Origin of the sequence: Bacillus cereus group sp. MYBKT14-1 (assembly GCF_051915185.1) — a bacterium.
Taxonomy (GTDB): Bacteria; Bacillota; Bacilli; order Bacillales; family Bacillaceae_G; genus Bacillus_A; species Bacillus_A cereus.
Genome location: NZ_JBQAEF010000024.1, coordinates 1 through 54,508, shown reverse-complemented (window position 1 = coordinate 54,508; position 54,508 = coordinate 1). Strand labels below are relative to the sequence as shown.

Sequence of the window (54,508 nt, the reverse complement as noted above, 5' to 3'; positions counted from 1 at the left end):
TTTTCACTTGTGGAAAGTCTCTTTTAATAAGTCGAGAACTTGCACTTTTATAAGCATTGATGAATTTTGTCATTTCTGTATTAGGGTGTGCCTTGAACAAAATATGAACATAGTCTACATCATGATTCCATTCAACTAATGTGATGTTATAGTTTTCGGATAGTCGAACAAACATATCTTTTGCATAGTCTGACATATCATCATCAAACACATTTCTTCTGTATTTCACGACCAACACAAGGTGATAATACAACAAGAATACTGAATGATTATTACTATCTAATTTCATTTATATACCAGCCTTTATAATTGATAATACTGATTATATCAGAGGCAAAATAAAACGGAAAACCTTTTGGCTACCAAACCGAAATTCATCTCCCACCTACCGTTGGGCTACGCCCTTCACACGCTTGAGGAAGGCGAATTCTTTCGGGAAATTCGTTAAAAAGATCCCTTAAACGATATTTAAGGTTTGTTATGGAACTTTGTTTTTGATAATGAGTTTTGGAACTGGTTTTTGACTGCATTTCTTTCAGTTTTATTAGAACTAAATAGAGTCCCCTAAACGGTCAATTATGGAACTTTGATTTATAGAAGTTGACTGAAATATGAAACCTCATTTTGGCTCTTTTTAATCACTACAATAACCCTAAAATAATTTCTTTATTGATTCGTTCAAATATGTGTGTTGCTTTTTCATATTCTTTTTCTTCAAGATACATAACAAAATTTTTCATTAAACTAAGCATTTCCTCTTCGTATGGCTTACGTTTCATATATTTAAGTTCTACAGAACCTAAAAGTTTCTTTTCTTGTATATCTTGTATCACTTGCATAATTGTTTTGTTTTCAGCTGGAGATAATAATAATTCATGTACTTTCCATAAAACATTATGAAATTCTTTTACATTGCCGCTCTCTAAAGCCGTTGGTAGATTTATCAGACATTGTTTTAAATTAGCTATGTCAAAGCTTGTATCATTTTTAATTACTTTTTCAATTGATAGTTTAAAAAACAATAAACGAATTTCCAAAAACTCAATAATGTTCTCGAATGAAGATTTTGTTTTTGCTACAGTTATTCCACAATGACTTTGATGATTTAAAAAACCTTCTGATGTTAAACGAGAAAGGGCATTGCGAATTGGCGTCCTACTCATACATAACTCTTTTTCTAATCTAGATTCTGTTAAGCGCATCCCTTCTTCATATGTGCCATCTATAATTTTACTTTTAATTTTCATATACGCTATTTGTTCTCGTGTTTTTTTCATATGTCTTTCCTTTCTTTTACTGACAATCTATCTTGTTGCACAAAAAAATACATAATGTATACAATAATTTAGTTTATCATATAATATATCTATTTATAAACAGATTAACTATAAAGCGGGTATAATTTATTTTGCTAGTTTTTAAACCATAATATTTTTTTATATACTGGCACAAATATGATAAAATTCTAGTGCAAATTGTATACAATTTTAATATAATATTTTGTATCAAAAGGTTTTACCTATCATTTTAGTCTATATATTTTGAAGAAGGATATAGACTGTAAGTAACGCGGGTACTGTAAAAACAAATACCCTTTTGTATACAACTGCAAATATACATCAGGAGGTGAAAATACATCTGATTTTAAAATAGTAATCCTCATTTTACTTTTTTCGTGACTATCATACTAAAAAGGATGGAAATCATATAATGATGAAAATAAAACAACCAAAGCCTAAAGGAGTATGGAAAAAAAGAATGTTTATATCTCTACTTATTGTTTTCGGATTAATTGTTGCAGGAGTTAGTTATTGGAACCTTTCTCCTACCCCAAAAGCATTTCTTATAAAAAAAGCGTTTGAAGGTGGAATGTTTGTTGAATCTGATAATTATAAAAATTCCTTCAAAGAAACAAATATATTTAAAGATATCAATTATAAATCTAAATTTCCCGATGGTACATTAGACATTGTTTATCCGAAAAATCATACTGAAGATTCACCTGTTATTTTTTGGGTACATGGAGGTGGATTTGTAGGTGGAGATAAATCTGACATCACTGGTTATGCAGTAGAATTAGCCGCTCGTGGTTACACAGTAATAAATATAAATTATGCTCTTGCACCTAAAAGGCAATACCCTACACCAGTCATCCAACTTGGTGAAGCCTACGAATATATAAAGGAAAACGCAAAGAAGTATAAATTAAAATTAGATCATGTTTATTTTGCAGGAGATTCGGCCGGAGCACAAATATCCGGACAATTTGTTAATATCCAAACATCTCCCGATTATTCAAAATTAAGTAGAATTTCCTCTCTGGTTGATCCTTCAACAATTAAAGGAGTGTTGTTATTTTGCGGTCCATATAATATGCCAGCATTAGCTAAAATGGAAACAACTAAAGAAATTCAAGATTTTATGCGTACTACTGGTTGGGCTTACTTTGGGGAGAAGGATTTTGAAACGTTACCTGAAATAGAAATTGCTTCTATCTTGAAACACGTTACAAAAGATTATCCGCCAACATTTATTACAGATGGAAATACTGCATCATTCGAAGACCAAGGCAAAGCATTAGCAGGTGCGTTAGAAAGCAAAGGAGTATATGTAAATAAACTCTTTTTTGATAAAAATATTTCTGGTGAGTTAGCGCATGAGTTTCAATTCAAAATGAACACCCCAGCAGGCCAAGAAGTTTTCAACAAAGCACTTGAGTTTTTAAATACAACCAAATAATATGTCTTACACTGGTTTTACTGTCATTTGGTTACCGATTATTAAAGTGAATATGTTCATATTTAATGTTGATATGTAATTATCCGTTGAATGTTTTTTACACTATTAAACAAAGGCCGATTCCCTTAGCTTACAGGAAATCGGCCTTTTCTATGTGAAAAATTACTTAGTGTACGAAATTCGCGTTTTGTTGGTTCTATCCCATCTCTGTCAAGCTAAGATTTTGAAGTACCCCCAAAATGAAAATTTTCTTTCTCTACAGTTAGCCACTTTGAGAAGTCAGCTCTTCTTTCTTTTGGGGGTAATTACTTTTCTTAATTTGATGGCCATGAAAGATCACAAAATAACAGTGTTTTGAATGTATACTTTTTTCGATGTTTATTCGAAATACGAAGAAATGTTATAAACACAGTGATTGACATAAATCCAAAGTAGACTTTTGGGTAAAAGTTTACTTTGGGATTTCGAATCATTTATAGCTAATTTTGTAATAAATTTATCAATATAGATATACACTTCATTTAAAAAACTTTGCAACAGAACTGGATAGACAATTAGTCATTAAAAACACAAAAATCTATTATTAGGAAATGTTGCTGCGGGCCAGAATAGCCCCCCATCACTAGGCCAATATAAAAAAACCGAAGCCATGGCTCAGACTTCGGTTTTTCAGCTATACTTAACAAACCTTTTTATCTCTTAACAAAACTTTGCAACAGAACACTATATTTCCTATTAATATAGTCAACCCAATCGAGCAAGCCTAAATAATTTTTTGAAGTATGCATACTTAGTTTCTAATTAGATTAATATAAAGGGAATAGAAACGTTATAATATTTTTCAGTTTGGAAGAGCGTAGAATTTCACTTTAAATGTACCGTTAGAAGTATATCCGCTAGGAGGACCAGAGATATACAAATTTTTTCTATCATCTCCTGAAAGGATCGTTAGAACAGAACCATCTCTAACATTTGACCAAATTCTAGAGTCTGCACCTGATTTATCTCTTGAAATGTTAAATGACAAAGAGGTAGCACCTGTTCCTTCTAAAACAACTCGTACTTTGGTACCTGCCGCGAGATGTTCAAGTGAAAAATTATTACTTGATCTACTGGTTTGACCAGGCTGTGCCTTATAGAGTGACTCCACTTCTCTTGTTAAAGTCCCTGTTACATTAGACAATTGGAATGTTTGATTATTACCACCATGGAAATTATATACTGTAACATTTGTTCCATTTGCAGTACCATAACCACTTACATCTAACACTTTGTTTTGATCCTTCTTATTCCTTACATAATAATATCCATTTCCTGCTTCTGTTGGTATCCAATATTGCTCTTCCTTATTTTGATTAGATGTAGCAACTACATTATTAGAACCATTAAGATCATTCCAAGCTAATACTAAATTTTGATTTGCTATATTTTTAAGTTGGTATGCTGATTTACTTGAATCATATACTAGCTTCCATTTTTGATTATTAGCGTTGCCATTTTGCCACAACAGAACATTTCCATCTGCTTGATTTAAGTCAACGACACTACTATTATTTAAAGTAGAAACTATTTGATACGTACCACCATCTTCCAGTTCCGGTGCATAAGGGTCAAAGTTAATGGGGGGCTTTGCGTTAGCAAGGGCTTTTTCAAATCTTCCATCTTTGATCTCAAGTGTTGCATCTCCAAAGTTCGTAGTCATTAGTTTTTCACGAATATTTGGGCTTGGATAGCCATTCCAACCAACCATTGGTAGTTGGAGCCACTGGTGATAATAGTTTTCTGGCGGCTCGTCATTGCTATTAGCCAGGCGAAAAGCATGTGTCAAGCCGCCGTCCTTATGGTATACAATTTTCGGGTGGTTTCCATCGAATCTAACGTTTGAGCGAGGATTAGTGTACCAATTACCATGTGCTGAATAAGTTACATATTGAACCTGACTATCTTTAACCCAAACTATTGTGTGTTCCCAGTCATGTCGATGTCCAAGCGCAACAGGGCCCGAAGTTTGTTGATCTTTCTCAAAGTAACTCGCATACATAATGGCAGTCCAACCATTATTTGATTTGGCCCGAGAATAAGTGTTTGAATTTTCCAGTCGGTTAACATCTCTACAGACACTTTCCGGGGAACCGCCCAAACTTAGACCAGGGTTAGTCGTACCATCTGGAGAAATTGCTGCAGTCGCATAACACCCATCTGTGTCGTAGTCATACACAGGAGCATAATCTAACTCTATCTTTGAAGCATTTTGTGGAAGTGCCTTGATTACATCCGCATATGCTTTTGAGGCAGAAAGAAAACTTTTATCAAATTGTCCACCTAAGTTGAATGTAAATGTACTCAATACTATTAACGCGGTCATTACTATTTTTGATATTAATTTCATGTTCCCCCTCCTAGTTATATAAATAAAATCATTACTAAAAACAATTTTTAAGAGTAGCGTAGATTATAATTTCCAGCTTTGATACTCCTTTCAATACATAAATATAGTATTTTGGAGAATATAGCCCTTAACATACATCGTAAAGGTCAACCTGTGTCTAAACGTAAAAATCCTACAAATGAAAAAACGAGCTGAATTCCCATAAATATTTCAAAGTATCTAGTCGATATGGATATGGCGGTTCATTTCTAAAATTATTTTCATATGTCAATAATAGAAATATACTTTTTTATTATGGTTACTTTTCAACTAGTACAATATCATCAAGATTGACATCAAAGCTGAACGCAGCAAGATGATAAATGTAGAATTCACTTGAATTAATAGAATTTGGAGTAGTAAATTCGACCGATTTTTGCTCATACTGTGAGGAGTTGAATCCCAAACTAGCTGTGCCTCTTCCATTAACATCTACTGATACCCATACTTCTGAACTAGGAGTATTTACTTTTCCAGATGCGGACAATATGTAGGTAGTATTAGGTTTCAAAGTTATGGATCCAAACAATGCTGAACCGGATGATGCGTTTACATGAAGCCCTTTAGAATTATTTACTCCTGCATTCTCTTCAATATTGTATTTTATATTACCAAATGGTTTAAGAGGTTCTAAACTTGAATTGTGATCAAAGTCCATATTTAAAACATAAGATTTCTCATTTGCCTTTAACTGTACATTATCAAACTTAGCCCTTCCATTTGCTGTGGAAGCAAGTTTAACAGCAAAGTTTGACACATCCTCACCTGTTTTAAACTTCATCTCATAATGTTCCGGCTTAAATCCTGTATACTGCTTCTTTGTTAATGGAACTATTTCTTGAGTGGCATTCAGATTACCGACTGTTACTTCTGCTGGAGAACCTATACTTCACGCTATATCAAATGATAATGTATATTCTGTATTCGGTTTTACAGTAACAAGCTGATAGGCTGTGTCTGTATGCATTAATTTCAGATAATGATTGCCTGGTTCAGAATTTCCAATATTCTCGGTAGAAGAATTAGGATTAGATAAAATCCAGTTATTTAGCCCATCCTCAAAACCTCCATTCCTAATTTGTTCATTTGCAGATGGACTATCTGCTGATACAATACCTGAAAAACCTATACTGGTACTTAATACAATTGCTGTAGAAAATACTCCTATACCGATTTTTTTAAACAATTTCTTCATCTCCTTTGGTCAGGTTAAATTCTATTTTTTCATACTTTCTATATATATTTGGATAAACCTGCCAAAGAACAACTTTATTAATAAATGGTTTATAGGTTATTTTCAATTGAAAGTTCTTCAATATATACAAGGACACCTTGCTCAAATTGAACGGGTAAAGAAAGCATATCAAGAGGGTATAGTGAACTATTAACTAACTGAAGCGTCAGTTCCACATGCTCGTTTATTAAGGTTATTCGTATCAATTTGACTAAACATTATTTCAAAGCTACATGAATAAAACACACGGCAAGCTTATGGATTAATAATTAACTCACGGCCAATTTATGCTTCCAATTCCGTTAAATAATTAGATAAACACCTACAAAAATAAGTATTTTCTGGCCAACTTATGCTTCCAATTGTGGAAAGTTTATGGGTAAAGTGACATAATTGTACCCAGACATGAAAATGGATAATTCACGAATACCTTTATTACTAAAATAAATATAAATTTGAATTGAATTTTAACTTCGTATTCAATTAGGTTTGCTGAAATGCAAAAAAGAGAGCGAAGCTCTCTTTTTTTTATTGTACTAGCAGAATCATTAGTTTCACACGCTGTCATCCCCATTATTAAAGTGCTACATGTTAAAGTTGCTAATAATTTCTTGTTCAAAATTCATTTCTTCCAAATATACAAATGTAATATTGATTATAACAAATTAAGTTCCCTGTTTTGCTATTTTAAAAAGGTTCCCACTTTGGTGTCTTAGTTTAAAGAAATACCCATTTTCTTGTCTTGATATGTAGACAAGAAAATGGGTACTAAATGAACTGTATCCGTTAATAGTTAAGCATTTTACACTATAAAATAAGTTCCTACATTCATGTCTTTTTACATTGTACAAGAACATGAACCTCCTAAACTTTTATTTTTGAAATTTGATGGAAACAAAAATCCAAACTAAAATTCTATAGATGTATAAAACTAAATACATCTAACCTTGTGTGAACGTATATATTTATATAATACGATATTGTTATTTATAAAGAAAAAACATCCTAAGATGCTGTTCTACTCTGTAACAATTTTAAATACATAGTACATAAAAAATAGAAAAGATAGAGATACTAGTCTGCCAGCAATCGATTCTCTTATAAATCTCATAAGTATGACTTTGGCAAGTAATGCTAAGAATAACGGTATAAATAGCATCATAGCAAGTTTGGTTGCTATGTCATTAATTGTTGGTTTAGAAAGATCAAGCATCCTATATTAACTAAAAACCTATTTTTAGTGTAGCTACTACAGTTCTTATAGTATTGCAGCTAATGTAGCATCTGCAATGTGATAATAGAAACGCTCTAATAATTAAAGAAATCAAGTATACGGTTGTTTATATATTGGGGGTTCTCCATAGACATCAAATGGCCTACACCCCTCACCAATTCTACAGTTAGATTGGGAGATGAATTTTCAGCATATTTGAAAGCTTCTAGTGGGTTATACATTACTTCATCCTCTCCTAACATTAATAGCATAGGCGTTTTAATTTCGGATAACTCTTGATTTGCAAAAATATATGGGAATCCCTGTTCTATTGGAGCTTCATTTTCCACTGAATTATTCCACTTCATTCCTGCTATTAATTGTTCTTGAATAAAAGGATGAATAGTGTATCGATTATCAAAAATCCAATCTAAAAATTCTACTACACCTTCCCTACTATTCACCATTCCTGAAGCATAGGAAAAAACAATGGATGAAAAGGAATATAAGTTGCTGCAGGACTCATTATTACAGCTTTATTTACCTTCTCTGGAAAAAATGTCAAGAAGTTAACAGTATGCAAAGCACCATATGACAACCCTACAATGTTTGTGTTATTAATTTCTAATGTATGTAGTACTTCTTTTAACCATAGTGCGTAACTTAAGCGATCTGTAAAGCCTTTTTGGGGAACACTTTTATTTTTATCGCCTAAAATGTCAATACATATTATTCTATAATGGTTACTCCAGTGTAAAATATTTGGATACCACATTGTCGAACTCATTTTCGCTCCATGGAGTAATACGAGAGGTTGTGCTAATTTATTACCACTTTCAATAATATGAGTTTTTCCATGAGATGTTTCTACAAAATAAGACGAAAAACTAGTTGGCCATAATTTTAGACTTTTCTCATAAGAATGTAGATAATTAGTTTTTTGATATTTTAGTTCTAAAATCTTCATTTTTGTTTCCTCCACATAGCTCAATCTCATAGTTCATTTTTAAAATCAAAGTAGTTTTACTTTAATTAATACCCATTTTAAATTTAAAGGTTTCAATTTCATCGACCGCCTTATTATATCCTCCAGCATTTTTTAAAGATTTTCCGATTCTTTGACTGTTTTTTCTATAAATATTATTTGATAGCATATTCATTACTGTATTCCGTAATATTTCTGGAGTAAGCAAATTAAGATTCAACTGAACTCCGGCTCCTAATTCTTCTATTCTTTGAGCAACTATAGGCTGATCTCCCATAACTGGAATAACTAGCATAGGAACACCAAAATATAAGCTTTCACTGGAACTATTCATTCCTCCATGCGTAATAAATAAATCAGTATGTTGTAGAATATCTAATTGAGGAACGTAATTATATAGCTTAAAATTAGAAGGAATATTATCTAATTGACTAATATCATTTTGTTCCCCTACAGCTAATATGACAGTAACCTGGCTATCCCGAAATGCTTCAAAACATGTGTGATAAAAGTCTGGTTGCTGGTTAAATACTGTTCCCATAGAAATAAAAATTAACTTTTTTCCCTTTTCCTGTTCTAAGGAAACAGAATTTACATCCTTACGTTGTTCAATAGAAGTCCCGATAAATATATAAGAATTATTAAATTCCTCTACATTTGGTTGATACAATTTTGATGTATATACAATAGTAATATCTCCTGGGCATGTCATCACATTTTGTTTTTCATTAAGCTTAATGCCATAAATATCTTCCCATTTTTTAAAAATACCCATGACTTCCTGATATAAAGGAGATTTTTTATTTTCTTCTCCATGATTTTTCATAAGAGTAGAAGCTATCTTTTTAGTAATGACAAATGTTGTACATGAAGAAATTTTAGGTAATTGTAATATGTCTGCTATGATCCAGCCAACAGCAAAATTATTATCATATATAACATAATCGTATTCTTCTTCTTTTACTTCTTCTAAAATTACCTCTATTATTTTATCCATGGATTTTACCATGTGTAATAATAGTTCTTGAGAATCCATTTGCCTACTCATTCTTTTTACCATGTCTATTTGTAATATGAAATTTTCATATGGTCGAAATAATGCTCCTGTATTCTCTATTTTACTTCTATACTTTTCTACGCAATAGTAAATAACTTCCTCGCCTCTTTTTATTAGTTCTTCGACAAGTGCAATTGTCGGATTAATATGTCCTTCTCCTGGAAAATTAAACATTAGAACTTTTGCCATATTATTGTTCCTCCCCCAAGGTTTAAATAACTATTCTATTATTACTAATATCAATCACGTACTGATATTTGAAGTAAAGGTAAAGATTTTCTCCTTTCATTTTAATGAAATCACTTGTGCTATTAAATGGAAAAAACAATTAAGAAACAAAGTAGATATAAAAAATCACATAATTCCCTCTCTCTATTTCTCTCATGTATAATAAAAAATAACTAAGAGTAGAAAGGGCTGAATTATGCGCAGATATCAATATTTTTAATCTACCCATCACCAATATAATGGAGGTAAAAGTATTGATTACAGAATTATACACACAAAGATTACATTTAAGAAAAACAGAAGAATCCGATTCATTAAGCTTATTTAAAATATGGTCTGATCCAGATGTTACGAAATTCATGAATATTATTAATTTCACTACTGAGGATCAAGCAAAAGACATGATTAAATTTCTAAACGATCTGGCTCAAAGTAATAAGGCACTCCGATTTACTATTATCGAAGCAAAATCTAATCAAATCATTGGTTCATGTGGTTATAATTTCTTAGATTTCGAAAACTCTAAAACTGAGATTGGTTATGATATTTCAAAAGCATTTTGGGGCAAAGGATATGCACCTGAAGCAATCTCCGCTTTATTAGACAATGCATTTACTAATTTAAAGCTAAACCGTATTGAAGCAAAAGTTGAACCTGAAAATCTAAATTCCATAAGTGTTTTAAAAAAATTAAAATTTACATTAGAAGGAACGCTAAGAAAAAGTGAAAAATCAAATGGAAAATTCATCGATTTAAGTATCTATTCGAAATTAATAACTGATTAATTTCTGTCTCTCCCCTATACTTCAGTGAAGTATAGACTCTTTTTATTCCTTAAGAAAATTCAAATTGTAAGTCAATAGAAAATTGATTTCGTTTCTAGTTACTAACCTACAACTCAAAACCGTCTATAAAGGTACACCTTTATAGACACACAAAATACTTCCCACGTCTTCGAACACATAATAATAAAAACCCATTACTCTCATGTACACATACTGAGATTAATGGGTTTTATCAGTTTAACATTTGTATGTTTTGTAAAACTCATTTCCACTTTAATTTTTAAACATGCTCGGAAATTTGCACCTTCTGGGATAATTAAAAAATTATTAACTGTATCTTCATATATATTAGTAGAGATTTTGAATTAAAGGTTACATATGGTAAAATAATAATCAAATTACATATAAAGGGAGATTGATATTATTGCCGATTTCAGAAAAAATAGTCATTTCCAAAACCGCGAGGGACTTATTTGTAAACCGAAATAATAGGGCATTATTAATTTACAGTCAGCACCCAAAAGAAAAATTCCCAATCTTATATAAATTGGCAAAAATCCATTTAAATAGTAATGCTAGAGAAATTGATAAGGTATTTGAAACCCTTCAGCGGAAAGAAATATTATTATTAAATGAAATGCTAGGTAATGTTATTAACATATGTAGGAACGAGTGGATTGGCGACGTTGATCCATATGCAATTATTGAAAATGAAAAAGAAAGAAAAACTTGCTCACTATGTAAACAAAAAAATAATAAATTAGTTTTTCATATAAAAAATAAATTTAATGGAAGAAGAATAAATGTTGGTAGTTCATGTATTAATGACTTTTCTTCTTTAGAATATCCTTCGGGGGTATCTAAGAAAGAAGTAATGAGAAGTGCAAATCAAAAATATAAATTGCAGAATTTAATTTTCATGTTCCCTGGTATTGAAGGCATTGTTAACAATTGGGAAAAAGAATTAGAAATGTATGAGATACTCATCCCTCACAAAATAGAACAGGAATACTTGGAAACAGGAAAAAAATTAAAGAATTCATATGATAATTATATTAACGGGAAAGTTAATATAATAGATGCTGGAACAATAAAAAAATATTTAAATGACAGAAAAGAATTTTTGGCTAAAATGAGTAAATACGAAGAACTCAATAAAAATCAGGATTTTATTGTAACAAGGAAAATGGCAAATTGGTTACAGCGCAGGCATGATTTTAAAACAATTGAGATATTAAAAATTAAAGGATATATAACAAAAGAAAGTGCATATAAGGTTTTGGAACCCAATTTTATAGAGTCGTTAATACCAAAATTTAATCGACATTTTCAAAAAAATAATATACAAATCGTAAGTTATAATAAAGAGTATTCTTATTTTAAAATAAAACCTTTTTATAACCTTAATTTTCATTTAAAAATAAGCTGTTATAAATTAATAAGGACTTTTAGTTCATTAATATTCGATAATAAACCAAACATAGCTCCTAGTTTAAAAAATATCTTTCAAACTGCAGAATTATTTTCTGAGGTAGAACAAGAAATTGTGATTAATGAGCTGAATAGAATTAAATCCAATATAACTATGAAGTTACTTCATTTTGGGTATGATTACGACCATTTTGAGTATAATGAATTAGACTTATTCGATAAGAGAATTAATAAATTTATTGTAGTAAAAATGAATAAGTTCCTTGAAGAATTTAAGGGTGTCGCTTTTGGTCTGATGAACCCTGAGGAAATTGAAAAATATGTAGATTACGAGTTATGTGCTAATTCAAAAGCATATACTCATGAAGAATTGTGGGCAATTCGTGATAGAAGAGATGATACAACCGAAGAAAACTAGAGAAAAGCAAGATATGTAGAATTCCCATATAAAAAATAACCATTTTTTACCTTTACCCTTAATTAAGGTACAGAAACGAATTTAAAAATAAGAAATCCATATGGGAAAGTATTCAATCGAAAGTCGTAAGAACTATTTTCTACGACTTTTTATGCAATATTGCATAAAAAGATACCTGTTACTTTTGCTATAATTTCAAGAGTAAACTGTTGCATCCAACATTTTATAATCTTCTATATTCATTAATATAGAAACCCTAATCACAGGAAAAAGGGAAGGATATTGGTGGTTCTTCTCTTTTTCTTTATTTTTTAACTGTTGAATCATATATTCTATATTTTAATTAGCAAACGAGAAATAAACATTCCATTATTATTTCTGCTATATTTAAAGGGCTCTTTTCTAATACAATAAGAAAAGCAAAAAGAACTTGTAGAAATCACTACAAGTTCTTTTTGCTTTAAAGCGAATACACGGGACACATAAATTATCTCATTATTCATAACGGGGAAACCATATTGATTACGGCTTGATTCCATTATATAACAAATATTAACATCCAGAGTTTTAATGTTTGAAAATTATGTGAATTAATATATAAAGGTCCACCCTTCCTCTAAAAATCCCATTTGTTGATTTTATATAAACCGTTTTAAATCAACATTGATATCATAATAAATTAGTAAAGATGTATACATAGGTAAATAGAGAAGAATTGTGCATTCTTACAGAATAACATGTAATCAAATTTAAGATTAATTAGCTATAAGAAAATGAATTTCATATTATAACTAACTATAATTCTTGAATATATGTAAATGAGGTTTTCTTATCTTTTTTATTTATGTGATGAAGAAATTAGGGATAGAAAAATTAAACAAACATTTGTTAAAATATTTTAGCTATGAAACAATGTTTGAGATATGGATGAGTTATAGGGTTAATGGTCCGCTTTGTTAAATTATGATTTTACTATATAAATTTTATATAACAAATACGATAAAGTACCTACTTACATAGGTACTTTATCGTATTTGTTTAATAGATGCTTTGGGTGAATTTGTTTACTTAAGTTTATAGGCATGTATGGTTACCCATGTTAAGAAACTTTGCAACAGAACCGATAAATGTCAATTCACAATTTCAAAGTGTACATTCCCAAAATTCCCACCTGGTAATGAATATTTAAAATGACCATCAGATGGAACAGCCATCAACCAATATTTTTCTGCACTGTTACGGCTAACATAAGACGTACGGTACCATGAATTGGAGGATGTCCACAAAACAATTTGTGCTTGTGTTGCACCAACTGATGCTAGGTTTGGAGTAATCTTAATCCGTTTACCCGTAGCATTTTTTAAAAATACATCATAGACAATTCCATAGTTTCCTAATAACTTTGAGTTTCCAATTACATTTGTACCTGTTTCGAATTCACCTGGATTGGCTGTGTATGCTGAAAGGTGAAAATTTGATACTGTCTTAGCATCTACAGTCAGCGTACGAGTATCAGAATTAAAGAACCCAGATGTCATGTCATTTTTTGTAGATGTTGCTTTTGGTAGTTTAAATAGCTCGTTTAAATTATATTTATTATCGGATACAAAGAAATTCCTTGCACTTAGCCCTCCTGATTGAGGGATAAATTTTACTTTTCCATTTACTATATATTGTGTTGGTGTAGCGATTGAAAGGATTACAACGGTTCCATTGGCAGGAATAGAAATTGTTTGATCATTGCTACTGTTCCCAAAATCGCGAAGTAAAGAAGATGCTGTATCTACTGTATATTTACCTGCTAAGATTGCTTTGTTTTGGACTCTCACATTTGCTGTGTAATTATTATTATTTTTAATCGCTATCCCAACTCGTAAAGAAGCTCCAGTATAGTTGTGATGATAGAATTCAGAAACATAAGATGTGTTGTTTTGTAATGGTTGGTCTACTGTATATTTACCATACGGAGCTGTACTTACCATGTTCCCTTCAATGGATTCTGGATTATTTGAATAAATATATTTGCTTCCGCCTGATGTCATATTCACTAAATATGAAGCGTCAGCTGGTGTTGTAAAACCAATGAAACATATAACACTGAGTAAACCGACAAGCATTTGTTTTAATCTCATATTCTTTCATCCTCTCAATATTTCTTACCCTCTTTGAAAGCGCTATCGAATTAATGATATAAAAAAATTACAAAATTTTCTATATTAGTAGTGTTTTTTCAATACGAATCAGAAAATTCAATTTTATAAATTTGAATTCTAAATATAAATATCAGTACTTTCGCTTTGATACAAAGGTTGGTTGGAATGAAGCACTTTAACGTACAATTTTCTTTTTGTGATATGGTAACCCCATTGTTATTAAGCTAACAAAGACGGTTTACCCCAAAACGAAATTTTGTGTTAATTTGTGAAAGAAAAGCTCATTTTTTCGTTTTGGGGTATTTTCTCTCTAAACTTGATGGCCAGATTAGAACCACATGCCTTCAAGTTTAGGTTTTTAATTAGCTCTATAACGAAAGTTTTATACATCGTTGACTACTGATAATGAAGAATATGTAAGTTGAAAGGTAACAAAATAAATGAACACAATGAAGGAAAAAGGAAGATAAACTAATAACCTCTTGTCCATTATAAAAAAATTTTAATTATTAACTCGCCAATTAATTTAAATGTATCTTTGTTAATCCCAAAACTCACTTGCAATTTACCAACTCTGAATTTTATTTTCATGTGCCCCACTCTCCTTTTTGATTTGACAAATCATTTTAGTTAATCGGACACGTAAATATAATTCTTAAGCTGTTAGAGTGTTTTTTATGTAAAAGTAGCGATTGTCAATAACGGTGTTTTGAATGTATACTTTTTCGGTTATTTGTTCGAAATACGAAGAAATGGTATAAACACAGTGATTTTAATAAAATGAAAGTAAAAAAGAGCCCGCTGGAGTTCAGGCCCTTTCAGAAGTGATGATGTTTTCTCTGCTTCGGAAAGTGAGAAAATACCAAAATATAATACATCCAAATTTAGAGAATTTCAATATTTAAATTGAGGTTGAAAACTTAAATTTTTAAAAAATAAATTTTATAATCCAAAAATGCGGATTTTCATAAAAAGATTAAATTTTCAGATAAATAGTTTACATTTTCTCACATTTCATAATATAATTAAGTCGGTAATTATACCAAATATTAGTAGAGGGGGGGGTTTATAATGGCGATTAAAATTAGCGTAAAGAAACTAGATAAGCAACCAGAAGTAACTCCATCTTGTGCACCTGTAGGCATGTGTGGTTAATTATTAATCAACTACAGCGGACAGTTATAAATTATGACTGTCCGTTGTTTTATCTAAGGAGGAAAATATGAGCCAAACAGTATATCATGATGAAATAACATCTCAATATAAACCAAGATTAAGACATTGTACTTTTGTTGAAAGAAATAATTCAGATTCACTTTTGATGATTGTAGGAACTGAATACTACGAATTAGGTCAAGAAATTGGTGACAGACAAAAATTTTATGAGATAAAAAGATATTTCGATGGTAGGCATACTATAAGTGAGATAAGTAACATCACTGATGTTCCAGAAGAAGATATTACAAGTATCGTTAGTACGTTTGTTGAAAATGATTTAATGAGGAAAGAAGAAAAAGTTGATTTTATTTCAGCACAAAAGTTTATAGATCAAATTAAAGAAAGTAGTCAAATGTGGAAAAAGCAAATTGGCTATCATCAACTATTCTCAAGAATGTATTATAAAGATGTTCCTAAAGAGGTTTTTGTAGGCTATATTCTTGAAAATTATCATTATGTTAAATCTGCATCTAAACATATTTCAACTGCTATTAACCATTGTAACGATCCAAAATACTTAGATATACTAAATGAATATTTTGTAGAAGAATATGATCATACGAAGTTAATTTTACAAGCATTAGAAAACCTAGGCTTTAGTAAAGAGGAAGTAGAAAATTCTCACCCAATTATTGGAACAATGTCATTAATAAATATGATGTCTGATATTGCTAGACAAGATACATTAGCATATTTAACTTGTACTTCCTTATTCGAAGCAAGAAAAGAAGAATACGAAAGTTCCAAGGCATCTCTAGAGAAAATTTGTGAGAATTATGGATATACTTTTGAAGATATAGACCCTTTCATTGAACACCTACGTGGTGATGTTGAAGCTGATCATAACAGCTTATTGGAAGAAGCTCTTGAACCACATGAACTTATTCCTGCGAATAGAGCGCACTTTATTGTCAACTGCATGCATGACCTAAAACACTCGTATGACCAATACCATGATCAAATAATTCAATACTATTCTGATCCTCAAAACTATATACCTAGATTAAAGGTAGATTATTTTTCTTTATAATCCTTTTGCTCCCCATGAAATAAATATAATATTGGGGAGCTTTAAAATTTGTAAAGGGGAAATACTTAGTGTTTTATAAAAAAAATATACTTAATAGCCAAATATGGAAATCAAAGGAATTTAATATTTTATGGTTATCACAATCTTTAAATGTTTTAGGAAATAGAATATTTTTATTAGGATTACCTTTGTTTGTATTTGAAATTACTGGTTCAGGTGCACAAATGTCTTTCACATTTGCTATCAGTATGCTACCTCATTTGATATTTGGAATAATAGGAGGAGGTTTAGCAGATTTTTGGGATAGAAAAAAATGCTTAATTGTAGGAAATTTTTTAGCGGCTATCCCTTTAATAACTATATTTATCTTGCATAATAGACAAGCATTAGAAATATGGCATATATATATATTAGTTTTTGTGCTTTCTTGTATTGAGGGAGTAAATTTATCTATATTTGAAGCATCAATTCCTTCAATTGTAAAAAAGGAGTTATTAATAGATGCTAATTCTTTAGTAGAAGTAACAAATTCGATTTTAACTATATTGGGACCAGCATTTGCAGGGATTTTAATAGCATATTTTTCTGCTTCATCTACTATTTTATTCACTGCTTTTTCATGTTTAGCAGCAGGTATTATAGCCTTATTTATAAAAATTTCAAAAGAGTATATCGAAAAAGATAATAATAAAATCAAGAATGCTATTAATAATTTTATGGAAGGAATTTTATTTATCCCTAAACATCCCGAGTTAAGATGGGGCATAATACTAAGTACGAGCACTAATATAACTATGGGAGCCTATACAGTATTACTAATTTTTTTTATGACTAATAATTTAAAAATTGAGGCAAACTTAATAGGAATAGTTTTTTCACTTTCTAGTATTGCCACTCTCCTTTCATCTGTTTACCTTGCTTCTATATTCAGTAAGTTTAAAAAAGGTTCTGTCATGGTAATAAGTCTAGGCATGATGGGTATCGGAATAATAGGATTAGGTTTATCAATAAACATTTATACGCTAATACTAGCTCAATTTATTTATATGGGATGTATGTCTCTTTATACCATTAATTGGAGATCGTTAAGGCAAATTATTACACCCAATAATATGATGGGAAGAGTCTCTGGAGTATGTAGAGGAATTGCATATTTAGGCTCAAGTTTAGGGGGCTTCCTAAGTGGAGTATTACTGACAAAATATAACCCATCAGTAATTTTTATTATTCAAGGATTACTTATTATAATATTTGCAATCTTCGCGTATCGGAGTCCTTTGTATAGAAGTACAGAGGTTCTGAAAGAAACAAATATCAGTTCATAATACTCCACTTAGGGATTATTTTAAAAAATTCAGGGAATGCCCTTTTTGGGCATTTTTTGCTTTCTTATAAACAATCCATGCTGCTGCCAAATCTTGAAATGGCATGCCTACTGCATGGTATATTGTATAATTATATTTTTCTATGGGATGTTTGAGAGGCTTTTTTAAGATAAAACCTAATTCTGCATCTATACAATTAGGATTAATCCCTAAGCTACCTATAACCCCAACGGATAATGCTAATTTTTTGCTATCACATACGAAAAATGATTTTTTAATAACCTCTGCAGACACTTCCACTTTCCCCTTTTCATCACTTCCCAGTGTTGTAATATGAGCTCCATGTTGCAAAAGTTCTGGTTGTATAAACGGCTTTGTTGACCAAGTAGCAGTTATTATTATCTCTGCTTTATGTAAAGCTTCATCTACACTTTTAGCAATTACTATAGGTATATTAAGATCATTGAAAATACCAACAAATCTTTCGGATTTTTCAATATCTAAATCGTATACAGTAACGTTACTAATCTTTCTAAACTTAAGTAATGATTTTAATTGGACCTCTCCTTGTATACCTGCTCCTATAATAGTAACTTTACTATAATCAGGGTTAGCAACAATATGAGTGCCTAAGGCACCTGATATTCCTGTTCTAATAGCAGTTATATAAGTAGAATCCATTATCGCTAAAATATCACCTGTATTTATATCATTTAATTGAATAACTCCTTTTATTGAAGGTGAATGGTTAGGGTTCTTAGCATGAATTTTTATTGTATATGCAGGAATACCATCCAAAATTCCTGGGAATAAAACTACAACACTATTCATTTCACTATTTAAAGTTGATTGGTATTTTTCAATTGAATTATTTGTGGAATTTTGAATTAAATTAGCTAAAAATCCTTTTTTTATGTAGTAAAGTAATTCCTTTTCATCCATCATTTCTTCTACTTCAGTTTTTGATAAAATTAGAGTTGATTTCATTATAGTTACCGCCTTTATGAATATGAATTAGTAGTTAACTTACATTGAGAACACTTGCCATACAATAACAAATCATGTTGTTCCACTGAAACACCACTTATACTAGAAGCAACTCTCTCCAGATAACTTAAAGAAGGATAGTAGAAATCAATAATTTTATCACATTCAGTACATATTACATGATAATGATTATCAAGATTAATATCATACCTAAAACCAATTTTACTAATTAATTTATGACTTAATAAAAGACTTAAGTTTGAATACACAGCAGATACACTAAATGATGGTATTTCATCCTTCAGGTTATTTAAGATTTCTTCGGGTGTCGGATGATCTAATTTTTTAATTGCTTCATAGATTTTAATTCTTTGAAGAGTTACTGTAAGACCACTTAACTTAAATCGCTCTTTCACATCCATTTTATCCCCTCTTTTAAATAATTTAGTCTAAATCCAAATTTTTTTTACAATTATCTATATTGAAAATACCATAAAATGCAAATTGCAACAATGTTATTTGTGAATTATTAATTTTCTGATTTATTTCAAAAGATAAAGTTTATTAAGGTAACAAATGTAAAGAGGATACCAAACGTGGCGAATATTTATGGATATATACGAGTAAGTACAAAAGATCAAAATGAACAACGTCAATTACATAAGATGATGGAACGTGGGGGGGAGGCTCGGCGCATTTTTGTCGATAAAGCAAGTGGACGACATTTTGATAGTCCTCAATATCAATTATTACGAAAAATATTGAGTACAGGTGATATTGTTTACATAGATGCTTTAGATCGTATGGGCCGCAATTATGATGAGGTAATTTCAGAATGGAAGTACATAACAAGAGAATTACAAGCTGATATTGTTGTTTTAGAAAATGAAACACTGTTTGATAGTCGAAAGTTTCGTGAGATGCGGGATATGGGCCGTTTAATGGAAGACCAATTTTTATCTTTGCTTTCCTATGTTGCGGATCAAGAGCGTAAAAAAATTCGCCAGCGACAAGCGGAGGGGATTGCTGTAGCCAAATCTCAAGGAAAACACTTAGGACGTCCTCGGGTAAACCTTTCGACGCTAAGCAAACAACAAATATATATAATAGAAGAAACTTATTCAAAATGGAAGAGTGGAGAAGTAACAGCTGTTATGTTTATGGAAATGTTAGAGCTACGGAAAAACACGTTTTATAAAATAATGAAGGAATATGAAGAAGCAAAGTAGCATCTCTGCTATAAGAAATGCTACTTTACCACTAGTTGCAAGAACGCTGGTACTACCTCATACCTATCACCCCATATAGAATGAATTTGATTCTTATAGCTTCTTTATAAGGTTCTGTTGCAAAAACTTAAAAACTTTTACAAATAATCTCTAAACCCTGGACTATTTCTCTATAAAAGTGTGTAATCGGTATGGAAAAACAAAATTTATTCAAGTGAAAGCATTATCAAAATCTTTATAAATGACTCTTTATAACACCGGCCATAAAGTTTAAGATAATATTCGCTGCAACATGTGGTGTATAATTTTGTTGATGATCATACCAAGGGCTTACTTCATTAATATCTATTCCAACCACTTTAGACTTTAATGCAATTTCATAAATACTATCAATTACCTCAAATGGATATAATCCATTTGGATTAGGAACACTACATCCAGATATAAAAGCTTGATCCATAGAATCGACATCTACAGATAAATATACCCCCTCTGTAGATTTTGTCACATGATTTATAGCTTCTTCTATAACCTTTTCTCTTCCCATTCTTCTCAAATCATATAACGTCCAAATTTTAGCTCCTCTACTTTCTAATTCTTCCATATAATAATTAGAATAAATAGGCGCTCCAATCCCTATAATTGCGACATTATTATAATCAATTTTATCTTGCAAAGTTTTTAACCAATGACCTGAGTGCTCTTTACCTTTTAACGGATCTCTAAAATCAAAATGTGTATCGAAAATAATAACACCAAATGAATCATTACCTAATCTATTATACATCCCTCTAATAATTGGGTCAGCAATTGAGTGGTCACCCCCTAAGAAAATTGGAATATGCCCCTGTTCAATATTGGATACAGCTTCTTCCATGTTTTTATAAGATTGCTGCAAATCATGTACAATATCTACGGATCCTAGATTATAAAAAACGCTTTTATCTAGAGAGACTCGTTTATCAGCACAATAAAGACTATAGCTGTTTAAAACATCTAAAATGCTTTGTGGACCAAATCTAGTACCTGGACGATGACTAACTGCATAGTCAAATGGGAAGCTTAGGAATGAGAATTTTGTCATTTCATTATTTTTTGATAGATTGTCAAGTGACTCCCAATTATCTGCTATCCATTTCACAGAAGAATCGTTAACTACTTTTAGTTTATGAATATCCATAATACCACTTCTCCCTTAAAAAATTCGATTTCTATCTTCTATTCAAAAGTAATACATCGGCTTGTTTTGCAGCATTTTTAGCATATTGTAAGGCCATTTCTGGAGTCTTTGCTTCTGTAACTAACCTAGCAACAAAATCTCCATTAGAAAGTGGTGGATAATTAACCTTATCACCAATTTTCGCCATAACCTTTAAATCGGAGACCCCTGGCAATTTTTTTAGTGATTCTAAATTCGAAATCCCTCCAAACTCTCCAGTTTCTGGTATACTTATGCCGAAAATAGCTGCTCCTTTATTTGAATTAACTTTCCAGGTCAATGAATTACCCAAGGCAGTTTCTACTACCATTTCACATGGATTAGAATCAAGGGCTAACTGAATCATATGACTTCCTGCCATATCTCCCATTAGTCTTGGATTTATTTCTATAATCTTCACTTGTCCATTTTGAATGCGACACTCTGTATGGATTACCCCACAATCTATATTTAACATCTTAAGTGCCAATGCCACCTCCTTGTACAACAAGTTCGTATAAGCATTGTTTACAGGAAAATAGGCTCCTGCTTCTACAAAATACCCTCTCTCAGTCCCCATTAATGCTTTACCAGTTACACCAATAAGTTGAATACTTTCTCCTTTAAATTGAATGGTTTCCACGCTAAATTCATCACCATCAATATACCCTTCTAATAGTACTCCGCTTGCTAATGATTGTCCTGATGTATTAAGCCCCCAGCTTTCAGCTATTTTCATGTATTCTTTCAATTCATCTTCAGAATTAATCTTTACTACATTCCAACTATCATTTGCATCTTGTGGTTTGGCGATAAATGGGTATCCATTTATTCTTGCAAAATTAACAGCTTCTTCAATTGAATATGCCAATTGAAATGGAGGATTCAGATATGGACAATGCTTTTTAATATTAAGTCTCATTTTATATTTATTACGAACATCCTTTGCTGCTTGATAAGAAATACTAGGTAAACCTAAATCTTCAGCTACAAAAGAGGCTTGTGGCACATAATAATCGTGCGTAGTAGTTACACCATTTATTGTATATGTATTATTTAATTTACGAACTGCTTTTAATAGGTGATCTAGGTTATTTGTATCACACTCTAAATAATTAACATCATTCGGCAAAGTGGTATTATACTTTTTTATATCCTTACAAACTACAGTAATTCGGTATCCTCTTTCAATAGCATAGTCTATTGCTTTCTCTCCTGCCCCGCTCATACTAACCTCAATAAACACAATATGCTTATTCACGAAAATCCTCCTTATTTAATAACAACAAATAGATTGCCATTTCTCTAATTACAAATATACTACCTATTGTAATTTCATTTACATTAGGTAGTATATTTTATATTTTAGTTGCTCAATACTTTATCTGGATTTTCTCTTCTATATAATCCTTTTAACACTACTTCATCTGGTGTATTATTTTCCTCCCAACTATTGTAGTCTTCCATTTTCCGATCAAATCCTTTTAGATTAGTCTCATCCCATACTCTTTCTCGAACTGCACAGTATCCTTCTTGCTCTTCAGCTCTTACATGAGTTGCAAATTTTGAATTCCAAATTTCTTTTAAATTATTTATTCGAATATGTCCTAAAAATCTGCCTAAGCCATTACAGTCATACACTTCTCCATAAAGATTTACAAACATCCCAACATTAACTTGACGACATTTGTAACCTCCTGCCATTGGCAAAGAAGGATTATAAGTAATTCCAAATTCTTTTTCATCAATTTCTTTTAAACGATTAATAAAGCTATTCGCTCGTTCTTTTTCAAATAGTTTTGATTTTTTATCTGCAATTCCTTCTGGAATTAATGTAGTAATATAGTTATGAACATTATTTCGACGACACCATCTAAAAATTCTTTCAATATCTTCAAAGTCCTCATTCCTAGGTGTGACAACTAAATCAATTGCTAACCTTGTTGGAATTGATTTGGTGAAACCTTTCACAACTAGTTTTTCAAGAATTTTCTCTAGATACGCACCGTATCCTTTTACCTTAACAATGTCATCGTTAATTTCCTGACTTGTAGAATTGTACTTTAAAAATATAGTTGCCCCTAAATTATATAAACGATCTATTGATTCATCATCTAAATGCCACCCACTTGTAAAAATAACTGGTGTCATTTCATTTTTATGAATAAACTCAATTACTTCCCAAAATCCCTCATCAATCATCGGTTCCCCAGAACCAGGGAATTCTACAGTACGTGCTCCCAATTCTTTTGCTTGTAAAATTAAACTTTTTCTATCTTCCGTAGTTAACGGCTGACGCTCACCTTTATTAAAACGATCGGGAGTACGATCACAATAATAACAATGTAGTTTACATTCACTTGTAAAGTCCATATCCAATAATAACATTCTATTATCCGCTTTAGCTGCCTCTACTTCTTCTTTTGAAAAATCAGTTCCTTTAGCCCACAATACTTCAATTTTTTGCTTTGCTTGTTCTAAATGTTCTTTACTAGTTAAAACCTCAGGTAACATTTAATTTCCTCCTCTTAATATTTAAAATATTGGAAATCCCCTTTTTCTCCCTTATTATACCAAAATACTCCATTTTTCCAATATAATTATTCAACAATTTTAATTATTTTAAATATATTTTCACAAAATATTCATTTTTTAAATTTTACCAAAAAAAAATGAATATTATTGTAAAATATACTTATAGAATATGTATGAAGGAAGGTTGTTTTATTGAATATACCTAAAATACATCCATTAGGAGTTAATATCATTATAGGAACATTGTTTGCTAGGTTAGCAACTACTATGAGTATGCCTTTTTTAGCTATTTTGTTAACAACTCAAAAAGGGATAAGCCCATCGGTTACAGGATTAATTATCGGCATCAGTGCATTAGTAAGCATCTTTACAGGTATTATAGGTGGTAACTTGTCTGATAAATACGGAAGAAAGTCCGTTATGATGGGATCAATTTGCCTTTGGATTCTTGTTTTTTTAGGTTTTTCTATTGCTGATAGTTCAATATCCTTTTTTATACTTAGCGCATTAAATGGCGCTTGTGGTTCTTTTTTTGAGCCTTCTTCACGCGCGCTACTTTCTGAAACAACAGACTCAAAGGATAAACTACTAGTTTTTAATTTAAGATATACAGCCATTAATATAGGAGTTGTTTTAGGTCCGTTATTCGGATTATTATTGGGAAGTTCTCAATCAACTTTCCCATTTATATTTACAGCACTTATATACACTGGTTACATGCTGTCTTTAGTAATAACATTTAAAAAATATCCCTTACCTGCTGTAAAGGATATTTCAAAAAACAATATTACTATGAGGAATTCAATATTAATTCTAAAAAATGATTCCATTTTTTTAATAGCATTAATTGGGTTTATTTTTGGGCTTATGGGATATTCCCAATTTACTTCAACATTCCCTCAGTATTTCTCTCATAGTACTCTTTTTGATAACGGGGTAAAATTATATACGTACATTATTGTGCTAAATGCGCTAACAGTATTATCTTTACAATATACTATAATTAAAATTGGGAAAAAGTATTCCCCTCTTATTTCTATTTTATTCGGAGTAATCTTAATAGGGGTTAGTCTTATCGGAATAGGTTTTTCTAAAAGTATTTTTTTAGTATTTACCTGTATTTTTATATTTACAATTGGTGAAGTTTTAATCTTTTCTATGATTGATATATTTATTGATTTTATTGCCCCAGATCAACTAAAAGGTACGTACTTTGGAGCAATAAGTTTTATGAATCTAGGACAAGTATTAGGTCCTTGGCTAGGTGGAATATTACTTGGATACTTTGGATATGTAAAGGGGAATATAGTTTTTGGAATTCTAGGTCTTATATGTATTTTAGGTTTTCCATTCCTATTAGTTGCTAAAAAGAAATTAGATTCTAAAGAAAATATAAAATACCTAAATAATCGAAAACGCACCTCTTCATAAGGGTGCGTTTTCGATTATTACAAATACAAATTTAATTACGGGGATAACTAACTTGTATAAGCAATTAAAAAGGCATAAAAGGATTTTATATCCTAATCATTATTATACATTGAAATTACCACTAGAAAATAGATAATTTTGAATATTTTGTTAAATTTTTGAGATGTATTACCAACACCAGAATTACTAGCATTATAAAACTTATTATTACCAATATACATACCAACGTGAGTAATACCATAGAAAGACGCATGATATCACTGGTTTTAATGAGTTTAACATTTTGTGTATTTTGTAAAACTCATTTATTAAATAAAAAAATCCCTTCACGATTTGTGAAGGGGTCAGTATACATTGAAAGGGTACTTTCATTTTAATATGTAAAAGAAAAAACTCGTATTGATAAAATTAAACTTTTTGTTTTTGCCGCTTTTAATTCACTATAAAGAAACTATAAGGATTAAATTCATCCTCTATAGAGTTTTTGTGTTCCTCATTAGACATGTATATTTGATAAATCATATTTTTTATGCAATATTGCATAAAAAATACCTGTTACTCCTGCTATAATTTTGAGAGTAAACTGTTGCATCCAACATTTTATAATCTTCTATATTCATTAATATAGAGACCCTAATTGCAGGAAAAAGGAAAGAATATTGGTGGTTCTTTCCTTTTTCCTTATTTTTTTTAACTGTCTAATGATTTATTCTATAGTCTAAAATATTTTTATTAATGAAACCTGTTAAATTACAAAATTTTAGTTAGCAAACGAGAAATAAACACTTCATTATTATTTCTGCTATATTTAAAGGGCTTTTTTCTAATACAATAAGAAAAACCAAAAGAACTTGTAGAAATCACTACAAGTTCTTTTGGTTTTAAAGCGAATACACGGGACACATAAATTATCTCATTATTCATAACGGGGAAACCATATTGATTACGGCTTGATTTCATTATATAACAAAATATTAACATCCAAAGTTTTAATGTTTGAAAATTATGTGAATTTATAATTAAAAATCCACCCTCCCTCTAAAAATTTATTGGTCTGACCCCATTTGGTGAGACAAAGAAAAAACACCTAGACAACATGTTTCCTATAAGCTATAGGTGACATGTTAGCTAATTTCCTCTGAATCCGTTCATTATTATAGTAGTGGATGTATTCATCCACAGTTTGTATTATACTAGCATTATTCGATTGTTTTATATTTTGCGCATAGAATCCTTCGGATTTCAAATGAGAATGAAAGGATTCTATGAGGGCATTATCATGGCAGTTTCCTGTACGAGACATGCTTGTGATAATGCCTTTTTCTTTGGCATATGTTTGAAATTGCTTTGATGTATACACTTTTCCTTGATCCGAATGTAAAATCGTATCAATCACATTTCGCTTTCTTAAGGCCTCTTTTAGAGTATCTAATACAAGAGAAACATCCTGTGTCTCACCTATTTTATAACTTACAATTTCATTGTTAAACCCATCTATAATAGATGAAAAATAAAGAGTCTTATTGCCGAACATCAAATACGTGATATCAGTGAACCATTTTTCATTAGGCTTGGTGGCTTTAAACCTCCGTTGTATTCTATTTTTAGCTACTACTGGTTCATGACCAAGCACAAATATCTTTTTCTTTTTTCTAACCCGAGATAATACGTTGTATTTTCTCATGATACGTAATACTTTTTTATGATTCATTACGATGTTAAATTGAGCACGTAGACAAGCTGTAACCCGACGATATCCATACCGATATTTATGATGTTGACATATTTCTATTACGGTTTTTTCTTCATGATTAGTTACTGTTTTCTCCTGCTTTTTCCAACGATAATAAGTAGCACGTGAAATATTAAATATGGAACACAGTTCTGCAATTGTAAAAATTGATTGCCATTCCTTTATCATTTTCATTATTTCTTCTTTTCCTCCCACCTCCTTAAGATTTCTTGGCACTTTTCCAGCAATATAATCTTTGCCTTTAAATAACGTATTTCTAATTCTTTTTGTTCAAGTTCTGTTAACCTTTTTAAGCCTTTTCCATGTGCAGATTGTCTTCCAATAGACTGTTCAAACCGATAGGTTTCTCCTTCACGATACCATTTCATCCAAGTTTTAATTTGAGCTACATGTTTAATTCCTAAGGCATCCATAATTTCTTTGTTTTTGAATCCTTGGTGTTTCATTTCAACTACTTTCCACTTTATTTCGGCGGGATAATGCGTCTTTTTCCCCATAAGAAAAACACCTCCATTAAAATCATAACTGATACTTACGATTTAGAGAGGTGTTTTTTTTCGTCTCATTACAAGTTCTCTTAAGGTTTTTTTTCATAAGAAGTAATTAACTTTTAAACTCTTTCTAATATTCAAAACCACTATTTGTAATCCAATCCATATTTTATTGATACCAATATAATTACAGGTATGCTACAATCCATTTGAAATATTGCTTTTGGGAATGCAATTGCTATTATAATCGCAATTTATTTTCTACAAACTGATTGGGTGTCAGCCCAAATTGCGGTTCTATTCCGCAATCCTTAACAAATTGTTAAGGACTTTTTTATCATTTTCAGACAGAAGACTCCTTCCTCAAAAATGTGAAGGTGTGAAACACCAATTTTAGGTGGAGATGAACGTCGGTTGGCATATAAAAGAATCCATGATAGTGCTTTTTCTAAATGAATATGTTACTCTTTAACGGCTGGTATTTATCATCGTAAAAAATCCAGTAACTTCATCAAAAAAATGCTCCTAGATTGATCTAGGAGCATTTTTTTGAAACATTATTTTTTATTTGCCTTTGATTCACTTTATTATAGTAACCGTGTTTTACTACTTGCCTAACATCATCTACTTCAAATCCCATTATCTCTGTAATATCTACAACAATTGTATTCTGTAGAACACTGACTACATATCCGGTTAATTCTAAATTAGGATTTTTACGATATAAAAATTGAACATAATCCCCAATTATTACTTCTGTTTTACGCTCCATTTGGTACCCCCTGAATCATCCTTAATTATTCGTTAGGTTTCCCTTTTTTTACTTCTTTATACTGTTTAGCAAGTCTATAAAATGTAGAATATTTAATATCCTATTTCTCCATTGCTTCTACTACATTAATTGTATTGAAAAATTTTAGTTAGCAAATTAGAGATAAATACTTCATTATTATTTCTGCTATATTTAAAAATTTTTACTCTAAATACACTGAGGGGTATCACCAGTATTTTGGAAAATAACCACGCTAAGAGTATGCAAGATATTATACAGTTTTTCTACTAATTCACGAACAAAAGAGGACCCTAAAATCTTGTCAGGATAGTAATGTATAGAAAAATGCATAGACCCATAGCACAAAAAAGGAGGTTCCCTTATGAGAGTAGGGTTCCTCCTTTACTATTGCTACTGATAATAGGACGTTATGTTAACTATACATGTATATAATATTCATCAAGATTAATTGTTACATTCAAAAGAAAACTAAATCACATCTTTAATAGGTTAAACTATTATACAATTGATAATTCTGGTTATTTAACATATTTTAGTAGCGGGTAATCTAGGGCTCTTTTAGCAAATTTGGAAAGTTCGAATCGATGAAAGTTGATCATTAAAATCTAAATGTGTGTGAAGATTAACGACACGTGAATTGTTACCTCTAGTTATCAGTAGAACGACTCTACCTTTAAAGCCTCTGTGCTCATACAAGGCTACTAGAGACCTAGGCGGGCATCTTACAGAAGAAATTTTATCATTCCACACATCTCCAACGTATTCTACATCACTTCCTAGATTTACATTAAATGACGAACCAGTTGCATTTATATGTTCAAAAAATTGAACTGTACCTTGTCTAACATCTATATTTTCATAAGAATCCGGATCGTAATTACTTGAATTATAATTATTTGGGCTATAACTATTTGGATTATAGTTATTTGGACTATAGTTATTTGGATTATAGTTATTTGGATTATAATACATAAGCATCTCTCCAATACTCTTTTTCTAGTCTATATTAATCATCTTAATATTAATTATGGATACAACTTCGCAGTCAGTGACATTATATTTAACTGTAAAGGTTTTAGATAATTGTCCATATAAAATTGGATGAATGCCTTATTAATCCAAAGTATATAAGCCCTAAAGTCGAATTTGATTGATAAATGTTTTAGTTGAAAAACTCATTACTTATTTACATAATTCTCATTTTGATGGTGCTACCCCATCACCATCAAGCTTAAGATCTTGATGGTACCCCCAAACGAAAAATTTACTTATCTGCATCAGCTCAGTTTATACAACTAGCGGTTTATTCTTTGATAGTTGTTGTACTTCTGTTTGAATATAAATAAAATAAGTCCCACTTATCCAAAAACACCCCTAATTTCCATTATGTATAGGAAATTAAGGGCATTTTTCAGTATATAAAACTTCAACATTAATAATAAGTTTTCTTTTAAAGTATAGATGGTTAAACAGATGAAAAACTTCGATTGTTATATTTCCCCTTATTTCTTAAATAAAGGTGCTATTTTATCAATTTGATTTGTCCAAATTCCACCTGTATAATCGTCAGGAAGGCGTTTTATATCTTCAGATGAGTCAAATCCACTTGAAAATCCAAACCCATTTCCTCCTACAACGATAACTCGCGTATCTGCTTTATCCATTCGATTAAGAAAACGATTTGGCCATCCCCAAAGCCAAGGAGCTACTTTGTCTGGTATATGTAACTCTCCATGCTTCAGGCTTGAAGGTATGTAGCCAGTCCACCCTAATACCATATAAGTAATAAGATCTTTTTTCATGGTCGCTTTTGACATTGTTCGTAAACTAGGGATGCGCTCTTTTATCGCAGCAATTGGTTTATCGCCACCATATATAGTTAGTTGATCAAGGCGTTTCGCTGGTAATTTCTTAAGGTGAGCAGCCAATTGGATTCCTTCATTTTTATCATCACTTTTAATATGAATAAGAAAAGAACGATCTGGAAAATGGTTAAGTACTTCTTCAAGTGTTGGCATAAGATTAATCCCTTTACCACGAAACGGGAATGTTTTACCTCCATCAGCTGTATAACCATAACCAATATCAAGTGCTTGTAATTCTTTTGTTGTAAAATCTCTTGTAACGCCTTTACCATTAGTACGGCAATCAAGTGTCCAGTCATGAAAAGTAACAAAATTATTATCTTTAGTTGGTTGAACATCAAACTCTACTAGATCAGCTCCAGCTTGAAATGCCGCTTCCATAGATGGGATTGTATTTTCTAAATAAGAATGTTCAGGTTTATTTATACGTTCTGCTGTACATGTATCGCTCTCAATCTCTTCCATGCTAAATGTTTGCGAAAGTCCTCGGTGAGCAAGAAGAAGAGGAGTTCCATCGTCCCTCTTAGCAAAAAAAGAACTGTTATTTACATAAACAAATACGAATAGGATAAGGATTATCCAAGTCGTTTTACGTTTCAATAACCTTTTTAGTTTGTTCATTGTATGCTCCTCTTAAATTTTGGTTGAAATGCCTTAAACAATTTTCAGCATTTAAATACTGGTAAATATTAAAGCCTATCTTATTTTTTCGCAATGGATATAATTGTTAATTAAAAGCTGGTACTATGATATAAAACGGGAGCAATAGAAATCAATTTAATAACCACTCAACCTTCAATAAGAGTAGTTTTGAAAGATTTCTATGAGAATTTAATATAAATGGGTATTTGTAATATCCTATTATTTAAGATTCAATTTACTATATGTATATAATTATCTGACAGCACCTTAATCACCTTATTGAAGGATTAGAGGCCGTCTAAATAAAACTGGATAATAAATTAACATCATACCTACAAATGAGCAAACCAAATAAAAAATAGCCTCGTATTTTATTACTAGAGAAATATTATTATCAAACTTTTTTTCATCTCTTCTATATAACATTTTGAATAATACTCTATATAATAAATACCCAATAATTGCTCCCAGGGTGTTCATAGATAAATCATCAATATCTGTAATTCTATTATCTAGCAATTGACCTAACTCAATAGCCAATGAAAAACCGAATCCAGCATAGGCAGTACTTTTCATTCTTCTAAACTGCGGCCAAATAGTCGGCAATAAAAAACCTAATGGCATAAACAGTAAAATGTTTAAGACATAAGTAGTCATACCTTCAGAAGCAAATGGAATCAAGTTAATTTGATTTGCACGAATTAATGTTTCGTATCTACCTATGTCCCATATAGTCCCTATCTGCGTCACCTTATACACTAGTGAAAGGTAGAATAGAAAAACATACACCCATAGAAAATGCTGAATAGATATATTTTTTTTCGTTTTAAAATAAAATCCAATTTGAAACATTATACAAAAAATAATAGTAAAAAAATAAGTATATAAATAATTAATCAAAACTCCTGAATGCATTTAAAATCTCCTAACTTTACATTGTAATCTATAACTTTGTCATTTTAGAATATAATTCAAGAACGGGTGGTCATAATCACCCCACCCATATCTTTTACAGGTATTTCACAAAATTCGTTCAATGGTATTTCAACGTCAATTGTTTTGCTTTGAAAAAAGGGATAATATGACATCGTATATTTTCCCCCCTCAATACTTGCTGAAATGCTCTCTTCTTCTTTTAAATAATCCAGGTATTCTTCCAAGGCTAAATTCATTTTTTGCATAATCGTACTGTGAGGCAAACCGGCATAGCGAATATGCCAAGGTTCATATTGAATACCTGTAACATCCGTTTTATCCGAGGGATAGCGTAAGATAAAGCCGTATTTCCAAGCATTTTTTTCTATCCACTTCCCTTCAAGTGCTCGGTCCATTTGCGTTAAGCCTGATCCTATATCAAGTGATAAACCTGAATTATGTTCACTATAACCTGCTGGTAAGGCATAATCAGCCCCCATCTCATGGTAAACTCCACTTTGCTCATCAAAGTCACATTAACCACTATTAATTAACAATTGATTAACGCCTTCCTTTACAACATTATTAATCATCTCTGAAAAATTTTTTACTATTTCTTTTGATAAATAAATATTTGTATTAAGCAACCCGTATCTGTTTATCAATTCATTATGTTTAGATAAGTTTTCGATATCTGATTTCACACTCTCTTGGCGCATAGGATATTTACTGTTAATTAAGAGCAGATTCCCTTGATAGATGTGTTCTTTTACAATCTCTTTCTTTTGAATAATTGAGGTAGTCCCTGTATTATCTATGTTATCTTTGTGATTTTGATCATATTTTTGAACCTCTACTTTATTCTGAAAAAACAATGCTGTATTCATGAAAGCAAAACCTAAGCAAAATAACAATAAAAAACACCACTTCTTCCTTTTCAGCTTCCTCCTTAAGTAAGTAACTTGATGATAATGAAACGCTGATTAAGCGCTGAAGATTTCGGATATGTAACTCTTAACGATTACTTTCTGCAAAGCGATGCTATATGTGGATGCTCTGCTCAATGGTGTGTTGAGGAACATCCAAAACAGCCGATTGCTCATTTGACACAATTCGCTAAAAGGAAAAAATATTTATGTCACTCTTTCTCTAAACATGTGAGCTATTTTAATCACGCATAAATTATCATATCTTTCTTTGACGAAACAAAAAAGCTCGTTCTTATGGTTTAAGTCTACCGCATAAGAACGAGCCATTTTTTAATATTAAATTGTTAATTTCCTAAGAAAAAGTAGAGATGATCTTAAGATTTTCTTAAGAAACAATGATTATTTTCTAAGAATTCCCTTTATCAACCAAGCCTTGGAAGGCTGGAAGCTCTACCGTGAACGTCGTAGAGTTATCATTACTTTCCGCGTAAATTTGTCCGCCATGCTGAACAATGATTTCTTTTGCAATCGCCAATCCAAGTCCCGCGCCGCCCGTATCAGAAGAACGGGCATCATCCAATCTGTAAAACTTTTCAAATATGGTAGCGAGTTTATCTTTCGGGATGTTTCCGACGTTCTCGAAAACGATGGATACCACATCCTCGGAGAGGCCCGCCGTAATGTCAATTACACTGTCGTTCTCGCTGTATGCAGCGGCATTTTTCAAAATATTGTTAAAGACCCTCGCTAGCTTATCAGGGTCACCAAATACGGTCAAATCTTCAGAAGCATGGAGTACCACCTGTTTCCCCTTCGCAGCAAGCTGGGGATAAAATTCATCAGTCATTTGCACCAGCATATAGTATAGGTCTATGTGCTTTTTCGTGAGCGTAATCGTTTGAAGGTTATATCGCGTAATCTCAAAAAACTCGTCGATTAGCTGTTCCAGGCGATACGCTTTGTCTAACGTGATATGCACGTACTTTGCCTTTTGCTCTCTTGGCATGTCTGGTGCCTCGTCAAGCAGGATCAGATAACCGATAACTGATGTAAGGGGTGTTTTAATATCGTGTGCCAAGTACATAACAACTTCATTTTTCCTTTGTTCGGCCACCTTTGCATCATGCTCTCGCTTTTCAAGGGTTCGCTTTAATGTGTTGAGCTTCTGTTCCATGAACTCCATTTCCGCAGAAAGCTCAATTTGTTTATCTTCGTTCTGAATAAGTATATCAATACCGTTATTTATCTCTTCAAAGTATTTTACAAATTTTAAAAGCATAACTCGGCATAGAATCAGAATACTAATGGCAACCGCCACATAAATAAAAATTTCTATATTGTTCCGTATAGTATACTGATATATTATCATTGCGTCCCAACGCTCTAAATGATAACTGTTTTCCAAAAAACGTACGATCCACTCCCCCAGTGTCCCTTGGATAAATAGACGCACAAACAGCACAAATACAACTGCTGCCATGACAATCGTAAGGATATATTGGTAGAGTTTTCGTTTTAATTTTGAATAATCGATTTTTTTATTCTTATTTTTATTTTTCAATTTTATAGCCGATCCCCCATACCGTTTTTATATACTTCGGATTATCAACCGTGTCATTCATCTTTTCTCGCAGATGTCGGATATGCACGGTGATAGTGTTATTGCTCTTGCTGAAATATTCGTCACCCCATATCTCATGAAACAGCTGTTCAGAGCTAACCACATTCCCCTTGTTTTCACAGAGGATACGCAGGATTGAAAACTCGGTGGGAGTGAGAGATAACGGCTTCTCGTTCAGAGAACACTCATGCGTGCTTATATTAATGACAAGACCAGAGTGAACGATAACATTCTCGTTCTGTGCCGTTACTCCATTGTATTTTTTATATCGGCGTAACTGCGCCTTGACTCGCGCAATTAACTCTAGTGGGCGAAAGGGTTTTGTAATATAATCGTCCGCACCAATTGTTAGGCCTGTAATTTTATCTACTTCCGTATCTTTCGCCGTCAACATGATAATTGGATAGGTGTGCTTGTCCCTTATTTTTTGACAGATAGTGAGACCACTTACGTCGGGAAGCATGATATCCAATATTGCAAGGTCAAGCACATTCTTATCTATACATTCCAATGCTTCTTTGGCGGTATAGTATTTGAAAACCGTATAATTCTCGTTTTTCAAATATAGCTCAACCAAATCCGCAATTTCGCGTTCATCTTCCACAATAAGTACTTTATCACTCATGGTTACCAATCCTCCTCTATGGATGTGCTTTTTTTCAATTGGAATCTTTTCTGAATAACGAGCCTATCATACCTATTACACCAAGTAAAGTCATATTGCTGTATATAGACACAGTCGGTTACACAAAATAGATTTTCGGATTTACTCATTTATTAGGATTTAATTTTACGCCAAGAATAAGAGATCCATCAGACTCAAAATTATTTACAATAGATAAAGCAAATGAGTATCCAAAACTAGAAGGAGGTCCCGTCCTATCCATATCAACCTAACAAAACAAGGTCCCTTCCTAAAATGAAGAAATATGCTAATCTTTCTGTAGAATTATAGGAAAGGATGGAGTTTTATTATGGATTTTCCGATTCTTGAAGAACTTCAACTAATTGCTGAAGAATTACAACGACATATGTGTTCCTATGTTCTAGAGCACTTAGCTAAAGAAATGGGATTTGTTCATCGAAAGAGTAAATATCAAGTAAAGGAATTAGTTGCTTTATATGTAAGGCTTAACCTACAGGTTGTAAGTACATCACTCACACAATTATGTAGCTGTCTTGAAGTATCTACAGTTGTTCTTATCAGCCATGAAGGGCTTAACCAACGATTTAATGCTTCCGCAGTACAAGTTTCTTGAACAAGTTCTAGCTAACCTTCTAACTCAAAGAATTCATTCAACACAAGAAATAATTCATCAATATACCACGACCTTTAAGCACATTCGGATTCTAGAGTCTACAACATTTCAGTTTCCAGATAAGTTTTCTTTACATTATCAAGGCGCGGGGGGAAGTATCCATACGGCAGGAGTTAAAATTCAATTAGAGTATGACTTATTGAGTGGGAATTTCCTGCACGTTTATGTAGGAGAAGGAAGAGAAAATGATAAAACCTTTGGTTCAACAAGCCTACAAACCATTCGACCAAAAGACTTGTATATTAGAGATTTAGGCTATTTTGAATTACATGATTTACAGAATATCTGAAAGACACTCGTATACGAGTGTCTTTTCTTTATGCAAAAAAATATTTTCAAACAAAAAACCCTTTATAAAAGAACACAAGTTCGTATATAATAAGAACAAACGTTCTTTTTTATTTAAGGAGGAATAACAGTGTATGACTATTCTATCTTACCGAATAGAATCATCTTATGTGTGGATTTACGAAGCTTTTACGCTTCAGTAAGTTGCATCAAAATGGGGTTAGATCCTATGTATACAAAATTGGCAGTAGTCGGTGATGTAAATAGAAACGGTTCAATTGTTCTAGCTGCCACTTCACCATTAAAAGCATTAGGTGTAAAAAGGATGGCCAGATTATACGAGATTCCTCGCAGAAAAGACATTCTTGTTGTCAATCCAATTATGGGTACTTACATAAATTGCTCCAATTACATAACAAAGCTAGCTTTACAGTACGTTCCTATTGAGGATTTTCACCAATATTCCATCGACGAGTTCTTCATGGATATTACGGATAGTATTCATTTATTTGCTAACGATCCCTATGAATTCGCATTGAAATTTAAAAATGAAATATATGCGAAAACACGGATCGAATGCACAATAGGAATTGGCCCTAACCCTTTAATGAGCAAAGTAGCTTTAGATATTGAAGCAAAGAAGAATCAAAACGGCATCGCTTATTGGAAATATGAAGATGTCCCAACAAAATTATGGAGCATACGACCGCTCAATACATTTTGGGGCATTTCGTACAAAACGGAAGAAAAGTTGAATCGAAAAGGAATACATTCTATAGGAGATTTAGCCAATTACCCTCTTAAATACTTAAAACAGAGCTTCGGTAAGATTGGAGAAGAATTACACTTACATAGCTACGGAATTGACTTTAGTCGCATTTCAGAAAAATATGTTCCTGCCACAACTTCTGTTGGCAAAAGCCAAATACTCATGCGCGATTACACAATAGAGGAATTTCCGATTATTCTACTGGAACATATTGAAGAAGTTTGTTATCGGCTTAGAAGACAAAATAAGCTTGCTCAAACCGTTCATTTTTCAGTCGGTTATAGCAAGACTTATAACGGTGGTATTAGAAAAACACATACTTTAAGTCGTCCAACTAACCTAACAATGGATATTTATAAGATCTGTACATACTTTTTACATCAGCAATATACTGGAGAACCCATTCGCAGCATAAACATATCCTTAACAAACCTCCTTCAAGAAGGAGAAGAACAAATTTCTCTTTTTGATAACATAACGCAGCGGGAACAAGAAGTAAAATTAACAAAAGTAATGGATGAAATACGCACAAAGTTTGGGAAGAACAGTATATTGCGGGGAATTTCCTACACGCATAGCGCCACAGCTAGATACAGAAATACACTAATTGGGGGACACAAATCATGAATAACGCTAATATGCCAAAAGGAAGAAAAATGGTCAAGTGGACTCCGTTCGCTGCATTAACATCTCAATTTGATGGGATACGTGAAATGATTAAGGAACAAAACAAAGTAACCCGTCCGATCTTAACAACTGAGGAAAAAGAACGAATTGAAAACATGCTATTATGTTCCTTAGTATCTGAAGAGGAAATAATGATTACATATTATGAGGATGGTTATTTACTCACTAGTTATATGACCGTTGTTGATATCGATCCTTCAAATAGAGCTGTTATATGTACGGATGCTTTTTATAATAAGATAAAACTACAATTTTCTAATATAATAGATGTAAAATAGAATGAATTAATGTAATCACGTTTGGATTATTAAAAAGGAGTGTAAAAATGCAAGGAAATCAGTTAAGAAAGAACGCCGCAGGAGCAATTATTCATAATAATATTAATAGATATCCCATTCTAAATATACCTATGATTATTAATAAGAAAGATGGGATCATTTATGAGGTGTTAAACGCTGGTTTTCAAGCTAATGATGCAGTAGCAATGATAACAACGGATGGTTTTGCTACAACCAGGGTAAATGCACCGATCGTAACAGCAAAAAACAATGATGGTAGCCTTCAAATATACCGCTTACCGTTAGAACTTGAATATTGGGTGATTTCTTGCATGCTGCTTCAGAAGGAAAAAATCCATTCCCCTGTAAAGTCGCTTTTGGAATTATAGACACAAAATTTTTTGCGGAATTCAAATGAAAAGGTCTGTTTATTCAGCAGACCTCTCATCAATTATAGCTATATACCTTTTTGTTTGTATTCGATGTTATTAACGAAACTTAGGGAAGGTATATACGGTGCCCGTAGAATTGTAATGTCTTGATTTAACAGAGATACATATTGATTAATCAAAGTCATGCATTTGCATGGCTTTTTTGTTATTGATTCTGGTTTTACATTGTAGGCGTACGGAAACGATTCGAGGTATGAGGGGGCCACTATGAAAGAAAACCTAATTGATACAATAAAAACCGTAGAAATTAAATATTTCCACGGTTTTTATTTTTACCTAAGATCCTTTTAATTATTTTACAACAATATAGAACTTACCTGGCATTTCATTTTGTGCATCTTGAAATATTTTTAAAATTAAATCCGCATAAGGTCCTAACATTTTTTGAGTACTCTCGAAAAATTCCCATTCTATTGTTATAGGAAGACCTTTGAACTACCCCCACTTTCACTTCGTTTAGAAGTGAGGGATTCCTAAGTAAAGAGTTCTATCGAACTCTAATTGATTAAGCTAACCCCGCAGTCCTTGCGGTTAGAAGCTTTATCGCTTCATTCTTTAGATTGATACTTGCGTTAATATCCCTATCATGGTGTGTACAACAAGAAGGACAGTCCCATTCACGTAGGTTTAGATTTTTAACGTCTTTATTTTGATATCCACAACAAGAACATAATTGGCTAGAAGCAAATGTTTTCGATACGACAATGACTTGTTTGCCATACCATTTTGCTTTGTATTCCAACATGGATCGAAATTGTGACCAAGATACCTCACTAATTACTTTTGCTAACTTATGATTCTTTAACATATTGGATACTTGCAAATCCTCTATACCGATAACATCGTGGTTTTTGATGATTTCAGTTGAGATTTTGTCTAAGTAATCTTTTCTAGCATTTGATATGTATTCATGAATTCTAGCTACTTTTACTCGTTGTTTATTCCAACGAGAAGATCCTTTCATTCTTCTAGAAAGGACACGCTGTGCTTTCGCCAACTTATCTTCTAATGATTGGAAAAACTTCGGGTTTTCATAGAGTTTTCCATCTGACAAAATAGCGAAATCTTTTAGTCCTACATCTATTCCTATGTAAGAATGTGTTTTCGGAAGTTCTTGTACTTCTGTTTCAACTAATAGTGACACAAAATATCTACCAGAAGGGTTTCGTCTAACTGTAGCATTTACAATACGTCCCGTTATTTCACGACTTTTGGCAAATCGAACAAGACCTAGTTTCGGCAACTTTATTTTGTTCCCTACAACGGCAATGTTTTCGTTTGTTTGTTTTGTGGTATAAGATTGTACGTTGTTCTTCTTAGATTTAAAGCGCGGTGCGCTGTTTTGTTTTTTAAAAAAGCGTGTATAAGCATCCGCAAGGTTGCGAATAGACGACTGAATCGCAATACTATCCACTTCTTTGAGCCAAACAAGCTCTTTCTTCATGGCAGGTAGTTTGGCAGAGCATGTACCAGAGGTCAAGCCTTTTCCTGTCTCTTTGTATGCTTGATCCCATAAGGATAGGAAATGATTGAATACAAAGCGAGAACACCCAATCGTTTTATTGATTAAAATTGCTTGTGCCTGATTTGGATAGATACGAAACTTATAGGCTTTATTCATCATTATTTGATTCACCTCCATTTCGGTATATGACTATTATATACCAAACATACATTCGATAGGTAGTGGAGTAACACTTTCTGTATGTCGAACAATTAAGATGGCTTCCTGCCATCCCTTGTTCGAAGCCAATTCATCTCCCACCTACTCACTGGGCTGTGCCCCTTCACGCTCCTTGAGGAAGGAGTCTTCTTGGCTAAAATGATAAATCCAGTTAAACAGTCCCACAAAGCATCTGCATTTTCCTGAAGCTACCCCTATAGGGGTTCAGCCGAGATACGTGTAAAAATGGGTCGCAGATACAATATTTACCAAACGGTGGTTATTGAGGGCTTTTGTAGCATCACCCGAAGTCACTCTGGCTCCAGCATCGAAATAGGTTAGATTGCTAAAGGTACCTCTATTGTTTCTCGTAGACGAAGCATACACTTCTCAAACATGCCCTTGTTGCCAAAGAAGAAAGTGCGGACACGTAACTACGTTTGTGTGTGCGGCTACGAAGAACACTGGGACATTCACGGTGCCCGCAACATTTTGGTAAAAGAACTGTACGGAAAGATGTGTCATATCCCGGAAGAAACGAAGAGAAAGTATTTGTGGATTGCGTAAGCAAAAAGTAGTAGACGGTGTGGTCCCACCCTTCTGCATGTGCAGAAGTTGCTTAGTCAAATGAAGAAAAGGAGTCCCTGCATAGGTGCAGAGAGGAGATGGAAAATCCGCTTCTCATGGGACCTTGTCTTTGTTGATGCTAAGAAATCCCCACTTCAAGCGGAAGCGAGTAAGTGGGGGAGGTTCATAGTGAATTATTTTTGTACTTAAATTACTTAATCTCTAAAATCATTGCTAGATCGATTGCATAATTCGTGCGAGTTCTTTTTCTAAAGCAGCGGGCTCGTTTGCATAATTGTAAATCCCTAAAAACTTCTCTATAGCCTCTGGATGGGAACTGATTAGCTTGTTGACAGCATCCTGTTGTTCAGATATGCGTTCATTCTTCGAAATTTGGCATCCCATGTGAAACCGAACCATAAACTCATCTTCTATTGCCTTTTGATATTCTTCAGACATTTGATTTGATTGATCGGATTGTCCCTTATATTTTGATAGAATATTGGATAATATACGTGCTCCACATATAGCATCATGGATACCCTGCGCCATGCCAGGATCTTTAAAACAAACTGCATCTCCAACCAACGCCCATCCTTTTCCCATTCCTTTATACCAGTAATTATCATATCCGAGAATGCCTTTGACCGGTTCTACTAGTTCTGCATTTTTCAAGCGCGCCCCAATTGTTGTATTCGGAAAGTTATCTGTAAAGAAATTGCGTAGACAGCTTTCCGGATTTAATTTCAACCGTTCTATCAATTCCTTATTTTCTAATGGGAAAATGCCGACAATTACATATAAATCATCATTCGTCGGAAAGAGAATGGCTGTGTTATCTTTTATCTTGTATATTTCAAATTTAGGGACATTATCGTGGCGAAATCCAGAGAAATACCCGAAATAGATGCCGACTGTTGCCGGAATACTTATTTTGAGTTCACTTTTTACCAGCTTGCGAATAATAGAGGATCGGGCGTCTGCCCCGACTACCAGGCGAGCTAAAAATTCTTGTTTCTCGTTGTCGCCGTCTAAACCTCTCACGCCTATCACTGTTTCGTCATCACGGATGACATCCGTCACACGAAATCCTTCTAAAACAGTTACATTCATTTGGGATTTGGCTTGTTCAAGTAGAATATGATCGAGATAAGTTCTTCTAATACAATAACAACTTTCCTCTCCGTAAACCTCAGGGATGAGACCTTCTATCACGGTATCCTCAAATTGAAATTTAATATCCCGTACCGGCGGTGCTTTTGTTTCCAATAACTTGTCCAGGACACCGGTTTCTCGAAGAAGAGCGACAGTATTATTGAAAAAGGTATGGGTTGATAATGTGTCCCTTGGAAAATTCGCTCGGTCCACTAACAACACATGGAAACCTGCCTTAGCAAGATAAATTGCAAGGGTAGAGCCAGCACATCTTGCACCGGTAATGATGACATCATACGTCCTATTCATCGTATCACTCCATTTTCAAGTATAATTATTAACTTGCTTATCCATTAGTAGAGTTCTAAAGTTAATGCCCCTACGAGTTAAAGTAATGGGGAAAATTGATAAGAATGCACTACATACATAAAGTATGGAAGCTAAAACGAAATAAGTACAGAAAATTCTCACCTGCTATACAATTAAAAAGAATTTGTGGTAAAAATCGGAATGATAATTTAAGTATTAAACAAAGGTCCGTTTACTTGTCTCGTGAAGAGTTAATAGATGTATATTCACAAAAATGGTTGTTAAAACATCGACTCCAAACTCCTTGTATAAAGTTATGGAAATCAAGTCCATTTGCTATGTTAAATGCGCTATAATTTTTGGGTAGTCGTCCTTATCATATGTTGAATGAATTATATCCAAATCGTTTTAAAGAGTGGGAATTAAAAAAAAACGTCTACAGGATTCTGGACAAAAGAGAAGGGACTCCATTTAGCAGATGAGTTCAACATAAGATTCAATGTAGACTATTGATTATGTATCTTGTTTTTTATTAAATATCAAGGTACGTGAAATTTTAAATATCTTTACTAAAAAAGCCCCTTGAAAGGAGCACTTATTTTACAAGATACTTTTCTATTTCTTTTATTAATAGTTCTGCACCTTCTGGGCTTAATGTGATCTTACCATTTGCTAATGCTATGTTACGATTTGACACTTCTCCTGTTAATACACAAACAGCACCAGGCTGATACTTCTGTAAAATGATGTCTTCCCCTTCTACAAAAATCTCTAATGGTGATTTTTCTTTAATCCCAAGCGTATTTCTAAGTTCCTTTGGAATTACTATACGCCCTAATTCATCCACTTTTCTAGTTACTCCGGTTGCTTTCATCCAGCATATTTCCCCATTTCATTATCAATTTGTAACCAAGTTATTCTTTACTATTGTAACAGGCTTTCACCATACATGAGAAACATAATGAATCAAAAACAGAGCATCATTATAAGAAATTCTTTAAACCCTTGCCGAAAGGAAATACAACCTTCTTCCATTTAATGTGCATTCTTTTTTATTAGGCGTACGGCCAACATTTTAAAGAAAACGTACGCAACAAAAGGTACACTTTTAGATATAGTATATTCTATGCAGCTTAAACTACTTCAAAAGGTATCAAAATGTACTTAAGACACACTTCATAAGTACACACACTTTTTGAGATGTGTTTGTTGAATGATTTTATGCTTATTGGATGTCCCTATCAGTTGGATACACCACAGAGAATCCCCTTGTTGTGCTGTTTATTGTTTTTAATATGTAATATGGTACATGAAATTTTACGATTAAGTTGTTCCTTTGTTTTTCTTTTAAAACTCTTATAGCATTCTATATAAATATTATGGTATTATATAGATAGAAAATTTGTTTCCATTGTTTATACTCTATTGTACGTAGCGTGAAGGACAAACCTTACGCCCTGTTAACTCGGGCGAGGTTTGTCCTTTTTTATTTTAAGGAGGAATTTACTATGAAAAAAGTCTATAAAATCGGAGCCGTTATCACAACTTTATGTGTTGCTTGTATTGCGATTTTTACTTTAACTAAGAATGAATCAGTCCAAACAGAAACTATAACACCAGAAAAAACAATTGTATATGCTGCAGACGCAAAAGTATCACCTGAGATTATAAAAGATATTTCAAAAGATGAATTAAAGCAAAAAATACAATCCCATGAAGAATTCATTGCGTATTACTATCAACCAACCTGTCATTATTGTAAAAAGGCTGCGCCAGACATCAATAGTATGTCGAAAAAGCATGATAGAACCATTTATCGTATTGATATCTCTACACCAGAAAATCAAAGTGCCTTTCAAGAGTTCGACATTCCAGGTACTCCAGTTGTTGTAGCTTATAACAGAGGTGAAGAAGTTGAACGTCTAGAAGGAGCCGTTTCAGCTGCTACATATGATGGATTCTTTGCAAGACGTAATTCGAGCGCTAGCTAGTATAGTGCTCGTTTTTCTTTGTAAGAAAGGAGAATTAACATGCAACAAAACGCCCGTATTCATTCTTTAGACATAATAAGAGGTATCGCCATACTATGTATCCTATTTGCGAATCTACCAACTATGACGGGACTAGATCCCTTTAATCAGGCAGGTTACACCGGTACAGATAAAACGATTCGTTTTTTAGTAGATTTGTTTATACAAGCAAAGTTCTACACTATTTTCGCATTCTTATTTGGAGTAGGATTTTATATCTTTATGAAAAATACAGAAGCAAAAGGATATCCTATGTATAAGCTATTTACCCGGAGACTATGTATTTTACTAGTCTTCGGTTTACTCCACTTCACCTTTCTATGGTATGGAGATATTCTACATGCGTATGCTATAGCTGGATTTATTCTATTATTCTTTTATAAGCGATCTACTAAGCTTATTTTTATAACTGGTTGTAGTTTCCTAACGGTTAGTTATGTATTACATATTATTGTATTTTTACGAGCAAGTTCTTCTATTCCTGAAGTACCAAATTACTATCAATATATGTTCACAGGTAACACTACCAATCACACTGTAAATCTATTTATACATTATTCTCATCAAGTAAAAGCACGTCTTTTCTTTCTAATGACTCAGGAATTCCAGCAACTATTAATAGGAATTCCGGAATATATAGGCTTATTTTTAATAGGATTATGGGCTGGTAAGAAAAATATTTTTAAAAGAGTACCGGAATTAATAAAGAAAATTAGATTTTTACAGTGGAGTTCGTTATGTATTTCATGCCTTTTCTCTTATCCTATTATCTACTACTTTATAAAAACAGATGTCTATTACTCTCAGGATGTACAACTATGGATTCTATTTGGAGGGAAAATGCTAGCTATATTCTATATTTGTACTCTACTGAGAGTTTGTGAGAATAAAAAATATATAGAATGCCTGCACCCCTTTATGAACGTTGGCCAGTATGCTTTAACGAATTACATCACTCAAAGCATACTTACGCTTGTCATTCTTTCGTTGTACTTTAAAGATGTCTCACACGTATATTACTGGCAACTATGTATGTTCGGGCTTTTAACTATATTTGTACAAATACTATTCAGCAAAATTTGGAGTAAATATTTCCGTTATGGTCCTATCGAGTGGGTATGGAGAAAAGGAGTTTACAAGGGGTATCGCCAGCATTTCGGAAAAAACCACACTAAGCAAAAAATACAATGAGCTGTCCATATGGACAGCTCATTTACATAATTGGCCTCACCATACCATTTCGGGAAAATTGTACGTTTAGACACAATTTGGATACATTTTAAGCGTTTGTAAAGTGATAATAAAGTTATTTAATTCTGATCTAAAAATATAAGAGCCTGGCTACAAATCATATTGTAGTAAGGCTCTTTAAAGTTGTTTAATTTCTAACCATTTAAATGTGCTTGTAGACAAAAATTAATAATAAAGTTGTTTATATCTTGTTCAACTAAAGCACCCGTTAGTTTAATAAGAAAAAATTATCTATTATTATTAAAGTGGCCCACCTTCAAAACCAATAGGCCATCCATCGTTTTTAAATTTTACTTTATACTGAAACTCAAAGTGACCATCATAAATAAAAGCTAAACTAAACCCAGAAAATATATAATCGTCAAAATTAACCATCTTTCCAAAAAATATTGTGGATAGATAGTAGTTCTTCATTTCTTGATTAGGGAAGAATTTCTGTAAATATTTTAATGCACAGCTTATATGTAGATGGAGTTCATCGAATGTTTTTTCTGCCATTTCGATAATCTCCATATCGGGATTTTCATTATTCCCCTGAATAATAATCTCCACATCTTCCCATTCTCCGATATTAATACTATAAAACCACCGTTTTTGAATGAGATACTTCTCATTTTCGTATACAGGGGGATTAACTAGGTTTAATTTTTTTACCTCATCTTTAGTTAACGGTTTATCAAGAATAAGCTTTTTATGCAAAATTCCTTTGATATTAGAGACAATATATTTAGATTTGTTTAATTCTAAAGAGTCCATTTTCCACCTCATAAATTATAAAATAAAGTAAATTCCCCCTTAAGTATATCATCATCCTTATTCAACTATCCTGCACCGTTAATTCAATAAGAATTAAACAACTTTATTATTTTCAAAGGACTTTATTGTAAATTAAACAACTTTATTATCTCTTAACAGCGTTTCCTGTACGTTATGAGACATCTGTCCAGAAAACCTTATGTTTATGAACAGAGGATAAAACTTAATAATATTAACGTTTTCTAGCTATAATCATGTCCATAAAGTGTGTAAATAAATCAATGTTCAATTAAGCTTAGGCTTTTATCTTTCTGAACATGTAGTTATTTCTAAAAAGGCTGTAACGCTAAGGTTTGGTATCCCTTAGCGTACAATTTTCCCAGAATGATATGGTGACACTTTAGAGCTTACAAATAATATTGAAGCCTCTCCCTCTATTTTTCTCTTGAGAAATAAAATCCCTAATATTCCCAATAAACAAATAAATATTTCTATAATTTCTTTATATTTACATTACTGTAAAAGGTGTTACAGTGTATCTGTACCATATAAAACCATTAAGGGGGAATTTTTTATGTTCAAGAAGTTCGCAATTGGGGCATTGGTAACAGGTATCGCACTAACGGGAGGGATTGGCTCTGCGTCAGCTAGCGTAATGGACACACCAGCACCTGCAAAAGTTGCAACAGCACTTCCATGTCCTGAATACATCGGTAACGGTAAATATGCACGCACTGTCCCGAAATTTGGTAGTAGCTTCGCCGAAAGCTTTACGGAGTATACGTGCCACGGCAAAATTAAATGGTACCTGAAATCTATACAGTCAAATGGGGCAGGCTATTATGAAGGTAGCGTTATAAACTAATAGTTACACAAAAAAGCCTCAGTTATTTGAGGCTTTTTCTTCTGTGTTTTGTGTTTAGGAAAGGAAAGCGCAAACTTGTTGCATTTAATAATGAAATGACCGAGAGTGCTAAAAGAGTTATCGCCACATGACATATGTCAATTTTATTTTTTGCTTAGCGTGGTTTTTTTCCGAAATGCTGGCGGTACCCCTTTTTCTGAACATGTATTCACCTGAAAAATGCTGTAATGATAAGGTTTGGTATCCCTTAGCGTACAATTTTCCCAAAATGATATGGTGACCCCTAATTCTCGTTATTGGAAGTTGATTAAGGAGTTCAGTCCCGAAAATGCAGATTTACAACGCTAAGCTACCCCTATGTTGGAGTTTTACTGTTACCTATTCATAGAAAACACTTACTAAGAACAACACACTATAGCATCATCAAATGCATCTTCTGGAATATATACTTTATTGCCCTCTACTTTATATGGAATGTTATTTCTTTCTAGCCTTTCTGTGTTAACAGTTTCTATAGTGTCGCCCCATTTTACATATTTTCCATTGTATTCTTTTTGACAAGCAGACAATATGAATAAAATAGATAGACAAAAAATCAGTATCAAATTCTTTTTCAAAATCTTTGTCTCCTTTTAATTTCATTTTATCAGAAGGAATACTGTATAACACCATGTATATTCTATACATGTAAAGTTAACATAACGTCTCATTATCGGGATTCAATGTATTTAGAAAACTATTAAAAGTCCCCCAGTTTGTTTAACTGAGGGGCTTTGGTTTTCATATAATTTTCGTTATGAGAAGTTCTATTATATTCTCATTTTCTCAAATACATGAAAGTAGTACTCATATGGGTTTTTATCATTTTGAATTCCTTTTTCAGTATATATCTCGTTCCATAAAGAGAAATCAATTTCTGGGAAGTAACGATCTCCTTCAAATGTAGAATGAATCTTGGTTATATATAGTTTTTGAGTGTAAGGAAGAAATTGTTGATAGATTTCTTCTCCTCCAAGGATAAATACTTCTTCCCCTTCACATTTAGAAAGGGCATCTTCAATCGAATAAGCTATATGACAGCCCTCGGCCTTATAGTTTTTATTTTTTGTTAAGATAATATTTTTACGTCCATCTAAAGGTTTTCCTATCGATTCATAATTTTTTCTTCCTAGAATGATAGAGTGTCCCATAGTAATTCGTCTTAAGTATGCCCAATCATTAGGAAGTCTCCAGGGAATATCGTTATTTTTACCAATTACATTATTTTCTCCTACGGCAACCATTGCAGATATTATCATGTTTTCATCTCCTTCACTTTATTTTATCAAAGAAAAGGGGTTTGTTTTTAATGTATATTCTATTCATGCAAGGTTGACATAACGTCCTATTCTCGGAAGTTACTTTTTCCTTTTACTTTGTAAGTAATCCAATAACAGTTAGAACGATTAAGATAACTGCCCATATAATAAAATGTTTGTTTCTTTTTACAAATTTTATTGTTGTATCAGAGTCATCTGTTTCTTCAAAGCGTTCTATTTTTCTTTTTTGTACAACGAGTGTCCAAAAATACACTGCATTTCCTACTGATAAAATGAAAAAAGCATTTCCTAAATGACCATTTCTAAAATTATCGTATAACGACCAAATGAGTAATAAAACAGTATAGACCATGAACGCATTTTTACTGGCTTTTGCTACAAGATGTTTTTCCATTTCGTCTTGCTTTTGTATCCACATTATTCTTTTGCTCCTTTATTTCAAGATTATTCAAGTGTAAAAATGTCTTCCATTTTTTGATCAAAGTAATGAGCTATTTTCAATGCTAATTCTAAACTTGGATTATAGTGATTGTTTTCAATGGCTACAATCGTTTGTCTTGTAACTTGTAAGTCCTTTGCCATCTGTACTTGTGTAATTTCATGTTGTACCCGTAGTTCCTTAATTTTATTTTTTACAGCCATCATTTCACCTACAATGTAAAGATATCTTTACTAATAGATTATATAAAAACAGTATGAATGTAAAGATATATTTACACCTTATCTTGGAAAATACAAAACCCAAAGCATATTTTAATTACTTTGGGTTAATGAATATTCTATACAGGTTAAGTTAACATAACGTCTCATTATCAGTAGCAAGGAAAAAGACATCCCTCAATTCTCACAAGGCATTCACCTTTTTCTTTTTCTATGAATCTATACATCTTTTTATACATTCCTATTCTGGCGCGTCTTTTGACTTCCCTATAGTTCCCTATAGTTCCCTATGTCTCCCGATTTTTCGCATAAAATCTTGTATGGCTCTTAGCGTGGGGTTTTTCCAAAATGCTGGCCGGACTCCTATATCTTGTACGAATCCCACCAGCATTCTGATCCTATTAAACAATAAATAAAAAAGTGCAAAATCTATCAACAGATTTCGCACCAAAAACAGATAAAAAATACAGTCACTAGAAACATAGGAGAGTGTTTCACCACTTATTATAAACCATATCTTTACATTTTTGTGTTGTAATTTAAAAATATGTAAAGATTCATCATTTTGTTTTTGAATTTTCTTTTTATCTAAGTTATACTAAACTACAAAGAAACAAATCTCCTTTAGGCCGTCAATAATTATGCTAACAACACACACCAAAAAAACCAATTCCCGTGTAATGGAATTGGTTTTTTTGGTGCAATTCAGTCAATACAGCAACTTGAACCCACATTTTCAAATGTAGTCTTATTAATCTTACCATAATTTTAGAATTCATAAACATAAAAAACTAAATCACTAGTAAGATGCGCGAATCCACTACTTTTTCATCAAGAAATTTGGAGTATAACAACAATTAAGTTCATACTAGCATGAACAACAAATGATACTAGTAGCCTATTAGTACGCACATATACTACAGCTAGTATAAAACCAATTAAAAAATATCCAAATACAAATGGAAAATCAAAATGCATAATAGAAAAGAACAATGCGCTTATTAGTATGCTCCAAGTTTGCTTAAACTTGGACATTAAAATGTTTATGGCCGCATAACGAAAAACAAACTCTTCTACTAACGGTGCAAGAAGAACAATTGAAATAAGTGCCACTGGAGATATTGCAGCAGCAGCGACTGTATTAGACGTATTTGCTGATTGCGTAGTTAGCTGAAATACACTTTTATCTAATACACTACCAACCACCTGCGCAAAAAATACGAATATGATCCCAACTAAAATCCATATGAATGATTTTCTTGATAATTTAATCGATAACTTTGGATCTTTTATTAATTCTTTTCTATATATAAGAAAAATGATTATCAGCATAAGTGAAAAACCAATTAGTTCCCAATGCACAAGAAGTTGTTGAATTGCTTGCTGTTGGTTTCCCTGAATATCATACCAACCTGTCTTTGCTAGCAATAGTACACCTATTATCCCTACAAATTGTGTCATAACAAAATAAATCAAAATGACGAAACCCGATTTATATTTAATACCACTACTCATATTCTTAATTCCATCCTCCACTTTCTTTATCTTTTCGATACCACTCATTACAGCAACAATAAGCACAAAATGCTAGATAACTAGCATTTCAGCTACTAATCGCTCCCACATAATTATTCTGCATAGTTTTCTAACAAACTAATTCGTTGTAAAAACTTAACTGCAAAGTACCCTCTAAACTCTTCTAGAAAAACCACTTGCGTGCCACTCTCTGCTGTAAACTGATCTGTCCTACAAGTCCATACTTTTCCGTCATAACGCTTTGACTCTAAGCAAGTGTGCATTACTACCTTGTCGCCTACCTTTAATCCGTCCATCACACCAAATACCGTTTGATATGCTTCTTTATATCTACGTTTTATGAAATCAACTTGCTTCTTTGTTCTAACATTTGTAAAACGTCCCTTCATATAATCCAAGCAAACGTGATCTATATCTTCTGGAGGACCGGTAAAGTAAGTAGAGCATTGCTTACCTCCACTTGTTGTATAAGTCATTTCCACTCCACCACGTTCATCTTTTATCATTTCAAATGTTGGCTTCATGCTTGCACCTCTTTTAATTCCACCTTCAATTTCTCTTGAAACCTCACAAATGTTTCATTTGAAAATCGAACAGCTGCACTTGGATATTTGTACTGAAAAAAACCGTCGTCAAATTGTATCTTTGTTTTGTCGTACCAATATTGAAATGCTACTTCATTTGAGTACTCTTCCAAATCTACCTGTAATTCCTCAATAAGCTTCCATTCTGTCCTTGCATCATCTTCTGTAAAGCGCCCTTCTCTACGATCATATAGCAAATTCTTTTTGATATAAGTAATGGTTCCTTCAATATCAACCACATCTTCTTTTGCAATTTTGCAAAGTATCTGATCCGGTCTTCGGCTAATTAAGTATTCTTCTATACTTTTGTTTCTTCCTAATGAAAACCAATGAGCAAAGTTACCGAAGTCTGTAACAGCTGTAAAAACTCCGGATTGATCGTATAAAAATACCCCCCATCCTTCTCCATCTACTGACGGAACTGTATAACGATATGCTGCTGTTTGTGTCATTCTCATTTCTCCTTTTTGTATGTAAATAAAGACTTTGTACAGTTATTTTGTTCTCCAATTTTTGTAGGATAAAGCTCCTTTATAATAAGTAAAATCTACTCTAGGCAAAAGAATCCCCAGTTCCCTTCCGTCCTGATGAATACCAAACCAAATACCTTCATTTTCCCATGTATCCCGTCCTAATCGGATTTCTTTAAAGCTACTTATATACGGGTACAAAAATCCCTCTAAATAGGATTCATACGTATTTTGAAACATTGGAAAATATACAGATATATCGGACATAGGGTCCTTATATTTTTCTTTATAAAATTCGTAAAACTTCTCTCCCTCTATATCTAAAAAGAATTGAAATTCGATGCTTTCTTTCCCTTCTGGTGGAAATAATACATATATATCTTTAAACACTATCTTCCTCCACCCTCTTTATAAATGATATATATTGATTTAACAATTATAATTCCATAGATATGTATCAAATCTCATGCAACCTTCAAATGCTTTAATCCCATTTCAAGCGCACCAGTTCCACCAAATCCCGAATTAAATAATAGTGGGACATCATACTTCTTTGCGTACTCTTTTGCTACATCAATAGATACATGGCCACATGCACCTTTTTGAATGACAATAACATCACATTTTTTTACAACACTTCGAAAGGTTTTCTTTACGCCTCCGTGATTTTTCCCATCATGGAAAATAACCTGGCAGTCTCTTTTTTTGGCCAACTTCTCTAACGTTCTTCCATTTGATCCACCTAAAACTAGAATTGTACTCATTCCCATTCACTCTCCTTATCTTTCTTCTTTATGTAAGTACTTGGTGATGTTAATAAAACAAGTGTACAAGCTACAATATTCATTAATACGAAACAAATTACTAATAATATAACGAAAATTGGTGACAACAAGATGAGAATAAAGCCACTTACTACCAAGCAGATAAAAATAAAGCCATTGCTCATGTCTTCGTAACCATCTAGTCCTTGTACAATATTCAAACTATGCATCCATACTGTGATACTATCCCAATTTTCTATTAACAGATAGCCACCACCCAACAGAAAAGCCCAGCCAAGCAACGTTCCTAATAATCCAGAATTTCGTCCTATATAATACCCCGAAACAAAATTCGCAGCTGTTCCAATTAACATTCTCATTTGTATTCCTCCATATTCATATCATTTTAGTGTTATATACAAATTTCATTTAACCATGGTTTTATTATATCAGAAAATTATGAATATTCAATAAATAATTTTAGGTACTCTTTATTTTTTTATAAAAGGGTTGTGTTTTTCTCCACAACCCTCACTTTCTTCTTAATCCACAGGTACTTCTTCTTGTCCATGTGGAATTTGTTCAATTGGTGTTACAATTTGAGCATATTTGTTTACCTGCACTTTAAATTGTCGTGGTTCTAAGAAGTTTACCTGTTGAATTAAAACTTCAATATGAAACGTATCTACTTTTTTCCCACGATCAATTTTGGTAATACGCGCATTGTAAAACTTATCTCCATTTAGAAAATACCTTTGAACAGCTTCTGTAGCCAGCATACGCTCATTACTTGTCATCTTCATTGGTTCAATACCAAATCCAGCCTTTGTAAACAAATACGGAACATCATAACTACTATTAGAAATTTTTCGTAGTAAATCCTCTACAGTTTTTGTCTTTGCGATATATTCCTCTTCCTTTGTATCAAATCCCTTTGGCTTATCTCCAAGCATCTCGATTTCATCTTGATTGACTTGCTCTTCCTCTTGTACTTGAGATTTCATCATGTAACGATGAATAGTATTATAAGTAGCAACGCCTACTACCAACACAATAATCCCCAATATAACTAAGTACTTACGAGGCAGATTCGCTAACACATTCATGACTTTCTTCATTTCTTCACATCCCAAATCAGTCTATAACATTACGAATTTGCGTCATATGTTGACCTCTTGCCGTATAGTTTAGACCTGTAATTTGTACACCTTTATTATCACCAATATGAATCATTCTTTGATTCCCCATATAAATTGCAACGTGCCCTGGGTTTTCATAGAAAATAAGATCCCCTGGTTGTGCATGATTGATATCTGGTACTTGTTTACCTTGTCCGACTTGAGCACCTGTCCAATCTCCAAGTTGTACACCTATGCTTGTTCTAAAGACATACTGCGTAAATCCTGAGCAATCTGAAGAGCCACCTGGTGGATTACGGTCTCCTAATACATATCTGACTTTTCCTTGCCCTAGCCATTTTTTCGCTTCTTCCAGTACCTTTTGTCGTTTAGCATTTGTCATGGTAGGAGAACCACCAGATGATAATCCTGGATCATCATTTTTCTTAAAGAACTTCATTGGATCCATCGGTTGATCGTTTATACGAATTTGGAAATCTAAATGGACAGCGTATCCAAGCATGTTCAGAACACCACCAACATAGTTAGAACCACCCATTTCCCCGATAATTTGTCCTTTTGTTACCATAGTTCCTGGAGTAACTGAAATCTTACTCAAGTGTAAATAACGGGATAAAATGCCATTTCCATGGTCAATATAGACACCTAGACCACCGTAGTTTACATATCCTGTTTGAGCTGTAACTATTCCTGCTTCCATCGACCATACAGGGTCTCCCGGTTTTCCAGCGGTCATGGCTCCAATATCTACAGCATTATGCGGTTTGTTATTATGAATTTCATCAAATGTACCTGTAATACGCCCTGATTTCGTTGGCCATTTCCAACCTTTATCAGAAATCCATTCTCCATCTCCATTTGCTACACAACCTAAATCTTTGTAATATTTTAAAACTTTGGAAACATATGTGTAGAGTAAACATCCAGCGCCTTATTACATTCCTGTGATAGGTTTCCAAATGTTCCTCTCCGAACCGGACTTACATCTCTCAATGTATCCGGCTCTCCATCTGT

At 32.5% G+C, this 54,508-nt stretch carries 49 protein-coding genes and 6 pseudogenes; 16 read left to right on the top strand and 39 right to left on the bottom strand.

The features are described 5' to 3' along the window. Both tnpA and ACTFO4_RS28470 read right to left on the bottom strand, forming a co-directional pair. On the bottom strand, window positions 1-289 hold a 289-nt coding region (gene tnpA, locus ACTFO4_RS28475), incomplete at its 3' end, for an IS200/IS605 family transposase (protein ID WP_440014589.1). A 352-nt stretch (window positions 290-641) separates the two neighbouring features. After that, on the bottom strand, window positions 642-1,277 hold the full coding sequence (locus ACTFO4_RS28470; RefSeq protein WP_426866367.1) for a GntR family transcriptional regulator: 636 nt from the start codon (window positions 1,275-1,277) through the stop codon (window positions 642-644). A 436-nt stretch (window positions 1,278-1,713) separates the two neighbouring features. On the opposite strand from ACTFO4_RS28470, the gene ACTFO4_RS28465 reads away from it, so the two are divergent. Then, a complete protein-coding gene (locus ACTFO4_RS28465; protein WP_438906438.1) occupies window positions 1,714-2,739 on the top strand; it encodes an alpha/beta hydrolase in 1,026 nt (341 codons plus the stop codon). Between the two features lie 841 nt (window positions 2,740-3,580). Here the strand turns inward: ACTFO4_RS28465 and ACTFO4_RS28460 are convergent. The 6 genes and pseudogenes from ACTFO4_RS28460 to ACTFO4_RS28435 all read right to left on the bottom strand — a co-directional run bounded on the left by ACTFO4_RS28460 (window position 3,581) and on the right by ACTFO4_RS28435 (window position 9,845). Beyond that, window positions 3,581-5,128: an NPP1 family protein gene (locus tag ACTFO4_RS28460; RefSeq protein WP_440014588.1), complete on the bottom strand. Its 1,548-nt coding sequence runs from the start codon at window positions 5,126-5,128 to the stop codon at window positions 3,581-3,583. 298 nt (window positions 5,129-5,426) lie between these two features. Beyond that, window positions 5,427-6,353: pseudogene (locus tag ACTFO4_RS28455) on the bottom strand (carbohydrate binding domain-containing protein). 1,066 nt (window positions 6,354-7,419) lie between these two features. Continuing rightward, the gene (locus ACTFO4_RS28450; protein WP_438906428.1) at window positions 7,420-7,614 is read right to left on the bottom strand and encodes a hypothetical protein; all 195 of its coding nucleotides are present in this window, start codon (window positions 7,612-7,614) and stop codon (window positions 7,420-7,422) included. A gap of 95 nt (window positions 7,615-7,709) precedes the next feature. Next, window positions 7,710-8,078, bottom strand: coding sequence for an alpha/beta fold hydrolase (locus ACTFO4_RS28445; RefSeq protein ID WP_438906429.1), 369 nt, complete (start codon window positions 8,076-8,078; stop codon window positions 7,710-7,712). Beyond that, entirely contained in the window at window positions 8,075-8,581 is a 507-nt protein-coding gene (locus ACTFO4_RS28440; protein WP_438906430.1) for an alpha/beta fold hydrolase, read from the bottom strand. The genes ACTFO4_RS28445 and ACTFO4_RS28440 overlap by 4 nt, the downstream gene beginning before the upstream one ends. Before the next feature lie 61 nt (window positions 8,582-8,642). Continuing rightward, window positions 8,643-9,845, bottom strand: coding sequence for a macrolide family glycosyltransferase (locus tag ACTFO4_RS28435; RefSeq protein ID WP_440014587.1), 1,203 nt, complete (start codon window positions 9,843-9,845; stop codon window positions 8,643-8,645). Between the two features lie 293 nt (window positions 9,846-10,138). On the opposite strand from ACTFO4_RS28435, the gene ACTFO4_RS28430 reads away from it, so the two are divergent. Both ACTFO4_RS28430 and ACTFO4_RS28425 read left to right on the top strand, forming a co-directional pair. Beyond that, the gene (locus ACTFO4_RS28430) at window positions 10,139-10,669 is read left to right on the top strand and encodes a GNAT family N-acetyltransferase (RefSeq protein ID WP_086391254.1); all 531 of its coding nucleotides are present in this window, start codon (window positions 10,139-10,141) and stop codon (window positions 10,667-10,669) included. 424 nt (window positions 10,670-11,093) lie between these two features. Then, a complete protein-coding gene (locus ACTFO4_RS28425; protein WP_440014586.1) occupies window positions 11,094-12,518 on the top strand; it encodes a hypothetical protein in 1,425 nt (474 codons plus the stop codon). Between the two features lie 1,130 nt (window positions 12,519-13,648). Here ACTFO4_RS28425 and ACTFO4_RS28420 read toward each other — a convergent pair. Continuing rightward, complete coding sequence (locus ACTFO4_RS28420) at window positions 13,649-14,650, bottom strand: hypothetical protein (protein WP_438906433.1); 1,002 nt, start codon at window positions 14,648-14,650, stop codon at window positions 13,649-13,651. Window positions 14,651-15,893: 1,243 nt separating this feature from the next. On the opposite strand from ACTFO4_RS28420, the gene ACTFO4_RS28415 reads away from it, so the two are divergent. Continuing rightward, complete coding sequence (locus tag ACTFO4_RS28415) at window positions 15,894-16,919, top strand: iron-containing redox enzyme family protein (RefSeq protein WP_174103703.1); 1,026 nt, start codon at window positions 15,894-15,896, stop codon at window positions 16,917-16,919. A gap of 68 nt (window positions 16,920-16,987) precedes the next feature. Next, a complete protein-coding gene (locus ACTFO4_RS28410; RefSeq protein ID WP_440014585.1) occupies window positions 16,988-18,244 on the top strand; it encodes an MFS transporter in 1,257 nt (418 codons plus the stop codon). A gap of 15 nt (window positions 18,245-18,259) precedes the next feature. On the opposite strand, the gene ACTFO4_RS28405 is transcribed toward ACTFO4_RS28410, so the two are convergent. Beyond that, window positions 18,260-19,231: an ornithine cyclodeaminase family protein gene (locus ACTFO4_RS28405; RefSeq protein ID WP_440014584.1), complete on the bottom strand. Its 972-nt coding sequence runs from the start codon at window positions 19,229-19,231 to the stop codon at window positions 18,260-18,262. A gap of 14 nt (window positions 19,232-19,245) precedes the next feature. Continuing rightward, window positions 19,246-19,653: a Fur family transcriptional regulator gene (locus tag ACTFO4_RS28400; RefSeq protein ID WP_440014583.1), complete on the bottom strand. Its 408-nt coding sequence runs from the start codon at window positions 19,651-19,653 to the stop codon at window positions 19,246-19,248. A 174-nt stretch (window positions 19,654-19,827) separates the two neighbouring features. Here ACTFO4_RS28400 and ACTFO4_RS28395 point away from each other — a divergent pair, with 174 nt between their 5' ends. Then, on the top strand, window positions 19,828-20,460 hold the full coding sequence (locus tag ACTFO4_RS28395) for a recombinase family protein (protein ID WP_440014582.1): 633 nt from the start codon (window positions 19,828-19,830) through the stop codon (window positions 20,458-20,460). Between the two features lie 235 nt (window positions 20,461-20,695). Here the strand turns inward: ACTFO4_RS28395 and ACTFO4_RS28390 are convergent, their stop codons facing one another. The 3 genes from ACTFO4_RS28390 to ACTFO4_RS28380 all read right to left on the bottom strand — a co-directional run bounded on the left by ACTFO4_RS28390 (window position 20,696) and on the right by ACTFO4_RS28380 (window position 24,172). After that, window positions 20,696-21,640, bottom strand: a complete 945-nt coding sequence (locus ACTFO4_RS28390) for an agmatinase family protein (RefSeq protein WP_438906434.1) — start codon at window positions 21,638-21,640, stop codon at window positions 20,696-20,698. A 31-nt stretch (window positions 21,641-21,671) separates the two neighbouring features. Further along, on the bottom strand, window positions 21,672-22,919 hold the full coding sequence (locus ACTFO4_RS28385; RefSeq protein ID WP_174103427.1) for an ATP-grasp domain-containing protein: 1,248 nt from the start codon (window positions 22,917-22,919) through the stop codon (window positions 21,672-21,674). Window positions 22,920-23,023: 104 nt separating this feature from the next. After that, a complete protein-coding gene (locus tag ACTFO4_RS28380; protein ID WP_098877601.1) occupies window positions 23,024-24,172 on the bottom strand; it encodes a radical SAM/SPASM domain-containing protein in 1,149 nt (382 codons plus the stop codon). Between the two features lie 213 nt (window positions 24,173-24,385). Here ACTFO4_RS28380 and ACTFO4_RS28375 point away from each other — a divergent pair, with 213 nt between their 5' ends. Next, complete coding sequence (locus tag ACTFO4_RS28375) at window positions 24,386-25,624, top strand: MDR family MFS transporter (protein ID WP_254610167.1); 1,239 nt, start codon at window positions 24,386-24,388, stop codon at window positions 25,622-25,624. 1,087 nt (window positions 25,625-26,711) lie between these two features. On the opposite strand, the gene ACTFO4_RS28370 is transcribed toward ACTFO4_RS28375, so the two are convergent. The 8 genes and pseudogenes from ACTFO4_RS28370 to vanR-A form a co-directional block, all read right to left on the bottom strand. Next, window positions 26,712-27,874, bottom strand: a protein-coding gene (locus tag ACTFO4_RS28370) for an IS3 family transposase (protein ID WP_085963828.1) whose coding sequence is annotated in 2 segments (ribosomal slippage) — window positions 26,712-27,607 and window positions 27,607-27,874 — 1,164 coding nt in all. Because the reading frame shifts where the segments join, the coding sequence is not laid out codon by codon here. 529 nt (window positions 27,875-28,403) lie between these two features. After that, window positions 28,404-28,640 (bottom strand): DUF2187 domain-containing protein, encoded by a 237-nt coding sequence (locus tag ACTFO4_RS28365; RefSeq protein ID WP_438906435.1) that lies wholly within the window; start codon window positions 28,638-28,640, stop codon window positions 28,404-28,406. A gap of 579 nt (window positions 28,641-29,219) precedes the next feature. After that, window positions 29,220-29,633, bottom strand: a complete 414-nt coding sequence (locus ACTFO4_RS28360) for a beta/gamma crystallin domain-containing protein (protein WP_000291706.1) — start codon at window positions 29,631-29,633, stop codon at window positions 29,220-29,222. 530 nt (window positions 29,634-30,163) lie between these two features. Continuing rightward, entirely contained in the window at window positions 30,164-31,147 is a 984-nt protein-coding gene (locus ACTFO4_RS28355) for a glycerophosphodiester phosphodiesterase family protein (protein ID WP_440014570.1), read from the bottom strand. Window positions 31,148-31,444: 297 nt separating this feature from the next. Further along, a complete protein-coding gene (locus ACTFO4_RS28350) occupies window positions 31,445-32,083 on the bottom strand; it encodes a VanZ family protein (RefSeq protein WP_000555587.1) in 639 nt (212 codons plus the stop codon). A gap of 56 nt (window positions 32,084-32,139) precedes the next feature. Then, window positions 32,140-33,024 (bottom strand): annotated as a pseudogene (gene vanY, locus ACTFO4_RS28345) (VanY-A/VanY-F/VanY-M family D-Ala-D-Ala carboxypeptidase). A gap of 394 nt (window positions 33,025-33,418) precedes the next feature. Beyond that, window positions 33,419-34,573, bottom strand: coding sequence for a vancomycin resistance histidine kinase VanS (gene vanS, locus ACTFO4_RS28340; RefSeq protein ID WP_000791890.1), 1,155 nt, complete (start codon window positions 34,571-34,573; stop codon window positions 33,419-33,421). Beyond that, the gene (gene vanR-A, locus ACTFO4_RS28335; protein WP_001281108.1) at window positions 34,563-35,258 is read right to left on the bottom strand and encodes a vancomycin resistance response regulator transcription factor VanR-A; all 696 of its coding nucleotides are present in this window, start codon (window positions 35,256-35,258) and stop codon (window positions 34,563-34,565) included. The genes vanS and vanR-A overlap by 11 nt, the downstream gene beginning before the upstream one ends. A gap of 131 nt (window positions 35,259-35,389) precedes the next feature. Here vanR-A and ACTFO4_RS28330 point away from each other — a divergent pair, with 131 nt between their 5' ends. The 5 genes and pseudogenes from ACTFO4_RS28330 (at window position 35,390) to ACTFO4_RS28310 (ending at window position 38,392) form a co-directional block, all read left to right on the top strand. Then, on the top strand, window positions 35,390-35,530 hold the full coding sequence (locus ACTFO4_RS28330) for a Tn3 family transposase (protein ID WP_130067921.1): 141 nt from the start codon (window positions 35,390-35,392) through the stop codon (window positions 35,528-35,530). Between the two features lie 77 nt (window positions 35,531-35,607). Then, window positions 35,608-36,238 (top strand): annotated as a pseudogene (locus ACTFO4_RS28325) (IS4 family transposase); the annotation flags it as partial. Window positions 36,239-36,370: 132 nt separating this feature from the next. Beyond that, window positions 36,371-37,636: a Y-family DNA polymerase gene (locus tag ACTFO4_RS28320; RefSeq protein ID WP_076775690.1), complete on the top strand. Its 1,266-nt coding sequence runs from the start codon at window positions 36,371-36,373 to the stop codon at window positions 37,634-37,636. Then, window positions 37,633-37,974, top strand: coding sequence for a YolD-like family protein (locus ACTFO4_RS28315; protein ID WP_001057821.1), 342 nt, complete (start codon window positions 37,633-37,635; stop codon window positions 37,972-37,974). Before ACTFO4_RS28320 ends, ACTFO4_RS28315 begins: the two co-directional genes overlap by 4 nt. Before the next feature lie 47 nt (window positions 37,975-38,021). Then, a pseudogene (locus tag ACTFO4_RS28310) lies at window positions 38,022-38,392 on the top strand (hypothetical protein). Between the two features lie 325 nt (window positions 38,393-38,717). Here ACTFO4_RS28310 and ACTFO4_RS28305 read toward each other — a convergent pair. Together ACTFO4_RS28305 and tnpB are read right to left on the bottom strand one after the other, a co-directional pair. Next, window positions 38,718-38,852 (bottom strand): annotated as a pseudogene (locus ACTFO4_RS28305) (barstar family protein); the annotation flags it as partial. Window positions 38,853-38,931: 79 nt separating this feature from the next. Then, complete coding sequence (gene tnpB, locus ACTFO4_RS28300; protein WP_440014571.1) at window positions 38,932-40,050, bottom strand: IS200/IS605 family element RNA-guided endonuclease TnpB; 1,119 nt, start codon at window positions 40,048-40,050, stop codon at window positions 38,932-38,934. A 382-nt stretch (window positions 40,051-40,432) separates the two neighbouring features. Between tnpB and ACTFO4_RS28295 the strand changes: the two genes are divergently transcribed. Next, on the top strand, window positions 40,433-40,588 hold the full coding sequence (locus ACTFO4_RS28295; protein ID WP_119782053.1) for a zinc ribbon domain-containing protein: 156 nt from the start codon (window positions 40,433-40,435) through the stop codon (window positions 40,586-40,588). A gap of 302 nt (window positions 40,589-40,890) precedes the next feature. On the opposite strand, the gene ACTFO4_RS28290 is transcribed toward ACTFO4_RS28295, so the two are convergent. Together ACTFO4_RS28290 and ACTFO4_RS28285 are read right to left on the bottom strand one after the other, a co-directional pair. Continuing rightward, window positions 40,891-42,120, bottom strand: coding sequence for an NAD(P)/FAD-dependent oxidoreductase (locus ACTFO4_RS28290; RefSeq protein ID WP_440014572.1), 1,230 nt, complete (start codon window positions 42,118-42,120; stop codon window positions 40,891-40,893). Between the two features lie 595 nt (window positions 42,121-42,715). Continuing rightward, the gene (locus ACTFO4_RS28285) at window positions 42,716-42,994 is read right to left on the bottom strand and encodes an AbrB/MazE/SpoVT family DNA-binding domain-containing protein (protein ID WP_000648341.1); all 279 of its coding nucleotides are present in this window, start codon (window positions 42,992-42,994) and stop codon (window positions 42,716-42,718) included. A gap of 634 nt (window positions 42,995-43,628) precedes the next feature. Here ACTFO4_RS28285 and ACTFO4_RS28280 point away from each other — a divergent pair. Beyond that, window positions 43,629-44,111, top strand: coding sequence for a thioredoxin family protein (locus ACTFO4_RS28280; RefSeq protein ID WP_000758638.1), 483 nt, complete (start codon window positions 43,629-43,631; stop codon window positions 44,109-44,111). Window positions 44,112-44,150: 39 nt separating this feature from the next. Next, window positions 44,151-45,341 (top strand): DUF418 domain-containing protein, encoded by a 1,191-nt coding sequence (locus ACTFO4_RS28275; RefSeq protein ID WP_440014573.1) that lies wholly within the window; start codon window positions 44,151-44,153, stop codon window positions 45,339-45,341. Between the two features lie 300 nt (window positions 45,342-45,641). Here the strand turns inward: ACTFO4_RS28275 and ACTFO4_RS28270 are convergent, their stop codons facing one another. Next, window positions 45,642-46,157 (bottom strand): hypothetical protein, encoded by a 516-nt coding sequence (locus ACTFO4_RS28270; protein ID WP_440014574.1) that lies wholly within the window; start codon window positions 46,155-46,157, stop codon window positions 45,642-45,644. A 574-nt stretch (window positions 46,158-46,731) separates the two neighbouring features. Between ACTFO4_RS28270 and ACTFO4_RS28265 the strand changes: the two genes are divergently transcribed. Then, entirely contained in the window at window positions 46,732-47,022 is a 291-nt protein-coding gene (locus tag ACTFO4_RS28265) for a hypothetical protein (RefSeq protein ID WP_061185019.1), read from the top strand. A gap of 398 nt (window positions 47,023-47,420) precedes the next feature. Here ACTFO4_RS28265 and ACTFO4_RS28260 read toward each other — a convergent pair whose 3' ends face one another. The 12 genes and pseudogenes from ACTFO4_RS28260 to ACTFO4_RS28205 form a co-directional block, all read right to left on the bottom strand. Beyond that, the gene (locus ACTFO4_RS28260; protein WP_098481650.1) at window positions 47,421-47,639 is read right to left on the bottom strand and encodes a hypothetical protein; all 219 of its coding nucleotides are present in this window, start codon (window positions 47,637-47,639) and stop codon (window positions 47,421-47,423) included. Window positions 47,640-47,831: 192 nt separating this feature from the next. Next, window positions 47,832-48,320 carry a dihydrofolate reductase gene (locus ACTFO4_RS28255; RefSeq protein ID WP_440014575.1) on the bottom strand — a complete coding sequence of 163 codons (489 nt, stop codon included), beginning with the start codon at window positions 48,318-48,320 and terminating at the stop codon, window positions 47,832-47,834. Between the two features lie 112 nt (window positions 48,321-48,432). Continuing rightward, window positions 48,433-48,759 carry a hypothetical protein gene (locus tag ACTFO4_RS28250; RefSeq protein ID WP_440014576.1) on the bottom strand — a complete coding sequence of 109 codons (327 nt, stop codon included), beginning with the start codon at window positions 48,757-48,759 and terminating at the stop codon, window positions 48,433-48,435. 26 nt (window positions 48,760-48,785) lie between these two features. Further along, window positions 48,786-48,983, bottom strand: coding sequence for a helix-turn-helix transcriptional regulator (locus tag ACTFO4_RS28245; protein WP_440014577.1), 198 nt, complete (start codon window positions 48,981-48,983; stop codon window positions 48,786-48,788). Window positions 48,984-49,832: 849 nt separating this feature from the next. Then, window positions 49,833-50,516, bottom strand: a complete 684-nt coding sequence (locus ACTFO4_RS28240; protein ID WP_440014578.1) for a lysostaphin resistance A-like protein — start codon at window positions 50,514-50,516, stop codon at window positions 49,833-49,835. Between the two features lie 113 nt (window positions 50,517-50,629). Beyond that, a complete protein-coding gene (locus ACTFO4_RS28235; protein ID WP_440014579.1) occupies window positions 50,630-51,061 on the bottom strand; it encodes a hypothetical protein in 432 nt (143 codons plus the stop codon). Beyond that, complete coding sequence (locus ACTFO4_RS28230) at window positions 51,058-51,573, bottom strand: hypothetical protein (RefSeq protein WP_095022078.1); 516 nt, start codon at window positions 51,571-51,573, stop codon at window positions 51,058-51,060. The genes ACTFO4_RS28235 and ACTFO4_RS28230 overlap by 4 nt, the downstream gene beginning before the upstream one ends. 42 nt (window positions 51,574-51,615) lie before the next feature. Then, a complete protein-coding gene (locus ACTFO4_RS28225) occupies window positions 51,616-51,981 on the bottom strand; it encodes a hypothetical protein (RefSeq protein ID WP_440014580.1) in 366 nt (121 codons plus the stop codon). Between the two features lie 74 nt (window positions 51,982-52,055). After that, window positions 52,056-52,361: a DUF2325 domain-containing protein gene (locus ACTFO4_RS28220; RefSeq protein WP_440014581.1), complete on the bottom strand. Its 306-nt coding sequence runs from the start codon at window positions 52,359-52,361 to the stop codon at window positions 52,056-52,058. Further along, window positions 52,352-52,735, bottom strand: a complete 384-nt coding sequence (locus ACTFO4_RS28215; protein WP_001242521.1) for a hypothetical protein — start codon at window positions 52,733-52,735, stop codon at window positions 52,352-52,354. Before ACTFO4_RS28215 ends, ACTFO4_RS28220 begins: the two co-directional genes overlap by 10 nt. 162 nt (window positions 52,736-52,897) lie before the next feature. After that, a complete protein-coding gene (locus ACTFO4_RS28210) occupies window positions 52,898-53,473 on the bottom strand; it encodes a hypothetical protein (protein ID WP_000757469.1) in 576 nt (191 codons plus the stop codon). A gap of 16 nt (window positions 53,474-53,489) precedes the next feature. Continuing rightward, window positions 53,490-54,407 (bottom strand): annotated as a pseudogene (locus ACTFO4_RS28205) (peptidoglycan DD-metalloendopeptidase family protein); the annotation flags it as partial. Between the last annotated feature and the right edge of the window lie 101 nt (window positions 54,408-54,508).

Bases quoted from the DNA above. Each gene is read 5' to 3' on its own strand.
- ACTFO4_RS28315 (WP_001057821.1), top strand. From the start codon at position 37,633: ATGAATAACGCTAATATGCCAAAAGGAAGAAAAATGGTCAAGTGGACT.
- vanR-A (WP_001281108.1), bottom strand. From the start codon at position 35,258: ATGAGTGATAAAGTACTTATTGTGGAAGATGAACGCGAAATTGCGGAT.
- ACTFO4_RS28465 (WP_438906438.1), top strand. From the start codon at position 1,714: ATGAAAATAAAACAACCAAAGCCTAAAGGAGTATGGAAAAAAAGAATG.
- ACTFO4_RS28365 (WP_438906435.1), bottom strand. From the start codon at position 28,640: ATGGAGCGTAAAACAGAAGTAATAATTGGGGATTATGTTCAATTTTTA.
- ACTFO4_RS28290 (WP_440014572.1), bottom strand. From the start codon at position 42,120: ATGAATAGGACGTATGATGTCATCATTACCGGTGCAAGATGTGCTGGC.
- ACTFO4_RS28460 (WP_440014588.1), bottom strand. From the start codon at position 5,128: ATGAAATTAATATCAAAAATAGTAATGACCGCGTTAATAGTATTGAGT.
- ACTFO4_RS28360 (WP_000291706.1), bottom strand. From the start codon at position 29,633: ATGTATTATAATCCAAATAACTATAATCCAAATAACTATAGTCCAAAT.
- ACTFO4_RS28220 (WP_440014581.1), bottom strand. From the start codon at position 52,361: ATGGGAATGAGTACAATTCTAGTTTTAGGTGGATCAAATGGAAGAACG.
- ACTFO4_RS28265 (WP_061185019.1), top strand. From the start codon at position 46,732: ATGTTCAAGAAGTTCGCAATTGGGGCATTGGTAACAGGTATCGCACTA.
- ACTFO4_RS28275 (WP_440014573.1), top strand. From the start codon at position 44,151: ATGCAACAAAACGCCCGTATTCATTCTTTAGACATAATAAGAGGTATC.
- ACTFO4_RS28400 (WP_440014583.1), bottom strand. From the start codon at position 19,653: ATGGATGTGAAAGAGCGATTTAAGTTAAGTGGTCTTACAGTAACTCTT.
- ACTFO4_RS28245 (WP_440014577.1), bottom strand. From the start codon at position 48,983: ATGGCTGTAAAAAATAAAATTAAGGAACTACGGGTACAACATGAAATT.
- tnpB (WP_440014571.1), bottom strand. From the start codon at position 40,050: ATGATGAATAAAGCCTATAAGTTTCGTATCTATCCAAATCAGGCACAA.
- ACTFO4_RS28355 (WP_440014570.1), bottom strand. From the start codon at position 31,147: ATGAACAAACTAAAAAGGTTATTGAAACGTAAAACGACTTGGATAATC.
- ACTFO4_RS28470 (WP_426866367.1), bottom strand. From the start codon at position 1,277: ATGAAAAAAACACGAGAACAAATAGCGTATATGAAAATTAAAAGTAAA.
- ACTFO4_RS28230 (WP_095022078.1), bottom strand. From the start codon at position 51,573: ATGACACAAACAGCAGCATATCGTTATACAGTTCCGTCAGTAGATGGA.
- ACTFO4_RS28420 (WP_438906433.1), bottom strand. From the start codon at position 14,650: ATGAGATTAAAACAAATGCTTGTCGGTTTACTCAGTGTTATATGTTTC.
- ACTFO4_RS28285 (WP_000648341.1), bottom strand. From the start codon at position 42,994: ATGAAAGCAACCGGAGTAACTAGAAAAGTGGATGAATTAGGGCGTATA.
- ACTFO4_RS28270 (WP_440014574.1), bottom strand. From the start codon at position 46,157: ATGGACTCTTTAGAATTAAACAAATCTAAATATATTGTCTCTAATATC.
- ACTFO4_RS28210 (WP_000757469.1), bottom strand. From the start codon at position 53,473: ATGAAGAAAGTCATGAATGTGTTAGCGAATCTGCCTCGTAAGTACTTA.
- ACTFO4_RS28450 (WP_438906428.1), bottom strand. From the start codon at position 7,614: ATGCTTGATCTTTCTAAACCAACAATTAATGACATAGCAACCAAACTT.
- ACTFO4_RS28235 (WP_440014579.1), bottom strand. From the start codon at position 51,061: ATGAAGCCAACATTTGAAATGATAAAAGATGAACGTGGTGGAGTGGAA.
- ACTFO4_RS28380 (WP_098877601.1), bottom strand. From the start codon at position 24,172: ATGTTACCTGAGGTTTTAACTAGTAAAGAACATTTAGAACAAGCAAAG.
- ACTFO4_RS28350 (WP_000555587.1), bottom strand. From the start codon at position 32,083: ATGCATTCAGGAGTTTTGATTAATTATTTATATACTTATTTTTTTACT.
- ACTFO4_RS28390 (WP_438906434.1), bottom strand. From the start codon at position 21,640: ATGGATATTCATAAACTAAAAGTAGTTAACGATTCTTCTGTGAAATGG.
- ACTFO4_RS28405 (WP_440014584.1), bottom strand. From the start codon at position 19,231: ATGAAATCAACTCTAATTTTATCAAAAACTGAAGTAGAAGAAATGATG.
- ACTFO4_RS28280 (WP_000758638.1), top strand. From the start codon at position 43,629: ATGAAAAAAGTCTATAAAATCGGAGCCGTTATCACAACTTTATGTGTT.
- ACTFO4_RS28250 (WP_440014576.1), bottom strand. From the start codon at position 48,759: ATGTGGATACAAAAGCAAGACGAAATGGAAAAACATCTTGTAGCAAAA.
- ACTFO4_RS28440 (WP_438906430.1), bottom strand. From the start codon at position 8,581: ATGAAGATTTTAGAACTAAAATATCAAAAAACTAATTATCTACATTCT.
- ACTFO4_RS28255 (WP_440014575.1), bottom strand. From the start codon at position 48,320: ATGATAATATCTGCAATGGTTGCCGTAGGAGAAAATAATGTAATTGGT.
- ACTFO4_RS28215 (WP_001242521.1), bottom strand. From the start codon at position 52,735: ATGAGAATGTTAATTGGAACAGCTGCGAATTTTGTTTCGGGGTATTAT.
- ACTFO4_RS28435 (WP_440014587.1), bottom strand. From the start codon at position 9,845: ATGGCAAAAGTTCTAATGTTTAATTTTCCAGGAGAAGGACATATTAAT.
- ACTFO4_RS28415 (WP_174103703.1), top strand. From the start codon at position 15,894: ATGAGCCAAACAGTATATCATGATGAAATAACATCTCAATATAAACCA.
- ACTFO4_RS28240 (WP_440014578.1), bottom strand. From the start codon at position 50,516: ATGAGTAGTGGTATTAAATATAAATCGGGTTTCGTCATTTTGATTTAT.